General features: G+C 35.8%; 44 protein-coding genes (2 of these 44 running past the window's edge). 27 read left to right on the top strand and 17 right to left on the bottom strand.

Features of this window, described 5'->3' with window-relative positions; genetic code table 11:
* Together HMPREF9699_RS05460 and HMPREF9699_RS05455 are read right to left on the bottom strand one after the other, a co-directional pair.
* A protein-coding gene (locus tag HMPREF9699_RS05460) for a TonB-dependent receptor domain-containing protein (protein WP_002663078.1) crosses the window boundary here: on the bottom strand, positions 1-1,988 show its 5' portion. 31 nt of this gene lie to the left of the window's left edge; the window shows 1,988 of its 2,019 coding nt (coding positions 1-1,988); the start codon lies at positions 1,986-1,988; its stop codon lies off the left edge, out of view.
* A 218-nt stretch (positions 1,989-2,206) separates the two neighbouring features.
* On the bottom strand, positions 2,207-2,560 hold the full coding sequence (locus HMPREF9699_RS05455) for a hypothetical protein (protein WP_002663076.1): 354 nt from the start codon (positions 2,558-2,560) through the stop codon (positions 2,207-2,209).
* A 176-nt stretch (positions 2,561-2,736) separates the two neighbouring features.
* Here HMPREF9699_RS05455 and HMPREF9699_RS05450 point away from each other — a divergent pair, with 176 nt between their 5' ends.
* The 13 genes from HMPREF9699_RS05450 to lgt all read left to right on the top strand — a co-directional run bounded on the left by HMPREF9699_RS05450 (position 2,737) and on the right by lgt (position 12,150).
* Positions 2,737-3,306 carry a hypothetical protein gene (locus HMPREF9699_RS05450; protein WP_002663075.1) on the top strand — a complete coding sequence of 190 codons (570 nt, stop codon included), beginning with the start codon at positions 2,737-2,739 and terminating at the stop codon, positions 3,304-3,306.
* Complete coding sequence (gene ubiE / locus HMPREF9699_RS05445; RefSeq protein ID WP_002663073.1) at positions 3,287-4,033, top strand: bifunctional demethylmenaquinone methyltransferase/2-methoxy-6-polyprenyl-1,4-benzoquinol methylase UbiE; 747 nt, start codon at positions 3,287-3,289, stop codon at positions 4,031-4,033. Before HMPREF9699_RS05450 ends, ubiE begins: the two co-directional genes overlap by 20 nt.
* Positions 4,034-4,058: 25 nt before the next feature.
* Positions 4,059-4,844 carry a type IX secretion/gliding motility protein PorT/SprT gene (gene porT, locus HMPREF9699_RS05440; protein ID WP_002663071.1) on the top strand — a complete coding sequence of 262 codons (786 nt, stop codon included), beginning with the start codon at positions 4,059-4,061 and terminating at the stop codon, positions 4,842-4,844.
* 84 nt (positions 4,845-4,928) lie between these two features.
* Complete coding sequence (locus HMPREF9699_RS05435) at positions 4,929-5,240, top strand: hypothetical protein (RefSeq protein ID WP_002663070.1); 312 nt, start codon at positions 4,929-4,931, stop codon at positions 5,238-5,240.
* On the top strand, positions 5,240-5,527 hold the full coding sequence (locus HMPREF9699_RS05430; RefSeq protein ID WP_002663068.1) for a cell division protein ZapA: 288 nt from the start codon (positions 5,240-5,242) through the stop codon (positions 5,525-5,527). Before HMPREF9699_RS05435 ends, HMPREF9699_RS05430 begins: the two co-directional genes overlap by 1 nt.
* Before the next feature lie 308 nt (positions 5,528-5,835).
* Positions 5,836-7,404: a ribonuclease Y gene (gene rny / locus HMPREF9699_RS05425; protein WP_002687946.1), complete on the top strand. Its 1,569-nt coding sequence runs from the start codon at positions 5,836-5,838 to the stop codon at positions 7,402-7,404.
* Positions 7,405-7,668: 264 nt separating this feature from the next.
* The gene (gene porQ / locus HMPREF9699_RS05420) at positions 7,669-8,679 is read left to right on the top strand and encodes a type IX secretion system protein PorQ (protein ID WP_245946052.1); all 1,011 of its coding nucleotides are present in this window, start codon (positions 7,669-7,671) and stop codon (positions 8,677-8,679) included.
* A gap of 3 nt (positions 8,680-8,682) precedes the next feature.
* Positions 8,683-9,363 carry a (d)CMP kinase gene (cmk, locus tag HMPREF9699_RS05415; RefSeq protein WP_002663065.1) on the top strand — a complete coding sequence of 227 codons (681 nt, stop codon included), beginning with the start codon at positions 8,683-8,685 and terminating at the stop codon, positions 9,361-9,363.
* Between the two features lie 101 nt (positions 9,364-9,464).
* Entirely contained in the window at positions 9,465-9,830 is a 366-nt protein-coding gene (locus HMPREF9699_RS05410) for a YtxH domain-containing protein (RefSeq protein ID WP_002663064.1), read from the top strand.
* 74 nt (positions 9,831-9,904) lie between these two features.
* Positions 9,905-10,213: a phage holin family protein gene (locus HMPREF9699_RS05405; RefSeq protein ID WP_002663063.1), complete on the top strand. Its 309-nt coding sequence runs from the start codon at positions 9,905-9,907 to the stop codon at positions 10,211-10,213.
* 4 nt (positions 10,214-10,217) lie between these two features.
* The gene (locus HMPREF9699_RS05400) at positions 10,218-10,715 is read left to right on the top strand and encodes a hypothetical protein (RefSeq protein WP_002663062.1); all 498 of its coding nucleotides are present in this window, start codon (positions 10,218-10,220) and stop codon (positions 10,713-10,715) included.
* A gap of 324 nt (positions 10,716-11,039) precedes the next feature.
* Positions 11,040-11,282, top strand: a complete 243-nt coding sequence (gene yidD / locus HMPREF9699_RS05395) for a membrane protein insertion efficiency factor YidD (protein ID WP_034985659.1) — start codon at positions 11,040-11,042, stop codon at positions 11,280-11,282.
* 7 nt (positions 11,283-11,289) lie between these two features.
* On the top strand, positions 11,290-12,150 hold the full coding sequence (lgt, locus tag HMPREF9699_RS05390; RefSeq protein WP_002663060.1) for a prolipoprotein diacylglyceryl transferase: 861 nt from the start codon (positions 11,290-11,292) through the stop codon (positions 12,148-12,150).
* A gap of 676 nt (positions 12,151-12,826) precedes the next feature.
* Here lgt and HMPREF9699_RS05385 read toward each other — a convergent pair.
* The 5 genes from HMPREF9699_RS05385 to HMPREF9699_RS05365 all read right to left on the bottom strand — a co-directional run bounded on the left by HMPREF9699_RS05385 (position 12,827) and on the right by HMPREF9699_RS05365 (position 17,127).
* On the bottom strand, positions 12,827-13,684 hold the full coding sequence (locus HMPREF9699_RS05385) for a diacylglycerol/lipid kinase family protein (protein ID WP_002663058.1): 858 nt from the start codon (positions 13,682-13,684) through the stop codon (positions 12,827-12,829).
* A 64-nt stretch (positions 13,685-13,748) separates the two neighbouring features.
* Positions 13,749-14,774, bottom strand: coding sequence for a glutaminyl-peptide cyclotransferase (locus tag HMPREF9699_RS05380; protein ID WP_002663056.1), 1,026 nt, complete (start codon positions 14,772-14,774; stop codon positions 13,749-13,751).
* A 49-nt stretch (positions 14,775-14,823) separates the two neighbouring features.
* The gene (locus HMPREF9699_RS05375) at positions 14,824-15,291 is read right to left on the bottom strand and encodes a hypothetical protein (protein WP_002663054.1); all 468 of its coding nucleotides are present in this window, start codon (positions 15,289-15,291) and stop codon (positions 14,824-14,826) included.
* Positions 15,291-15,896, bottom strand: coding sequence for an LURP-one-related/scramblase family protein (locus tag HMPREF9699_RS05370; RefSeq protein WP_002663052.1), 606 nt, complete (start codon positions 15,894-15,896; stop codon positions 15,291-15,293). Before HMPREF9699_RS05370 ends, HMPREF9699_RS05375 begins: the two co-directional genes overlap by 1 nt.
* A 25-nt stretch (positions 15,897-15,921) precedes the next feature.
* A complete protein-coding gene (locus HMPREF9699_RS05365; RefSeq protein ID WP_002663050.1) occupies positions 15,922-17,127 on the bottom strand; it encodes a pyridoxal phosphate-dependent aminotransferase in 1,206 nt (401 codons plus the stop codon).
* A gap of 94 nt (positions 17,128-17,221) precedes the next feature.
* Between HMPREF9699_RS05365 and rsmG the strand changes: the two genes are divergently transcribed.
* Both rsmG and HMPREF9699_RS05355 read left to right on the top strand, forming a co-directional pair.
* Positions 17,222-17,854, top strand: coding sequence for a 16S rRNA (guanine(527)-N(7))-methyltransferase RsmG (gene rsmG, locus HMPREF9699_RS05360; RefSeq protein WP_002663048.1), 633 nt, complete (start codon positions 17,222-17,224; stop codon positions 17,852-17,854).
* A gap of 32 nt (positions 17,855-17,886) precedes the next feature.
* Positions 17,887-20,598 carry a PD-(D/E)XK nuclease family protein gene (locus tag HMPREF9699_RS05355; protein ID WP_002663046.1) on the top strand — a complete coding sequence of 904 codons (2,712 nt, stop codon included), beginning with the start codon at positions 17,887-17,889 and terminating at the stop codon, positions 20,596-20,598.
* Positions 20,599-20,644: 46 nt separating this feature from the next.
* Here HMPREF9699_RS05355 and HMPREF9699_RS05350 read toward each other — a convergent pair whose 3' ends face one another.
* Together HMPREF9699_RS05350 and HMPREF9699_RS05345 are read right to left on the bottom strand one after the other, a co-directional pair.
* Positions 20,645-22,768, bottom strand: a complete 2,124-nt coding sequence (locus HMPREF9699_RS05350) for a carboxy terminal-processing peptidase (RefSeq protein WP_002663045.1) — start codon at positions 22,766-22,768, stop codon at positions 20,645-20,647.
* Between the two features lie 98 nt (positions 22,769-22,866).
* Positions 22,867-28,737 (bottom strand): alpha-2-macroglobulin family protein, encoded by a 5,871-nt coding sequence (locus tag HMPREF9699_RS05345; RefSeq protein WP_002663043.1) that lies wholly within the window; start codon positions 28,735-28,737, stop codon positions 22,867-22,869.
* A gap of 380 nt (positions 28,738-29,117) precedes the next feature.
* On the opposite strand from HMPREF9699_RS05345, the gene HMPREF9699_RS11425 reads away from it, so the two are divergent.
* Positions 29,118-29,513 carry a hypothetical protein gene (locus HMPREF9699_RS11425; RefSeq protein WP_245946053.1) on the top strand — a complete coding sequence of 132 codons (396 nt, stop codon included), beginning with the start codon at positions 29,118-29,120 and terminating at the stop codon, positions 29,511-29,513.
* An 8-nt stretch (positions 29,514-29,521) separates the two neighbouring features.
* Here the strand turns inward: HMPREF9699_RS11425 and HMPREF9699_RS05335 are convergent, their stop codons facing one another.
* A complete protein-coding gene (locus HMPREF9699_RS05335; protein ID WP_002663039.1) occupies positions 29,522-30,595 on the bottom strand; it encodes a glycosyltransferase in 1,074 nt (357 codons plus the stop codon).
* A 22-nt stretch (positions 30,596-30,617) separates the two neighbouring features.
* Entirely contained in the window at positions 30,618-32,819 is a 2,202-nt protein-coding gene (gene recQ / locus HMPREF9699_RS05330) for a DNA helicase RecQ (protein WP_002663037.1), read from the bottom strand.
* A gap of 106 nt (positions 32,820-32,925) precedes the next feature.
* Between recQ and HMPREF9699_RS05325 the strand changes: the two genes are divergently transcribed.
* Positions 32,926-33,885, top strand: a complete 960-nt coding sequence (locus HMPREF9699_RS05325) for a KpsF/GutQ family sugar-phosphate isomerase (RefSeq protein WP_002663036.1) — start codon at positions 32,926-32,928, stop codon at positions 33,883-33,885.
* Between the two features lie 35 nt (positions 33,886-33,920).
* Positions 33,921-34,745 carry a twin-arginine translocase subunit TatC gene (tatC, locus tag HMPREF9699_RS05320; protein WP_002663034.1) on the top strand — a complete coding sequence of 275 codons (825 nt, stop codon included), beginning with the start codon at positions 33,921-33,923 and terminating at the stop codon, positions 34,743-34,745.
* 388 nt (positions 34,746-35,133) lie between these two features.
* Here the strand turns inward: tatC and HMPREF9699_RS05315 are convergent, their stop codons facing one another.
* Positions 35,134-35,799: a YceI family protein gene (locus HMPREF9699_RS05315; RefSeq protein WP_002663033.1), complete on the bottom strand. Its 666-nt coding sequence runs from the start codon at positions 35,797-35,799 to the stop codon at positions 35,134-35,136.
* A gap of 447 nt (positions 35,800-36,246) precedes the next feature.
* On the opposite strand from HMPREF9699_RS05315, the gene HMPREF9699_RS05310 reads away from it, so the two are divergent.
* The 9 genes from HMPREF9699_RS05310 (at position 36,247) to HMPREF9699_RS05270 (ending at position 51,264) form a co-directional block, all read left to right on the top strand.
* Complete coding sequence (locus tag HMPREF9699_RS05310) at positions 36,247-38,868, top strand: valine--tRNA ligase (protein ID WP_002663031.1); 2,622 nt, start codon at positions 36,247-36,249, stop codon at positions 38,866-38,868.
* Positions 38,869-39,381: 513 nt separating this feature from the next.
* A complete protein-coding gene (locus HMPREF9699_RS05305; RefSeq protein WP_002663029.1) occupies positions 39,382-40,674 on the top strand; it encodes an AAA family ATPase in 1,293 nt (430 codons plus the stop codon).
* 4 nt (positions 40,675-40,678) lie between these two features.
* A complete protein-coding gene (locus tag HMPREF9699_RS05300; protein ID WP_002663027.1) occupies positions 40,679-41,308 on the top strand; it encodes an RloB family protein in 630 nt (209 codons plus the stop codon).
* Between the two features lie 343 nt (positions 41,309-41,651).
* On the top strand, positions 41,652-42,353 hold the full coding sequence (locus HMPREF9699_RS05295) for a DUF6261 family protein (protein ID WP_002663026.1): 702 nt from the start codon (positions 41,652-41,654) through the stop codon (positions 42,351-42,353).
* 153 nt (positions 42,354-42,506) lie between these two features.
* Positions 42,507-43,505 (top strand): virulence RhuM family protein, encoded by a 999-nt coding sequence (locus tag HMPREF9699_RS05290; RefSeq protein WP_002663024.1) that lies wholly within the window; start codon positions 42,507-42,509, stop codon positions 43,503-43,505.
* 493 nt (positions 43,506-43,998) lie between these two features.
* A complete protein-coding gene (locus HMPREF9699_RS05285) occupies positions 43,999-47,394 on the top strand; it encodes an AAA domain-containing protein (protein ID WP_002663022.1) in 3,396 nt (1,131 codons plus the stop codon).
* Positions 47,395-47,397: 3 nt separating this feature from the next.
* Positions 47,398-48,729: a phospholipase D-like domain-containing protein gene (locus HMPREF9699_RS05280; protein WP_002663020.1), complete on the top strand. Its 1,332-nt coding sequence runs from the start codon at positions 47,398-47,400 to the stop codon at positions 48,727-48,729.
* A gap of 70 nt (positions 48,730-48,799) precedes the next feature.
* Positions 48,800-50,191: a DUF4932 domain-containing protein gene (locus HMPREF9699_RS05275; RefSeq protein ID WP_002663018.1), complete on the top strand. Its 1,392-nt coding sequence runs from the start codon at positions 48,800-48,802 to the stop codon at positions 50,189-50,191.
* Between the two features lie 95 nt (positions 50,192-50,286).
* Positions 50,287-51,264, top strand: a complete 978-nt coding sequence (locus tag HMPREF9699_RS05270; protein WP_002663017.1) for a deoxyhypusine synthase family protein — start codon at positions 50,287-50,289, stop codon at positions 51,262-51,264.
* A gap of 53 nt (positions 51,265-51,317) precedes the next feature.
* Here HMPREF9699_RS05270 and hisS read toward each other — a convergent pair whose 3' ends face one another.
* The 5 genes from hisS to ribB form a co-directional block, all read right to left on the bottom strand.
* Entirely contained in the window at positions 51,318-52,682 is a 1,365-nt protein-coding gene (hisS, locus tag HMPREF9699_RS05265) for a histidine--tRNA ligase (protein ID WP_002663013.1), read from the bottom strand.
* Between the two features lie 99 nt (positions 52,683-52,781).
* Positions 52,782-56,042, bottom strand: a complete 3,261-nt coding sequence (gene ccsA / locus HMPREF9699_RS05260; protein WP_002663011.1) for a cytochrome c biogenesis protein CcsA — start codon at positions 56,040-56,042, stop codon at positions 52,782-52,784.
* Positions 56,043-56,058: 16 nt separating this feature from the next.
* Complete coding sequence (locus HMPREF9699_RS05255; protein ID WP_002663009.1) at positions 56,059-56,280, bottom strand: heavy-metal-associated domain-containing protein; 222 nt, start codon at positions 56,278-56,280, stop codon at positions 56,059-56,061.
* Positions 56,281-56,286: 6 nt separating this feature from the next.
* Positions 56,287-57,051, bottom strand: a complete 765-nt coding sequence (gene mazG, locus HMPREF9699_RS05250) for a nucleoside triphosphate pyrophosphohydrolase (protein WP_002663007.1) — start codon at positions 57,049-57,051, stop codon at positions 56,287-56,289.
* Positions 57,052-57,062: 11 nt separating this feature from the next.
* On the bottom strand, positions 57,063-57,671 hold the 3' portion of the coding sequence (ribB, locus tag HMPREF9699_RS05245; RefSeq protein ID WP_002663006.1) for a 3,4-dihydroxy-2-butanone-4-phosphate synthase. The gene runs 516 nt beyond the window's last position; the window shows 609 of its 1,125 coding nt (coding positions 517-1,125); its start codon lies beyond the right edge, outside the window; the stop codon is at positions 57,063-57,065.

Below are 57,671 nucleotides of genomic sequence, written 5' to 3'. Positions count from 1 at the left end.
TTTCTTCCTGCTGCCAAGATACGCTGGTTTTTATCTGTAGAAAGTGTTCTATTAAGGTGTTCCGCATACGCCCTATTGAACAAATTAAGAAGATGGAACTCTAAACGAGCATTTTTAAATACTTGGTACTGCGTTTCCAAATCCACCGTATAGAAATCGGGAGTTTTCAGCTCTTCAAAGTCCTTATTGATTCTATTTTGAGGGGCTACATATCGGAATTTTGCAGCAAAAGAAATAGGATGAAAATCAGCATACAAATTCCATCTAAAATCCAAAGGAGCAATCTCTGGAAGCGGATGATGCGTATCCCAATCCTTCGCATAAGTATAAGCTACTGCCCATTGACTTTTATATCGAGAAAGGAATTCCCATTCTAAAGAAGCCTCAGCACCCGTTTTCATAGCATTTCTCACATTGGTATATTGTCTTACGCCTGGGCTGTGCATTCCATATTTAGGGATATGAGGAGTAATAACACCCGAAATATAATTTTTCAAATGCGAGAAAAATCCATTCCCACGAAACTGTAAATGGTCTTTTTTGAAAGTGAAAATGATATCCGCTTGATGATTGGTTTCGGGTTTCAAATGTGGATTTCCAAGCATTTCATAGGCATCTATTCCCACAACAAATCGATTAATAAAGCGTTCCGAAATGGAGGCACTACGCTGTGAACGCCCTGCCCATAAAGAAAAGATGGCATAATTCCCAAAATATCTACTGTATCCTAAACTGATACTATGATTAAGCTGAGAAGATTCTGTATTACCATACAACTTCTGGAAAAGCTGGGATACTTCATTTGTCTTAGCTTGATTAAAATCCATTCTGTAGGAGAGGCTCATTTTTCCTTTATCGAAAGCGTATTGATATTCATTAAACCAACCGAACTGCTCTATTTCAGCATCTTGCCATGCCGTACCGTCTCTCATAGGCATCATTTTAGGCATCGTCATTTTGATATTTTTTGCCGATTCTACTTTTGCATCAATCCCTGAATAGAAAAGCGAACCTAATTTCTGAAATTTAAACTCTGCCCTACCGCCATAAGTTTGGGATTCCACATCAGAAACCATCTTTCTATCAGGCGTTCCCATAGAATGTTTTACCATTGTTCGATACCCACTCAACTCAAGATGTTTTAGCAAGGAGTGTTCCCATTTCATCAAGTGCTTTCCTTGCATCATCAATGTTTTATCATAAATCAAATCCATTCTTAGAGCGGCAAACTCCACATCTCTCCCCTGATTGGTGTTAATTTGTAGGGAAGTGGTATGATTTTCATTCCATCGAAATAGTCCTTTAGCACCTGCTGTATATCTCAAAAACGATGATGGAACAATATTCCCATTTCCATCTTTATAAGAATCTCCCTTTTGGTAACTTCCAAAGACATCTACTGCCCAATGTTTTGCTGTAAGTCCAGTGGTAATTTCATTTTTAGTAATATTTCCATTAGACTCATACCCCATTGTTAATCTTCCATTCGCCTTTATTTTCTCAGTAAGTTTTGGTTCTTTCATAACGAAATTTATACTTCCTCCGAGTGCCGTTCCGAAACGGAAATTGTATGGTCCTTTAAAAATTTCTGCTTCTTTTACCATATTCATATTAATATGGCTCACAGCTGGGTCCATTCGGCTGGGACAAGCATTAATAGCATTCAGTCCACCATCAATTACCACATTGAGCTGTTCATATTTAAACCCCCTCAAAACAGGATCTGTAGCAAAATTTCCCGCTTTTCGGATGCCATTAATCTCTGGAATAGTTGCTAGAAAACGGCCTGCATCGTGTCCTGCAAAATCAGATTTTTGGGGCGATATTTTTCCACTTTTATAAGAATGAATTTTAGAGATGGTTACCGTTTCTATTGGTAACGCTATACTATCTGTTACAGTTTGCGAAAAAGAATTTTGAGCAATAAAAACTCCAATAATAAAGGCAGATTTACCGCTGTTCGTATTTTGAAATATATTAAAAATCATTACTTTTTTTTTGAATTAAATTTATTTTGCTATTCACATGAAAAACCGTCTGCCCATCATCTATAGAGACGGGGCATCATGAATTTTTAACGGTTTGATTTTGAGCTTAAAGAAACAATCAACAGAAGATAAAAACTTTATGATGAAACAACTCTTCTCATTATACAACGAGAATAATAGTATCACCGAAAAATTCATCTTCTAATTAGGAAGTCTCATTAAAAAATAGGCGGTCTAAGTAATGATGTAAGATAGCCACCACAAAGGTTCGGATTTAGAAAAGTGGTGGTAATGGTAATATAAGATACTGAAAAGTTTTCAGAACGAAGCATAACCTCATCAGGAGGCAAAAAATTAAAATCTATTTTTAATACTTGCTGTAGCGTAGGCTGTTTTTCGGTTTCTTTTTTCAGCGAACACTTTCCGTGACATTCTAGCTCAGGACGATTTTTATTTTCGCACAGAGCCTCATATTTCTCTTGGTTCAAATGATAGTCCAAAAGAAATAAAGTCCCCTGAAAACTCAATAGGAATACAATAGAAGAAAGTATGAAACTACGAAAAAACTTCATTCCTAGGCAAAGGTAAAACAAATATCTTTTTTGCACAAAATGGGTAAAAAAAATACATTTACTCCAATACACAAACACAATACCCACTGGGCATCAAATAAATATTTTCTAAATTTCAAAAACCAAATCCCAAATTTCAGATAAATTATTATTAGCTTTGCAAAAATAGACACTTCATGAAAAAAAATCCTGCTACATTAGGTTTAATAATCTCTGTTGCCATCGCCTTATTGGCTTTCGGTGTGTATTCTATTTTTCTTTCAAAAAAAAATTATCACTTAGTAGATAACCCTACACCAGATACTTACTATTTCAAAATTAACAATGAAGAACAAAAAATTTTAGGAGCAGGACAGTTTCTAAAAATAAATATCCATAAAGGACAAAACAAAATTTCTGTCTTTGATGCCGAAAAAAAATTAATTTACGATACCATTTTTAATGTAAAAAAAGAAAGAGGGCTGATTAATCTTACTAAGAAAGACTATTATATCCATACGCAATACTATGGTTATCAACTCAATAAAGACAGCCTTCTGTTAAGACAAGGATTCACAGAAATAGATGGAAAAAACTATTACGGAGGACCCCAAAAAACTGCTGCACTCTACATTGATGATTTTTATTACAACATAGATGAGGAATATGATGCAGTTATTAAAAACATACAGAAAGTAGAATCTAGAACAAAAATTTTCAGAAAACAAGATTTTATTAATTATCATAATGAATACTACAACAAATAATACTTCACATAACGAAGTAAAACCTTATAATTCAGGAGCGAGCAAAAAAAATGAAGTGGAAGACATGTTTGATAACATTGCTCCTAAATATGACTTACTGAACCATGTCCTCTCTATGAAAGTAGATACACTATGGAGAAAAACATTGGTAAAAATGCTTAAAACTGAAATGCCCAATTCTGTGTTAGATGTAGCCACAGGAACGGGAGACCTCGCCATCGCTATACAAAAAGGAACCGATGCGGAAATTACAGGTTATGATTTATCTCAACAAATGTTAAATGTAGGTGTAGATAAAATAAAAAAACTTAATTTAGACGGCAAAATAAAAATGATTAAAGGAGATGCAGAGCATATGCCGTTTGAAAATGACCAGTTTGATGCAGTAACCGCTGCCTTTGGAGTAAGGAACTTTGAAAACCTTGAAAAAGGACTTTCAGAAATGAGAAGAGTAGTAAAACCCAATAAAAGCGTCTATATCTTGGAATTCTCAAAAGTAGAAGGAATACTAGGGCCACTTTATATGTTTTATTTTAAAAATATTCTGCCACTCATTGGGAGACTAGTTTCTAAAGATAACAGAGCCTATACCTACCTCCCTGACTCCGTGAACGCTTTCCCCTATGGAGAGAAAATGAAAAATATTTTGCTTTCTGTAGGATTTAAAGAAGTGAAAATGAAAAAATTAAGCCTTGGAATTGCTACCATATATAAGGCAACAAAATAATAACAAAAGAAAAACCATAATAACAATGAAACATAATTTATTAAAAATATGCCTCCTAACGGGTTTATCCATAAGTAGTTTAGCTACAGCACAGTTTTTTAATATCAACCATAGAATGGATAAATTAGAAAACTTTGACCACCAAAAGTTTTCTTGGGGATTTTTCCTCAATGGCTCTCACTATGATTATCGTTTGGTATTAGATCCAAGATATGGCATGGACGGCAATAAGAACCTTGTGACTTCTACAGGAGGTTATGGCTTCGGGGCAGGGCTCATCGGTAGAATGCGTATGAATGACTACTTTGACCTCAGAATAGAACCTGGAATGCAATTCGCACAGAGACAGCTCTATTTTGACACCCAAAAGAATGATATTTACTCTGCAGGCTCCCTTACCAATCCTGCTTTTGAAACCAAAACACTAGCTGAAAAAGACAAAATAAGAAATATCAGATCTACTTATTTAGATATTCCTATCTTGGTAGAGATGCATGGTAATAGATGGTACAATACTCGCCCATACGCTGCCGCAGGAATTAACTACATCATGAATTTACAGTCTAATTCCTCCTCACCAGATGATAATTTACAAGGTACATTTCGTAGTACCACTCACAACTTTGCATGGTCTGCGGAAATGGGTATCCAAATTTATTTCAACCGATTTAAACTCACTCCTGGTATCCGAGGTACCTTTTTCCTAAATAATGAAGTGGTAGCAGATAAAGATGCTACACCTCCTTATTGGACCAAAGCTCTATCCTCAGGAAGTAGCAGAGCGATACTCTTTACATTAAAATTTGAATAAACTTCAGTGACATTCATTTTTTAGTGCAAAAATTCCTAATATTAGCGTACAAATTCCTATTTTTGTGGAATTGTTAGAATAATTATGTCAGAATCGCTAGTAGATTTACAAAAATATTTATTAGAAATCGAGGAGAAAGTCAATGATTTATTGCTCAAAAAGAGACAATTACAGACTGAAAACCAGCGATTGGCAGAAGCATATACAGATTTAGAAAAGAAATATGACGAAGAGCGAAAACGCTACCAAATATTAGCCGAACGAGAGAAAGAAACCAAACTGCATGCAGCAATCTCTGGAAACCCAGAACATAACCGACTGATGAAACATCATATCAATAGACTCATCAAGGAAATAGATTATTGTATTGCTGAACTTCAAAATACAGGACTGTGATGGAAACAAGGCGTATTACCATAAATATTGCTGGGCGTGTCTATCCCCTGAATGTTCCGGCTGCGGAAGAAGAAACCCTTCGTAAAGTAGGTAAACAAATAGAAAATATGATAAAGGACTTCGAAAAAAATTTCAATGTCCAAGATAAACAAGATGCCTTAGCGATGTGTGCACTGAAATTAGGCACCAATGCAGAAGTTATCTCCCTAGAAAAAGAAAATATCATACAATCCTCTGTGAATCAACTGAAAAAAATCAGCCAAAAAATAGAGGAAACAGAAGACTAAAAAATCACCGTCTTCTTAACATATTTGCCTATAGCAATTCTAACACATTATTGGTAAACTCAACGCTAAACCATTACCGGGTGAAAGTCCTTCTGATGGCGTGCCGTACTACTACGGATTACAGAGGATGGAAATAGCTCAAATCGTGTTGATTAGGAGTTTACTCAAAATCAATGGATTGCTGTAGGTTTTTTTGTGAAAATAAGAATTAGAAAACGAGATACAAACACCATGAGCATGAAAAAAAATAAAAAAATTACATGCTCAGCATTGTAGAGAAAAAAAAATTTAAAAAAAATAAAAAATATATGTTAACTTATGTAATCATCGGGCTTTTGGCACTAGCGATTGGTTTTGCAGTAGGAATGTTTTTTTCCAAAAGCAATCTGAACACAAAAGCAAAATACATCATAGAAGATGCTAAAAAACAAGCCGATAACTTGATAGAAAAAGCTACAGTAAAAGCGGAAGCCATTAAAAAAGAAAAACACCTTCAGGCAAAAGAAAAATTCCTCGAACTCAAATCTCAACATGATGCGGATATACAATCCCGTGAGAAAAAAGTTCAAGAAACAGAAAAAAGAATTAAGGACAAAGAATCTAAACTCAATGAGGAACTTTCTAAAATAGCCAAAACAGAAAAAGACTTGGCAAAGCATATTTCTGACAATGAAAGAAAAAGCGAAGCCCTTTCTAAAAAACAACAAGAACTAGACAAAACATTGGCTCAAAAAGTAGAAATGCTGGAAAAAATATCTAATTACTCTGCTGATGAGGCAAAAAGAGAATTAGTGGAAAGCATGAAAGCTGAGGCAAAAACTCGTGCACAGGCACATGTACAGGCCATTATGGAGGAAGCCACCCTCAATGCCAAAAATGAAGCTAGAAAAATTGTGATTCAAACCATCCAAAGAATCGGTACCGAACAAGCCATTGAAAATTCCGTATCCGTATTCAATATAGAATCTGACGAAGTAAAGGGAAGAATCATCGGTAGAGAAGGGAGAAATATCCGTGCCTTGGAAGCTGCTACTGGTGTAGAAATCATCGTAGATGACACTCCAGAAGCCATCTTACTCTCTTGTTTTGACCCTGTAAGAAGAGAAATCGCAAGACTTTCTATCCATAGATTGGTTACCGATGGTAGAATTCACCCCGCAAGAATAGAAGAAGTGGTGGAGAAAACCAAAAAACAAATAGAAGAGGAAATCATAGAGGTAGGAAAAAGAACGATCATAGACCTAGGTATTCATGGTCTCCATCCTGAATTAGTAAAAATAGTGGGAAGAATGAAATATCGTTCTTCTTATGGACAAAATCTCTTACAACACTCCCGAGAGGTAGCTAATATCGCCGCTACCATGGCAGCGGAACTCGGACTCAATGTAAAACTCGCTAAACGAGCAGGGCTTCTCCATGACATAGGGAAGGTACCTGAACAAGAATCAGAGCTTCCTCACGCACTTCTAGGTATGCAATGGGCAGAAAAATATGGAGAAAACCCAGAAGTGATTAATGCCATTGGTGCACACCATGATGAGATAGAAATGACTTCCCTACTCTCCCCTATCATTCAGGTGGCAGATGCCATCTCAGGAGCTAGACCTGGAGCTAGAAGACAAGCCCTAGAATCTTATATCCAAAGACTTAAAGACTTAGAAGCCGCTGCCATGAGTTTTAACGGGGTGTATAGTGCTTATGCTATCCAAGCAGGAAGAGAATTAAGAGTGATGGTAGAAAGTGGAAAGGTAAATGATGAAGAATCTGCACAGCTTTCTTATGACATTTCTGAAAAAATCCAAAATGAACTTACCTACCCAGGACAGGTAAAAGTAACGGTCATCCGTGAAACTCGCTCTGTAAATATCGCAAGGTAAAAACACATTTTATATATCTAAAAAACACTTCCATTAGGAAGTGTTTTTTTTGCCTTTACCAAATGAATGTACATTCTATCATATATAAAGCACAATGGTTATCAGTAACATTACAGTATATTTTGATACCCTGAAACAGTCTCATAAAATTCAAAAGATTTAAACAAATAAAAATTAAGGTAGGTGCAATATATTTTCCTTTGTATTGGACAAAATTTTTAAAAATTTATTCCTTCATATCGTTTTATGAATTATCTTTGCCTTATGATGAAAAGTTTTTTTTTAAAATTAGCTTTTTCTTGTGCTTTACTGGGATCTGTAGAGCTTTCAGCTCAGTTGGGCGAAAATGTATATCCTTTTCTGAATTTACCTACCTCTGCTAGACAATCTGCATTAGGAGGAGACGCAGTTTCTTTCTATGGCGATGATGTGAGTATGCTCGCTGTAAACCCTGCACTCCAAAATGAAGATACCCACCAGAGAATTGCACTCAATGCTGCCAGTTATTTGGCGGATAGTAAATATGGAACGCTTGCCTATGCACATGCTTTTGATAATGGTCATCATTTCATTCATGGTTTTGCCAGATACATGAATTATGGTAGTATTCCTAGAACCGATGAAGCAGGATTTGAGAATGGCACTTTTGGGGCTTTTGATACCACCATCGGCGTAGGCTACGCCTACAATGTAGAAAAAGAATGGACTGTAGGAGTCAATGTAAAATACATTAATTCTCAGATAGATACTTTTACCTCTATGGCAGTAGCAGGAGATATAGGAGTAACTTACCACCTCGAAAAATCCAAGGAAACCCTCGCCATTGTAGCAAGAAATTTCGGCTATCAGTTTAAGACTTTTAATGGATACAGAGAAAGACTCCCTTTCCGTGTAGATGTAGGGTACACCAAAATATTAGAAAAATTTCCCGCTGCCATCACTATTACTGCTCACGACTTACAAAAGTTCAATATCTCCGCTCCTTATAATACAAATGGGCAGGAAGTGAGCATCGGTAGAAAAATTGCCGACCACTTTTCTTTCGGGGTAGAACTTTTCCCTGAGAAAAATTTTCAGCTCAGAGCGGGATATAATATCCGAAGAGGAACAGAACTTGCCATTGCAGAACAAAGAAGTTTCGCAGGATTATCTTTTGGCTTCGGTCTTCAGCTTAATCGTTTCAAGATAGATTATACCCATGCCAGATACCATAGTGCAGGAAATCTTAACCTCATCGGAATACAAGTTGACATCAGTAACAATCGTTATTTTTAAACCATGATCATCGCCATAGACGGATATTCATCTACAGGAAAAAGTTCTATTTCTAAGCTATTAGCCAGTCGTTTAGGGTTTACCCATATAGACACGGGGGCATTGTACAGAGGCATCACCCTTTACGCATTAAGACATTGTTTGAATGAGAATGATGGTTTAGACCACGCAAAACTCATTGCTTCCCTCCAGCATATTTACCTTAGGCTAGAACAAAACAATGAAAGTACTCAACTATTTTTAAACGATGAAAATGTCTCTGATGAAATTAGAGAACCGAAAGTGGCGAACTTTGTGAGTGAAGTCGCCGCCATTCCCGAAGTGCGAACTTATCTTTTGGATGTACAAAGAAGCTATGCCCAAACCACCTCCATTGTAATGGACGGTAGAGACATCGGAACCACCATTTTCCCCAATGCAGATTTTAAATTTTTCCTTACCGCATCTGTGGAAGAACGCACAAGAAGACGCCATTTGGAACTTATTAGCTTAGGCAAAACCATTACAGAAGCAGAAGTAAGAAAAAACCTTACCGAAAGAGATTTCATAGACGAAAATAGAAAAGAATCTCCCTTAAGAAAAGCAGATGATGCCATTGTCATTGATAATTCTAATATCAATAAGGAGCAAACCCTAGAGTTAATGCTACGATACATTGAAAACAAAATTTCACCTTCCCAATAAAATGATTGAACTTCTTTTTTTAACCTAATTTTAACTTTATATGGCATATTAATTGCATGATAACCATAGAAATTCCATTAATAACAATAAAAGAATAAATTATGGCAAGAAAAGGAAATACCGCAACTGTATTAGCAGGTCTATTGGCTGGAGCGGCCGCTGGAGTGATTCTAGGAATGCTCTTCGCACCAGAAGATGGTAAAACTACCAGAAAAAAAATTAAGGAAAAAGCAAACGATCTTTCAGACCAAGCAAAAGATAAGTACCATGAACTTTCTGAAAAAACAAAAGAAACTTATCATAATGTATCTGAAAAGGTAAAAGACCAATATGAACACTTGGCTTCTAATATTAAAGATGTAGCAGATAATGTAAAAAATAGCTACCACAAATACAAAGATCAAGTAGTGGATAAGTCTAAGGATGTAGCAGAAGATGTTCAGACAGAATTAGATGCACTAAAATAAGAGGAATTATATAAATAAATCCTGAAATATTAAAGGAACTTAGGTTCCTTTTTTTTCTTACCTTTACACCCGATATGATAAAGTTAATAAAAGAATACGCAGAAAATAGATTGGCACTGATAAAACTAGAAGCCACAGAAAAATCTTCTGAAATCATCGGAGGAATAGTAGTTTATACACTCATCGCTTTCATTGGGCTGTTTTTTTTCATCCTAGTGAACATAGGATTAGGCTTACTCATAGGGCATTATCTTGATAATTATGCCTATGGAATACTCATCATGGCTGGGTTTTATCTTTTAATTGCCCTTGTGCTTTTCATCATGAAAAACAGCATCAAACTTCGCATCATTAATAAACTAATAAAAACCCTAAATCCGTAATACTATGGCAACAAAATATACATCCTTGGACGAACTCCGAAAAGCTAAAGCAGCACTAAAAACGGAAATAGAAAGACAAGAAAGGCTATTTACTTTTGAGAACGGAAAACAATCATTAGGGGCTATAACAGGCGGACTTACAGACCGCTACCTCAACAATACACCAGCGGATGACGGAGGGATAAAAACTGTTTTAAACAAAGATAACATCATCCAAGATGTTAAGATAGGAGTAAAAAATAAGATTTTCAACAGAAATGCTTTCGTGCAAATTGCCTCTTCTGCACTCAAGGGAGAAAGTGTAGAAGGAATCATAAAAATGGGGGTAATACTAGGTACTGCAGCATTGGCAAAGAAAAAAATGAAATCTAAAAGCTGGAAAGACAAACTTTTAGGAGCAGCACTTATTTATTTAGCTCCTACAGCACTTCGTTTTGTTCAGAAAAAATTAGATGAAGTACAAAAACAAAAAAGCATCAATAGTTTAGAAAAAATAATCTAATTAATTACCGCCAATATGGCGGTTTTTTTATTATTTAATTAATTTTCCAAAGCATTAAATGATTGTCTATAATACCTAAACTATAACATCAATTCTAGTTTAGACACTATCTCGACTAGGGTTCATTTTTTTGGGTACTTTACCTAAGTTTTCTAGTATTCTGAAATCGTATTAAACCTCAGAGTACTTAGAAAAAACAAAAAATCAAAATCTGTTTTTATAAAACTTTTATCATATCCTATAAAATAACTATTTAATGCTTTTGAATTAGTTTAGCTCATATTATTTTCAAGAATCAAGATTAAATTGATACATTTGCATCTTATGAGCGAAAAGAAAAAAAAATGGTGGATTCTTCCACTGCTATTGCCCATTCGGTTTTACCAGATGGCGATCTCTCCCTTGCTCCCTTCCAGCTGTAGATACACGCCTACCTGCTCTCATTATATGGCAGAGGCTCTACAGACCCATGGAGTTATCTATGGTTTTTGGCTCGGACTGAAAAGAATACTTCGCTGCCACCCTTGGGGTGGTTGCGGTCATGACCCTGTTCCACCTAAAAAATAAAATAATAATGACTACACTTACCACTCTACTTTCATTCACTTGGGATCCTAATACGGGAATCAATTTAGGATTTTTCACCCTCCACTACTACAGCCTGATGTTCGTTTTTGCATTCGGATTGGGCTCTATGCTAATGGGAAAAATGTTTAAAATAGATAAAATAGACCAAAAATTTTTGGAACCTTTATTCACATGGACGCTTGTAGGGACAATATTAGGAGCCCGATTAGGACATGTCATTTTCTATCAGCCAGAGCTTTTCAAACAAGACTTTTGGTCGGTATTTTTGCCTATTCAAACGAAGCCTGAGTTTAAATTCACAGGTTTTTCAGGGCTTGCCAGCCATGGAGCTACTATAGCATTGATTCTTACTACGCTGTATTATTCCTATAAAATCATTAAGAAAAACCCTTTCTGGGTATATGATAGATTAGGAATCGTGGTTGCCTTAGGAGGAGCTTTTGTGAGGATAGGAAATTTTTTTAATTCAGAAATCATCGGCAAGCCAGCACCAGAAAACTCTCCTTTCGGGGTACTTTTCCCACAACAAAGCCCTGACTATGGAGCAATAGTTCCAAGATACCCTACTCAGCTATTGGAAGCAGGAGGCTACTTTCTTCTCTTCATTTTATTATGGACTTTGTACAAAAAAACCAATAAAAAATACCAACAAGGATGGCTTTTCGGGTTATTTTTCATCCTTCTTTGGGCAATTCGTTTTTTTGTAGAGTTCCTTAAAGAGCCACAAGGCGATGAGTTTATCACTTTTGCAGGGCTGAACACAGGACAAGTACTTTCCATTCCATTTATGATTGCTGGGTTCTTCATCATGATAACTTCCAAAAACAGAAAACTCAAGGAAGAATAAAGATTTTAGATGTTGGAATTTAGAGATGGTACAATGTATAATGTACGATGTATAATGTACAAAGATTTTGGAGGTTAAAAAATGAAAAGCCATCCGCCAATCGCTAGAAGCTATTCGCTAAAAGCCAGTCGCTAAAACCCCACCGCATGTATTGACTCCATCGGAGTCAAATGTGTATAGCCATAGCCACCATTTTGTTATTCGACCCCTAGCGGGGTCGTATGTTGTATGGAATAATTTCCTTGCTATAAACATACGACTTCTACGATGTCAAACTAAGAGCCTCCTGCCCATTGCTTCCTGCCTTCTGCTTTTAGAAATGAGAATTTAGAGGTTAGAAGGCAAATCACTAAAAGCCAACTGCCATCCGCTAAAAGCCTATTGCAGTGCTGACCCCATCGGGGTCAAATATCTATAGCATACGACCCCTACGGGGTCGTATATTGTATGGAATCATATCCTACCATGCCATTAAAGATCTGACCTCTACGAGGTCAAACTAAAAACCTATTGACTACGGATTTTAGAAATTGGAAAGTGGAGGTTAGAAAGCTAAAAGGCTAAAAAGTTAGATGCCCACTGCTAGCAGCCAAAAGCTATTCGCCAGCAACTAAAAGCCTCCTGCTTTTAGAAATGAGAATTTAGAAAGCATATCGCCATAGTCATTCGCCAAAAACTAATCGCTAATTAATCTTAAACTATTTCTCTGAATGGTAATCTTAACTGGAGATTGAATTTCAATATAATCTCCATCAATATGCCAAGTGGTATAAGAGGTATGCATTTCCAATACAGACAAGGAAAAATGCTCCACCGAAGGATTCCGAAGAATTTTCCCAGCAAATAGCTGATAACCGAACTGTAAAGACTGCCACCATGGAAATTTCTTTACCAGTATAATGTCTAATAATCCATCTTGTAAAGAAGCATTAGGAGCAATGAAAGCATTATTCCCAAACTGCCTGCTATTAGCAATTTCCACAAAGAGAAAATTCCCCTGAAAAAGCACCGTTCCGTCCTCTCTCATTCCCTTGACTGGAATTTCTTTAAACTGAAAATAACTTCGGAGGCTTACTTTAATATAGTTTATCAGTCCTCTGCGAGTCTTCTCAAATTCTTTAGCCACAAAAGCATCAAACCCTACCCCCGAAACATTAATACCGAAATGGTCATTTATCATAAAAGTATCTATACAGGTACTTTTTCCACTTTGTATTTTTCGGGCTAATGCAATCACATTCTGTTCAAAATTCGTTTCCTTGGCAAAGCCATTTCCAGAACCTGTGGGGATAATCCCTAATTTCTTATCCGAATGAATAAGCAATGCAGCAATGGAAGATACCGTACCATCTCCCCCTATAGCGATGAAATAGTCTATCTTTTCCCAATTGGATTTTATAAATTCTTCCGTATCATGCTTACTTTTAGAAATATGAATAGGACTTTCAGGAAAAAGACGATGAATAGCGGGCAAAAACTGCTGATATTTCCCATGTGCCGAATTGGGATTAATGATAAACGCCGTAGTATTCATAATTTTAAATAAAAAGAGGATAATCCATCATGATTATCCTGATTTTCTTCTGCTAATCAATCTACTATTCTTTGATAGAGATTTCATAAATTTTATTCCAGTTTTTACCTGTAATAAGCATATTCTCGCCCTTAAATGCAATTCCGTTTAGGATATCATCTGAGTTGGTAGTGTGCTGAACGGCAATTTTAGAAAGGTCTATTGTAGCCACCACTTCTCCTGTTTTGGGATTAATTTTCAGTATCGTAGGACTTTGCCAAATATTAGCATAGATAAATCCGTTATGATATTCCAGCTCGTTAATTTGGTCAAAAGTTCTTTGATTTCCTGCCACTGAAATATACTTTACCAAATGAGATGGATTCTTTGGGTCTAAGAAATAGATATTTTTAGTTCCATCGGAAGCCAGTAAGTGCGTTCCATCATAAGTAAGTCCCCAGCCTTCTAACATGGCGTTAGGATACACAAACTCACTTTCCTGTTTCAGTGTTGCTTTATCATAGATAAAACCTTTTTTATTTTGCCAAGTAAGTTGATAAATTTTATCTCCCACTATGGTAGCTCCTTCTGAGAATACATCTTGGGACTGAGGAACTTCCACTATAGGAGATACCGTACCAAGAGCGTATTTCATTAGCTTAGAACTTCCATACTGCCCTACCGATTCATAAATGGTATTTCCTTCTAGCTGAAATCCTTGTACGAAATTGGTTTTATCATGTTCATAAGTATGCACTACTTCGTAGCCGAGCTCTTTTTCTGGATGAGAAGCAAAAACATTAATGGTAGCCTCCTGTGTAAGGGTTTTTCCATCTTTGGTAGTAATAATAAAGGTAATGGAATTATCCCCGAGTTTATAATTTTCCTGTGTAATTTTAAGGTCCTTCACCTGCTTATCTCCGAAATTAATTTCAATGGACTGTGCTACATCTTTGATTTCTTTCGGCAAATCAATAATATCCCCAAAATGATATCCCTCTTGCTCTTTTTCATAATTGTATTCGCTTAAAATGGTAAGCACATCTCCATCCTTATTACAAGCGGTAAGCACACCAAGGGCGATGACACCAGCAAAAAATATTTTTTTCATTTTTTATGAATTGTTCTGATTTTATTTATGATACAATAATAAATCAACTCTATGAGGCACATCCACACTCTGCATACACTGGAATTACAGATGTGCTATTTGTTTTCTTATCCACCAGCTTTATCTGCCCTCGATAAGTATGAATACCATCGTGAGATTTCTCATTCTGATGCACTATATGAAGTAAGTATTTTTCATTCTCTAACTTTCTATCAAAGTTTTCTAAATCAAAACTTTCATCCAAGGTAAAAACAAAATCTTCCCCATTAATTTTTAGATATGCAGTATTCCCATAATCATCTGCATAAAGCAATTTCCCCTCCTTAAAATCTGTCTCCGAAGCCGCCATTTTACATGAACATTCGCCCAACTCTTCAGGAAGTGCTATCGTATTAAGGATAGGCAATACCATCTGAACCATGGCAGAGTCTTGAATTCTCTCTACTTTTTCGGTTTCCTTTTTATTACAAGCCACGAGTGCCCAGCTCATCATGGCAAAAATTACTCCTTTTCTCATTATCCTCTTGCTCTTTCTAATAATACCATCATCAAAAGTGATAAAATAATGAGTGTTTCATCTTCTTCTGGAACTTCATTGAGCTTGTGCAATTGGAATCTTCTCCCGAAGAAAGAAGGCATTTTTTTCAATTGAAAATAAGCCCTGCCAGAGGCATCTTTTACAGAATAGGATGGATTAAAGAAGTACCCCGTAAACATCCCTATCACAGGAAGCTCTCCGAAGAAACCATCTAACACCTTTACCCATGCGTTATCTTCTGTCAGGGAATATTTTTCAGCGGACTGCCCGTCAAAAATCTGATAAGTAGATTTCCAAAAGGAACGCATCCCTTTTCTGGTGATTTTACCTTGACTTTTGTGTTCTAAAAGATTAGCAATCTCATAGGAAGCATTAAAATCCAACCATTTATTGGCTTTGATTTTAAAAATTTCTTGCTCCTTTTTATTATTATTAAAAACAACTACCTCCTCTTTAAGTTTAAACAATTTCTGACGAACATACGCCACGAAATTCCCATGAGCATCAGTGATATTAAAATCACTGGCAAGAGTGGTAAGTCTAAATTTAAAATCTAAAGGGTAATTCAAGTTCTGAAGTTTCATATCAAAATGATTTTTACAAAGATAATTAAAATGCTACAATCTCCGCTTTTTCCAAGCATTCTTTTATTCTACGCATGGCTTCTATAAGGTTTTCCCGAGATGCCGCATAAGAAAAACGAATACACTCTGGACTTCCAAAAGATACCCCACCTACACTTCCCACAAAGGCATTTTCTAATAAAAACATAGCAAAATCATCTGCATTTTCTATTGGGGTTCCATTAATGGTTTTTCCTAAATAAAAAGAAATATCCGGGAAGAAATAAAATGCAGCCTTAGGCTTTCTTACCTTAAATCCAGGAATTTCGGACATTAAATCAAAAACAAGGTCTCTTCTCTCCTGAAATGCCTTAATCATGTATTCGAACTCTTTCGGGTCTGTACTAAGTGCGGTAATGGCCGCCCTCTGAGCCACCGTATTCGCACCGCTGGTCATTTGCCCTTGTACTTTTTCACATGCTTTTGCCAGCCACTGTGGACATGCAGAATAGCCTATCCTCCACCCCGTCATGGCAAATCCCTTGGACATTCCGTTAATCACTGCTGTCTGTTCATACACTTCGGGAAATGCTGCTATAGAGGGCGTTTTTTCCTCGTAATTAATATACTCATATATCTCATCTGAAATAATGGTAATCTGCGGATATTTTTGAAGTACCTCTACCAAAGATTGAAGTTCTTCATGCGTATAATAACTCCCCGAAGGATTACAAGGCGAACTAAAAAGTAATGCTTTTGTTTTTTCCGTAATCGCATTTTCTAGTTGTTCTGCTGTCATCTTAAAATCAGAACTAATGCTGGTAGGAATAAATACCGACTTCCCCCCCATCATTTTTACCATCTCATCATAACTCACCCAATACGGCGAAGGTAAAAGTACTTCATCTCCTTCATTAATCACTGCTGCAAGGACATTCAAAATAGCTTGCTTCGCCCCATTAGAAACACAAATTTGCTGTGGACTATAATCTAGACCATTATCCCTTTTCAGTTTATTCGCTATGGCTGCTCTCAGTTCTATAAATCCTGGTACTGGAGAATAATGACTATAATTTTCATGTATAGCTGTTATGGCTGCCTGTTTCACCACTTCGGGTACATCAAAATCAGGTTCTCCAAGCGTAAGACTAATGACATCTATACCTGCGGCTTTCATTTCCCTCGCTTTATTACTCATAACAAAAGTTTGGGAATACCCTAGTCTATGAATTCTATCTGAAAGTAAGTTCATTATTTTATTATTTCAGCAAATGTAAGGAAAAACGCATAACAAAGTCTATCTTTTTATTCTGAAAATACCTACTTTTGTAATCAATAGAAAAACCATGGCAATAGATATCATTATAAAATATTTTCCTGACCTTACAGAAAGACAACAAGAACAATTTGAGCAGCTAGAAAGCGTATATACCGAATGGAATGAAAAAATCAATGTGATTTCCAGAAAAGATATGGATGCTTTGTATGAAAAACATGTGTTACACTCCTTAGGCATCGCTAAAATCATGCCTTTTGCAGCGGGAACAAAGGTCTTAGACATTGGTACTGGAGGAGGCTTTCCAGGAATTCCACTGGCAATACTTTTTCCCGAAGTGGAATTTCTTCTAGTAGATTCTATCGGTAAAAAAATTACCGTAGTGAATGCTGTAATTGAAGCATTAGGGCTGAAAAATGTACGCACAGTTCACGGCAGAGCAGAAAAAATAAAAGAGAAATTTCATTTTATTGTGAGTAGAGCCGTAACGCAAATGCCCGAATTTTTACGATGGACGAAAGGCAAATTTGAAAAAGAGCAAATGAATGCTAAACATAACGGTGTTCTCTACCTAAAAGGAGGTGATTTAGCCGAAGAATTGGCAGGGATAAAATGCGAAATTTTCGAGCTGAAAAAAGTATTCGATGAGCCCTTTTTTGAAACTAAAAAGGTGGTTTACCTTTCTAAAGGACATATCGTATAATCCATTTTTATTCAAAAAAACTATTTTTCACTATGGTATTTTTAGAAAAAATCCTTGACCATCTTCTTTCTGATAGTCAAGATTTAAGCGAATACGCTTTGGTTTTACCTGGAAAAAGACCCATTGTTTTTATCAAAAGAATCATTGAAAACAAGGGCTACGAGGGTTTTCTTCCAGAATTTATTACCATAGAAGAGCTTTGTACACAGCTTTCCGATAGTATTCCTATAGAAGGAGTGGCACTTTGGCTTTTTGCCTATCATGAATATCAAAAGTCCACGGTGTACAATGGAGAAGACTTTGCATCCTTCCTAAAATGGTATCCTACCCTGCAAAAAGATTGGGATGATATGCTCAAATACGAGCAAGATGACCACAAAGTTTTGGAATACCTCTATGATGAGGAACGAATTAAAAATTGGGCAGAAAATTTAGGCGACATCTCTCCTGATTCCCCGAGAAAAAAATACCTTAATTTTTGGAAAAATGCCCATCAATTCCTCCCTCAGCTCAAAAATGCACTTAAGGAAAAGAACTGGGCTACCCCAGGAATGCTCCATGAATTGGCAAGAAAAAACATTAGCTCGTTCGTACAAAAAACACAGAAAAAATGGGTATTCTGCGGTTTCAATGCACTCACACCTTTGGAGGAAGAACTTATAAAAGCACTCTTACAGGCTGATAAAGCCCAAGCTTTTTTCCATACTGATGCGTATTATATGAACAATCCCTTACAAGAGGCAGGGACATTTCTCAGAAAAATAAAAAAATGGAAAGAGTTTAATGAATACCGACCTTTTGCTTGGGTGGAAAATGAATTTTCTGAACGAAAAAACATCAGCATCATAGAATGTCCAGGGAATATCGCACAGACACAATACCTCAGAAATTACCTCACAGAACATACCCATGAAGAAGAAACCGCCATCGTACTGATGGATGAAAATCTCCTCCCTGCCACTTTGGATGCAGTATCCTCCGCAAAGGCGGTGAATATCACCATGGGATATCCGCTTAAAAATCTATCATTTAGCAATGCTGTAAAATCAGTTTTTCATCTCCAAAAACAATTGGAGAAAAAATCCAGTTCCTATTATTATAATGATGTACTGCCCATCATAGAAGGATGGTCTTTTTCTACAAAAGAAATAGAAAAGATGCACCAATTCAAAACGGAATTGGAAAAAAGAAATATGGTCTATATCCGACCTGATTTCTTACAAGAACAGCTGAAAGATATGCCTTATTTTCCACTACTGGCACCTACATCATCTGAGATAGAACTGATAGAGAAATTATTAGAATTTTGTAAAATAGCTAAGAATAATAATGAAGATGACGCCATCTTGTTCGAAAATATTTCTGTCTTTGAAAAAGTACTCACCACCTTACTGAATCTCATCACTACCATTAATTTCCCTATTCAGATAGAAGCATTAGAACAGCTCATCGGTCAGCTTCTGAATTCAGAAATGCTCAGTTTCGAAGGAGAACCGCTCCAAGGTTTACAGGTAATGGGGCTTTTGGAAACCCGTCTGCTCAATTTTAAAAATATCATCTTACTTTCCGTAAATGAAGGAAAAATACCCACACCTGCTTCGCAAAACAGCTTCATCCCCTTTGATGTACGAAGACATTTTAACCTCTATACTTACCAAGAGTATGATGCCATCTTTGCCTACCATTTTTACCGTCTTCTGCAAGGGGCAGAAAATGTGATATTGCTGTACAATGGGCTTTCTTCTGGACTCAATACGGGAGAGAAAAGTAGATTTATTACCCAACTGGAATACGAAGCGAATACGATCCATTCAATTAATAAAAAATTAGTAGATTTATCTTCCACACATCTGGAGCAAAGAGCTATTTCTGTAGAAAAGACGCCCATAGTCATGGAAAAACTCAATGACTGGAAAAAGAATGTATCCGCCTCTTCGCTTACCAGCTATGTCTATGACCCTTACCAATTTTATTTATCCAAAATATTGGGTGCTAGAGAAACTACAGAGATTTCAGAAGAACTTTCCACCAGAGATTACGGAACACTTATTCACAGTATTTTAGAGATTCTCTATACCCCTATCTGCGGAAAATACCTCACAGATAAAGACCTTACTTTCTCTCAGCAGGAAATAGATGGAGCCATTCTACAAGCCATAGAAAAACTAAAACATGAGTTAGAATTTTACCAAAGAGGAATTAACTTCATCCATAAAACATTGGCAGAAAAAATAGTAAAAGCCATTATCTATCATGATTTACAATTGGTAAAAAAAGGGCATCAGCTCAAAATCATTGCATTAGAAAAAGAATTTTCTGATGTGTATTTTCCTATAAATGAAGACCAAACCGATGCAGTTTATTTTCATGGTATTATAGATAGAATAGATGAACTGGATGGTACACTTCGGGTAATTGATTATAAATCTGCCAAGGTAAGCAGTAAGCTCCACCTAGATATAAAACCTGATAAAATAGAAACGCATTTCATGGAAGAGAGCAACAAACAAGCTATGCAGCTTGCCATCTATCTCCACGCATTGCCTAGTATTATTGAGCATAAGTACAGTGAAGTGGAAGCAGGAATTTGGAGTTTTGCATCAATAAAAAAAGGCGTTACCACCATGCAATATGATAGCTATTCCTTACAAGACGCCCTCCAATCTCTTAGATTTTTAATTCATGACATCCTAAATCCAGAAAAGCCCTTTGAAGCCAAACCAAGAACTTGGAACGGCGGATAATAAAAAATGGCTTACATTCTAGCGCGAAGTAAGCCATTTTCTCTTTTTACATTTCACTCATCACATTTACCGCTTCCTGAAGATAGAAATCTCTTTTAAGATTCTTAAGCCAAGTTTCCGATTTCTTTTTAAAATCTTCTTCTTTTTTACTTCTTTCTATTTCATGCGGATACTGAATAAATTTCAGTTGGTTATCGTATTTCTCTATTGGTTTGTATTTATTTACTTTTTCTTTTCTCTCCTTCATCAGTTTAAAAAACTTATCATACTGAACTGTCATCATTTTATCTTTATTGATACTCTCTCTCCACTGTGCTACTTCTTGTAAAAGCTGATAAAAAGCACTATTAGAAATTCGTTCATTACTTTTTGCTTTTAGAGATTCTGTTTGCACCTTATTTACAGGAGTAAATTGAGCACTTTGTATTCTGTCCCAAGGCAGGGCAAAGTCATCAAATCTTTCACCAAATTCTCCATAGCTAAAGAAATCTTTCATCTGAATATCCGCAGTAATTCCTTTTCTTTGGTTAGACTCTCCCGTTACTCTATAAAACTTCTGAATAGTGAGTTTCAGAGACCCAAAATCATCTGATGAGCTTAAAAATCTATTCAAATCTACAAAAGTCTGCACCGTACCTTTTCCAAAAGACTGAGGAGAACCTATTACCACAGCTCTATTATAATCTTGCATAGCTCCTGCCAGAATTTCTGATGCTGATGCTGAAAATTCATTTTGCATAATAATGAGTGGCCCTGTCCAAACTGGATTTTGGGCTTTATTTTTTAAGGTCTGAATTTTTCCTTGCCCATCTTTCACCTGTACATAAGGCCCTGCATTTTCTAAGAAAAGCTCCATGATGTCTCCCACTTCGGTAAGACTTCCTCCACCGTTTCCTCTAAGGTCTAAAATCACACCATCTACTTGATAGGCTTTGAGCTTGATGAGTTCATTTTTCACATCATCAGATGCGTTTTTACCTCCATCTTTCTTACCGAATTCCACATTAAAACTTGGGAGATTAATCAGACCGTACTTTTTTCCATTAACCGACTGAATCACAATACTCTTAGCATAAGTATCCTCCATGGTTACCTCATCACGGATAAGCGTTACCACGCTGATGGATTTATCTTTTTTCTCCACCGTAAGCATAACGGGAGTACCTTTTTTCCCACGGATTAACCGTACCACTTCATCCACGAACATTCCCGCTACATTAATCTCTTCGTCATTAGGATTAGACTTTACTTTTAAGATTCTATCACCTTCAGATAATTGTTTAGATTTCCAGGCGGGAGCTCCCACAGTGAGCGGACCTAAGAATATTTTACCTTTTTTCTCCTGAATTACCGCCCCTATACCAATGAATTTCCCTGTGAATCCCATGTCAAAATCTTCTTTATCTCTTGGAGAGAAATAAACGGAATGAGGGTCAAATACCTCTGAGTGAGCGTTCATATAAACGGTAAACCACTCCATTTTTTTTCTTTTTTTCAGCCTCTTAAAACTTTGGCTCATATAGAATTTCACATCACTGGTTGCCTTTTCCATTTTTTGCTCTGGCGTAAGGTTCAGCAGCTTAATGGTATCTTTCAGCTTATGCTTGATGACCGAATCTTTCTTTTTTCTCTGAATCTCTTCACGAGAGTTTAGCGTCTCTATTTCCTGCAAAATATTATATTTAATGTATTTACGCCACTCATTGTACAGCTCTTCCTTGCTGGTAGCGTATTTTCTATCTTTGTGTTCCAGTAAAATACTTTCGTCAATAGAAAAATCTAATGGCTTACTTAAAATATCCGCAGTCATTTTCTCGGCATCATCATATCTCTGAAAAAGCCTTTCTGTGGTTAGTTTATAAAAAGATAAATCTCCTTGATTAAAGTAGTTGTCCAGTTCTGTCTCATATTTTTGAAACTCCTTCATATCTGCTTCGGTAAAATATCGTTTCGCGAAATCTATCATTTCAAAATATTTCTTATAGACCTCTTTAGAATAAGCATCATTAATCGGTTTCGGACTATAATGAAGATAGCTCAGTGTATTCCTTACCCCTAGCATGATGGTTTTCATCTTCTCATCATCATTTTGTGGTGCATTAAAGCAAAACATTAAAGTGGTAAGTGGTAGAATAAATAGTAACTTATTTAACTTAATTTTTTTATTCATTTTTTATCTAAAAATTATCTGCGAAAGATATGAAAAAACCATCACGAAAAAAAATAATATTTAGGGGTTCAGTAAAGGGTACATTCCCCCTAAAAATGCTATTCCTCAATTTGTACCTTAACTCCTTTACTATGTGCATTCATCTGCGGAGCATAATAGTTTTGGAGCGTAGTAATTCCGTTAGAGAAGGTTCCCGCTGCATTACATATATAATCGTACTCAAAAACAAATTTCCCTTTCGGAAGATACTGAATATAAAAATTAGTACTCGCATCTTTGGTGCTTTCATAGTAGCCTAATCCGTTTTTCCATCGGTAGCCAGAAAATACATTGATAGGTTCAAATCCTGCTGCACGCATATCTTTGAGGTGTACAAATTCCATTGGTCTATCGGTATTGAGAATCATTCTTACGGTTACTCTATCACCTACTTTTAGTGGAGATTTATCCGTAATTTTTTCCAAGATTTCTCCATTAGTGGTTTTCACTTTTCTGTACAATTCTTTGGTAATAGAAAGATATGTTTCTGAGCTTTTTATCTTATCCAAATCTTCATAATACTGCCAATACAGTCCTCCCTGTACGATATCTGCATTAGGCTGAGCCACCGTTACCGAAGCCCAATCCTTATCTATTTCCGGCTGGGTAATCGTCTGTTTGATTATCCCCGAGGCAGATGGTAAAATTGCTCTTCCTCCCCATTGTATTTCCACTTTATCATTTCCAGTAGCAGTCCAAGATTTTCCGCTGTTCAGTAGGGTAAAAATCACTTCAGCAGTGGCTCTAGAATTTTCCCAAGCACTTACCTCTTTCTGCGTTACCAAAGCTATTTTCATCTCTTCAATAAAATGACTATCACTAGGAGTAAGTTTTTGGAATGCCTCCAATGCTCCTGCATGGTTTACTGTTTTAGATGAATACCATCCCCAATCATTTAAATTTTGTTTCCAATAAACCCCTTGCGTTTCGGTTTCTGTAGAAGTTTCTTTCAGATAGGTCATCAGCTTTTTAGAGACCTGTGGCAGCTGATATGCATCAAAAAGCAATGCTGCACGATGCAATCCAAAGAAAGTGAAATCTTTTACCTTAGCCTTTCTTGCTTGTTGTATTACTTTTTGTTTAAACATTTTTCCTTTTGCACTCAAAGGATATTGTGCTTCCCAGTAGTGGCGTGTATCCAAATAATCAAGCACAGCATCCGTCCACACCCATTTTTTATTCGTTTCCCAATGCTGGGCGATATGGTTATCCACATAAGCTACTAATCTCTTCACCATTTTTTGTTCATCACGATTCTGATACTCTCGAGCATTTTCACCTATCCATTGATTGATTTTGCCCAATTTTTTCAAAATATAAAGTGATGTAGCGTAACTACTTGGATAGCCCTGATACCAACTAAAACCACCATCTGAATTTTGCAATTGCACCAAAGTTTCCCAATCCGTTTTAATGGATTGTCGCATGGTATTTACATCAAACAATGCTGCCAGTTTCTTCATCTGTTCCGTCTCATTTTCACTATGGAGTACCCAAGGGGTTTCCTCTAAAAGAAGCTGCTTCAGTTCCTCATTTTTTTCCAAATTAGAACTCAGCAAACCTTCATTTTGGTACGCATCAAATACGGATTTCACCTTCGGATTGGCCTTAATGATTTCTGATGCCAAAACATCTGCAAACCATTTATTAAATACCACATCGGCCGACTGGTGTGGTGCGTTTTTCAAAGATGGAAGGGCAAATATCACTTCCCAAATAGGCTGGGTATTCAGTGCCAAAGTAGTGGCAACATTCACTGCTGTAGCAGATGAGTTTTCTGCTAAGTTTTGAAGCGTAAAAGTTTTCTTTTGTCCTTGTTTTACAAAAATAGGCTGAGCATCTGTTACCAGCATTCGATTAGGCAAAATAACCATATCTTTTTGCTCACCATCAGAAAAGTTCCCCGCTTTAGCTATGGTTTTAAAAACCACGGCATTCACTCCCATAGGTACTTTTAAGTGCCAATGAACTACCGTATTTCCTTGACTATCCAGATTAAAATCTATAGGCTTCACACTTCCGAACTGCTCTGTAATATCTTCATTCGTCTTTGCGTCTAAAATTTGCAATTGTGCTTTTCCGGTGAGTGATTTCTGAGTCATATTACTCAGTTTGGTTTGAAATTTCATCTCATCGCCTTCACGCAAAAATCTTGGATAATTTGGGTTTACAGAAAATTCTTTTTGGGTAATTACTTCTTTTTCCAGCACCGCTCCTTCCCCATTTTTGGTATGTGCGAGGAACATGAGTTTCCACTTCGTCAATGCCTCTGGCGAAGTAAATTCAAAATGTACATTGCCCTCTGCATCAGTCTTCAAATGGGGATAAAAAAACGCTGTTTCTTGTCTATTTTTACGAAGCGATATCTTCTCTTTAGAAATATCTTTGTTTTCAGAAACATTGGCTAAATTGGCTTCAACTATTGAATTAGGACTTGGAGGAGCATCCATCATTTCCTTAGAAACACTTGCATCAAGTTCCATAGGTGCCGAATCTACTTTTGCCGACACAATGGGTGCTGGAACCATTTCACTATATAGCACATTAAAATTCTTACCAGACCTCTTAGGGTACATATAGCTTTCACCATCCCACCAATTAAAATACGGAGGATGAATCATCACATCATCATAAAAACGAAAATCTTTTCTATAATAATAAGTTTTTAAACCCAATGGATCATGAAATTGCTTTATAGGATACTTTTGGAATGAGTAAAATTTTTGCCATGTGTAAGTATTAGAGGCAAATGAATTCAAAGAAGCATCATACATATTAGCAAGCACTTCTGTCTCCACCTTTTCTTTTCCTTTGCCCAAAATTTTCACCACCCATTTTTCCTTTTGCCCTGGCAATATTTTATCTCTCATCGTGATGGTTTCTATCTTCAGTGGCTCTTGCTCAGCTGCTATGCCTACCGTATGGGTAATGGTATGAACATCATTCAAAGCCATCATTTGGAAAGTAAAATTCACTGAGGAAACAGATTTATCTTTAGGCATTTCTGCCTCGAAAATCATCCATCCGTTTTTCAAGGCTATTTGCTGATGCTTCATGGGCGAAATACCGTCTTGGGTAAAGATATTGACTAACGCTTCTGGTACTGCTGAATAAATATAGAATTTTGCTTTTTCATTTCTCTTTACCTTTTTTTGCTGCATTAATACTTTCAGGAACGGCTGCTCATTTTTGAGCCCTTTTTTAGACCAAACTTCTATTTGCTCTTGAGTTTTTATGGTGTCATTCCCCTCAATATTATACAAAGTGAGTAGGTATTTCCCTGTGGCAAGTTTCCCTAAATTCAAAGTATAATCCTCTGATTTATTGGCGTATGCTTGCTTTTCCCAGATCAATTTCTCTACATCCTTCTCATTCACATCATCATGTGCGTCATATCGGTCATAAGGAAAATATTTTTCAAATTCAGACCGAGAATAAATAGGATAATTTTGAACTTGATCTTTAAAATTATCTCTCAACAAACGCTTGGGAGATTTCAGTTTTTCCAATTTTGCATGGTAAGTTTTCTCTAATCTTTCACCATTATAATTTTTCACTGCCACTTTGGTAACCACTGTCTCATCTTCAAAAAAATCTTTTTGAGCAAAGTCTGTAGCAATATAGTGGGAAACAGTAGCCACCGTAACTCCCGTGTTTGCCATTTGTGTTTCTCCACTCATATCTGTAATGGAAACATCTACAGCGAAATAATCTGCATGAATTCCTTTCTTATTTCCAGATTTCTCAGGCTGAATCACGATGGTAAACTGCCCCTTTTCATCTGTGTTTACCGTACCAATGATAGGATTAAAATTTTCATAGTTTCTATAATATCCCCAGAAATATTTCCAGCGTACATCTTGTTTTGTGATTACATAATTTACCTGTGCATGACTAAGCGGAATCCCCGAAAAAGTTTTGGCATTCCCTCTAATTTCAAGGGGCTTTCCGTACTGATATTCTTCTTTAATAGATTCAAATTGTATTTCAAAAGTAGGTCTCTTATACTCCTCTACAGAAAAACTAATAGCACTATTTCCTGTACGATCAGCGTTTTGTACCTCAATGGTAAACCTACCATTCAGTTTCCCTTTCGGCAACACAAATCTTCCACTGTAAGAACCAAATTCATTAGTAATTAGCTCCTGTGTTTCAAGCGTTTTATAGTTGGTATCTTTGAGATTTACTTTTTGTGTTTTTTGGGCAACTACGGCTTCTTTTTCTCCCTCTTTTTTGGTAGTAATCACCTTAAAATAAACCACCTGACCAGGTCTATAAATTTTTCTATCGAGGAAAATTTGGGTTTTATACTGAGCTATCTGTTCATTTTGAGTTTTTTTTCTGTAATCATCCAAATAATATTGGGTATTGTACCCATTTCCCTTGCTATCTTGAATAAAAATATATACCTGCCCGTACTGTACCTTTCCTTTAATTTTTGGGAATTTAAAAGCTCCTAAGGCATTGGTGGTTACAGTTTCCGTTTGAATATTTTTTTGATGGATAAAATAATACACTTTCAAGGGTTCATTTTTCGCAAATTTTCCATTTTTCGCGTTCACCCAATAATGCTCATTCGTATAGAAATCTTCATCCGAAGTAGAGGTATTGAGCAATTTATAATCAGAAACATAGAAAAACAAATCCGCATCATCCGTTTGATTTTTGCCCAGCACATCTTTCATCGTATAGATACCAGGGGACAGTGCAGGAAGTTTTAAAGAAGTTTTATAAAACTGATAATCCACAGGTCTATTTAAGTCAAAATCAAACTTTCCAATTTTCTCCTTTTTGATATCAGCCATCGGAAAATGATAATAATTCCTTGAATGTCTCATAAACTCCATGACATCGGTTACTTTAAATAACTCCAAAGACACTTTAGAAATGTTCTTGGAAGCTACCGATATATGAACGGGAGTATTTGCCAAAACAGTAGGTTCAAAACGATAATGTGCTTCTGAGTTTTTTATTAAATTCTCTATATTTTTAATATTATTCAGAAATTTAGATTTTGGATACTCCTTTCTTACACGGTCTGCCCAAGCCAAAGCATCTTTCGGTTTTTTTTCTCTCAGTAGCTTCATTATTTCCTCTACAATCACCACTTTATAATCTCCTTGTACCTCCGAAGAATACAATTTTTCTAATAAAGAAATTTTATCTGTGCAATGTTGTTTTTCACAAAGAAAATTCAACTCCTGATGCTGAAAGTATAGTTTTGAATTCCCTGAATTTTTAGCAATCAATGCCTTATACAATTCCTCAATTTTTTTCTGATTTTTCTTTCTTTCATTTTCGGTAAAAAAAGCGGAATGATTAAGAAAGAAAATATTTTGATGGGCATTCCAGTCCCAAAGTGTAACAAAATAGCGGCTTTCTGTATTTTCAAATATAGATTTATATTTTTCTAAATCTATATTTTGTAATTGAGAGGTGTGTTTTTCAAATTCGGTAAAGTTTTTTTCAATGGCATTTTTAAAATTTAATTTACTCCAAGTTTCCATCTGGAGAGACTGAGCATCTGCGGTTGGTGTTCGTCTATCTATTTGCCAAGAATGACTCCCATAGTACTCTAATAAAAAATAATTTTTCAGCATAGAGAGAAGGCTTTTCTGTTCACCTTTCAGTTCCTTTTCTTCTTTTTCTATTTTAGCGAAAAACTGAGAAACGGAATTATTCTGCGTATCATCATGCGTTGTACTGAGAATTGCGTATTCAGACTTTAGAGACTTAATGAGTTCTGCAATATTCCCTTCTTTTTTGGCTCGATTTTGAATTTCCAAAATCAATGATAAATTGGACTTGTACTGCCCTTTTTCGTAATTCGATTGAATTTTTTTCCACTGCTGATCATAGTAGCTTTGGGAAAATAGATTTGCTGTACTTAACATGAAAAATAATGCTAAAAAAAAGTGGATTTTTTTCATAATTCTTTACCTTTACACATCTAATGAAGCTATCAATAAATATACCGAAAAAATTAGGATTACAATACCCCATATTCGTTGCCACTATGGGCACGCTCTTGGCTGTATTTTTCATGCTCGAAAAAGATATAATTCACTGGAAACTTGTAGTTTTGGTTTTCTTTTCTTATTTTAATGGCTACCTTTATACTAAAAATCAACATAAAAAGGAACTTCTACGCCCCATCCTTATCATCAATATCACCTGCTTTATCTTCATAGCTGGTTTTCTTATATTTTCGCACTCGTTCAAAACGCTCTATAAATGGCTATTTATCATTCTATTAGGATTACTTTATAATTCTCGTCAATTAAAATTATACATCAGAAAAATCCCTTTTATGAAAATATTTTATGTAGGACTGGTCTGGGGATTGGTAAATGGATGGCTGATTTTTCCAGAAATAGAATGGTACTATATGCTCATTACTGCACTGTATATTACGGCACTCATCATCCCTTTTGATATTAGAGATAAAAATTTAGATAAAATAATGACTATTCCAAAGGCCATAGGGAATAGTAAGAGTAAATTATTCGCTATTATACTACTGATAATCAGCACCATTATCAGCTACAACACTCTAGACACAAAAAGTTTTTTCGCTCTGAGCATCAGCAGTTTACTTTCCATGGCACTCATTTTACTGACCCAAGAAAATCGTCCCAAATATTTCTATTCAGTCATCATGGAAAGCTGTTGCGGTTTACCCTTAATGCTATGGTATTGCCTCTAAATAAGAAATTAAGAAGCTAAAATTTCATTGTATTTCTTCAGAATAATATCTAGGGAATATCTACGCACAATGGCATCTCTCACTGTATTTCTATCGTAGGAATGGTGTATCAATTCTTTGATTTTTAGAGCAAAATCCTCATACTCTTCTATGGAAGATATGGTTCCGTTTTCACCTTCAATAATAATCTCATTAATCCCTCCTGGGCAGTTATTCGCTAAGGCATAAGTGCCACAAACTCCTGCTTCTAAAAGGACATTAGGGAACCCCTCATAACGAGAAGATAGAATGAACAAGTCTGCATATTTCAGAAATTGATATGGATTCTTCTGCTGACCATGAAAAATGACATGCTCCAATCCTAATTCTTCTTTCATCTGATGAAGCAATGCTTTATCTCTGCCATCCCCCAAAATATGAAGTTTAATTTTCTCATTTTTAAGGTGAGAAAACACTTTTAACAAATTATCAAAACCCTTACGAGAAGATAAATTTCCTATGGCTACCACATTTTTATATTCCCCTGAAAAGGCATTGGGTTTAGAAGAATGAGTGAGAATATTATCTATAAATTCCACATCTACAGGATTATTAATCTTAGCAATCTTAGATGCTTTTACTTTAAAATTAGTAATCAAATCCTTCATCATATCATCACTTTGACAGATAATATGGTGGAAATTATTGTAAAACTTATAGAAAAATAAAATCTCCTTCCGAGTAACATGCTGAGAAACAACATTAGTCTCCCGAGCAATAAACTGAGTTTTAGGAAAAAGTTTAATAAAGAGAGAGAGGTAGGCATTCACCTCACCAAACCCTGAAAAAAGAACATCAGGTTTTCTTTTTCTAATGAGATTCATGATGGGAAACAAACTATTTCTAATCCTCTGAACCTTTAAATCTATTATTTCTACATCATCTCTTACCCAGCTTAAATACCCGCCTTCTTTTCTCAGCAAAACAATAGTCGGCTTGAAAAGGCTTCTTGGTAGATTATTCGCTAAGGTAAGTACAATCCTCTCAGCTCCACCTGTTTCCATGTCAGGCAAAAGAAAAAAAATTTCCCTTTTCTTTTTCATGAATCTTTATTCTAATACCATCTTAATTCGCCACATCACTTATAAACTTTATTCTGAGCATTCTTACTTCTTCATCTGTAAGATCATCTCCAAACTCTGAGAGCAATACTTTCATACTATCGCTTTCAGATTCATTCATGAATTCCATAAACTCTTCTACTAAGTCTTCATCAAAGTTTTGATTAATATAATAATCTATATTCAGTTTCGTGCCTGAATACACTATTGCTTCCATCTCTTTGAGAAGTTCATCCATGGTGAGGTGTTTCGCCTTTGCAAGATCCTCTAAATCAATTTTTTTATCCGTTCCTTGAATAATAAACACTTTATGACTTGATTTATTTGCTACTTGCTTCAGCACCATATCTTGCGTTCTCTCTATGCCATTTTCCTCTACATATTTAGAGATGAATTGAGCAAATTCGGCACCGTATTTTTTAGCTTTCCCTTCCCCTACTCCATAGATTTTTCCTATTTCTTGTACGGTAATAGGGTATTGTACCGTCATATCTTCCAAGCTATAATCCATGAAAACAGTGTAAGGGGGAATACCTAATTTTTCGGCAACTTTTTTTCTGAGCTGTTTTAGCTGACCGAAAAGTACCTCATCCATTCCTCCCTGTCCGTACTGCTCTGCCTTAGACTCGTTCCTCATTTGGCTAAGATCATACGCCCTATCCTCGGCAATTTTCATTTCATACTTATCCTTATTTTGTAAGAAATCATTCCCTTTTGGGGTAAGTTTTAATATACCGTAAGTTTCAATATCTTTTTCTATAAATGACTGAACAGCAGCTTGCCTCAATATAGATTTCCAAAAGTTGTCCGTTTCATCTTTCCCTATTCCAAAGAGTGAATGCGTCTCTAGTTTATGCGATTTAGTTACCGAAGTTTCATTTCCTAAAATAAAAGAAATAATATCTTTGGTCTTAAACTTTTCACCCAAAGCAAGAATCACTTCCATCACTTTATAAAGTTCTTCTGTTACTACTTTCATCGTAGGTGGATTAGCAGAATTATCATCCATTAATGCACCTTCACCATGAATCGGGTCAAACTCTTCACCGAAATAATACAGTATATACTGTCTCCGTGACATGGAAGTTTCTGCATAACCAATAACTTCATGAAGCAATTGAAGTCCTATTTCTTTCTCAGACAAAGGTTTTTGGGCTAAAAATTTTTCTAATTTTTCAATATCTTTAGGATCATAGAACGCCAGACAATGCCCTTCTCCGCCATCTCTACCCGCTCTACCTGTCTCTTGGTAATAACTTTCAAGGGATTTAGGAAAATCATAGTGAATCACAAAACGAACATCGGGCTTATCTATTCCCATACCGAAAGCGATGGTCGCCACAATGACATCACACTCCTCCATAAGAAATTTATCCTGATTAGCTACCCTCGTTTTTTGATCAAGTCCCGCATGGTAAGGCAAGGCATTAATACCATTCACCTGTAAAAGCTGTGCAAACTCCTCTACTTTTTTACGGCTCAAGCAATAAATAATCCCTGATTTACCTTTCCTTTGATTAATAAACTTTACAATTTCTTTATCTACATTAATCTTTGGTCTTACTTCATAATACAAATTCGGTCTGTTAAAACTAGATTTGTAAACTTTCGCATCAGACATCCCTAAAGTTTTTTGAATGTCATCTTGCACCTTAGGAGTAGCGGTAGCCGTAAGAGCAATGATAGGTACATCGGCTATTTTTTCAATGATATTTTTCAAATTTCTATACTCTGGGCGGAAATCATGCCCCCATTCAGAAATACAATGTGCTTCATCTATCGCTACGAAAGAAATTTTTACTGACTTAAGAAAATCCGAATACTCATCTTTAATTAAAGATTCAGGGGCTACATACAGTAGCTTTGTCTTTCCTTTTTCTATGTCATCAAAAACCTGCTGAGTTTGTGTACGGTTAAGAGAAGAATTTAGTACATGTGCCACTCCATCTTCATTAGAAAGCCCATTTACAGCATCTACCTGATTTTTCATCAGAGCAATGAGTGGTGAAACCACAATGGCTGTACCTTCTAACAAGAGTGCTGGCAGCTGATAACATAAAGATTTACCTCCACCAGTAGGCATTAGTACAAAAACATCCTTCCCTTCCAAAAGCGAAGATATCACCTCTTCCTGACGCCCTTTGAAAGTAGAAAATCCAAAATATTTTTTTAATTCTTGAGAAAGATTTGGGAATTTTGCGTTCATTCTACAATAATAAATTTTAGTTTCCTAAATTTGCATACACTCAAAGTTAGTGATTTTTAGATAAACCATCTATTTTTTTTCTAATTTTTTTTAAATATAAATAATATTGGACGCGAATCAGATTATAAAAAGTGGCAAAAAAGCCCTTGAAATAGAAATCCAAGAGCTGAAAAACGCCGCACTAAACTTAGATAATTCTTTCGCACAATCAGTAATGAAAATAGCTGATTGTCAAGGAAAACTCATCGTGGTAGGCATAGGAAAATCTGCTCATGTAGGGAATAAAATAGTAGCCACACTGAATTCTACTGGGACTCCTGCACAGTTTCTTCATGCCGCAGAGGCCATTCATGGAGATTTAGGGGTTTTACAAAAAAAAGATATTGTACTCTGTATTTCCAATTCAGGAAATTCACCAGAAATCATAGCACTGGCTCCGTATCTCAAAAAATACAGCTCGGGACTCATTGCAATGACAGGAAACGCAAAGAGCAAATTAGCACAAACAGCCGATATTATAATTAATAGCAATATACAAATAGAAGCCTGCCCTAATAACCTTGCCCCCACCAGCTCTACTACCGTTCAGATGGCGTTAGGAGATGCTTTGGCTGTAGCACTCATGGAACTTAAACAATTCAGAGATGTGGATTTCGCAAAATTCCACCCAGGAGGAAGCTTAGGAAAAAAACTCACTACCACCGTGGCTCAGCTCATGTCTCAAAATAAACCTGAGGTAAACAAGCATGCCAATCTGAAAGAAATTATCCTTTCTATTTCTGGCTCTAAACATGGTGTTACTGTAGTTACTCATCACAACGAAGTATGTGGTGTAATCACTGATGGAGATTTGCGTAGAATGCTTATGAAAGATATTACCTTACAGCAGATTTTCGCAGAAGACATCATGACCACTTCACCAAAAACCATCTCTCCTAATGTATTAGCCAAAGAAGCACTAGAAATGATGAAAGAGTACAATATTGGTCAATTGGTAGTGATGGAAAATAACCAGTACATAGGCATCATTGATTTACACAGAATATTAGACGAAGGAATATCATAAAAACTGATAACAATATCCCTTTTAACATTATAGTTATGCAGAAAAAAGAAATGTCTTTTTTAGGACATGTAGGTGAGCTCAGAGGTCATCTCATTAGAAGCCTTATCGCTGTTATTATAGGTGCCATCATTGTATGGAATTTTCTTCCATGGATTATGGACAATATTTTTTTCGGACCTACCCGTTCGGATTTTATTACTTTTAAACTCATCAATGAATATTCCTTAAAATGGACAGGAGCTACAGCCATCGAACTTCCTGATGAATTCCCCATTCGTGTACAGAAACTTTATCAACAGTTTAATGTAGCTTTCATGATTTCATTTTTCGGTGGAATGGTGCTGGCACTTCCCTACATTGTATGGGAAATATGGAGGTTCATTGCCCCTGGTCTTCACCCTAACGAAAGAAAAAATTCAGCGGCGTTTATCAATGCTGTTTGGATTTTCTTTATGATGGGAGCCTTAGTAGGTTATTTCCTCATTCTTCCTTTTGCCATAAATTTCGCAGTCCTTTTTAAAATCTCAGACATCATACAGCCCCTCTATGACCTATCAGACTATTCTGCATTATTTTTTCAAATTGTCTTAGGGATGGGCATTGTATTTTTATTTCCTCTCATCATCTATTTTCTCACCAGTATAGGAATAGTAACGCCTACATTTTTAAAAACTTACAGGAGACACGCTATTGTAGTCATCATGGTTTTAGCCGCTATTATTACCCCAGCAGACATTGTTAGTATGATGATTGCCGCTGTTCCACTTCTTTTATTGTATGAATTCAGCATCCTACTCAGCAAAAGAACTTATAAAATAGTACAAAAAAGGGCATTAGAGGAATTACAAAAAAGCAGATAATACAAAAAAAATATTTCTCCTATTTCTATCCGAAAATTGATAATTTTCGGATATTTTTTATTAACAAATATATTATTGATTTTTCCATTTTTGATTAGCAAAAAAACTCCTTTTCAATTCAAAATATAATTATGAAAACTCGAGATAATAACGCCTTTATTTCGATAGTTTTAGACAATGATTTTTAATATTTGCTTAAATTTCTCCTGAGCCTTGAGGCAATTTTTGATAAAGTTCCTTAAAACGATGAAACTCGCTGAGCTAAACACACTTCATTCTTTACTTATTAATGATAATTCCTATCCAATAGGTTTAAAAACTTTTGCATAAAAAAACTTTGCTTCCATATTGGAAGCAAAGCATTTTACTAAATAACAAACTATAGAAATTATTTTGTAGCTTTTACATCTACTTTAACTTCTATTGCATTGCTAATTACTTTATCTTTTGCTACATCAGTTAAAGACTCGTTATTGAAGTTTACATTCCAAAGCGTTCTATCGATGTTGAATTTATCAGAAACAATAGTTACTTCATTTTCAGAAACAGTAACTGTAGCAGGGAAAGAAACAGATTTTGTTACTCCTTTAAGCGTAAGGTTACCCTCTACATTACCACCTTTTACACCAGTAATTTCGAATTTTCCTTCTGGATATTGAGCTACATTAAAGAAGTGATCAGCATTTTCAGCATCAGCCCCCTTAAGGTGTCCCTCAAGACTCGCCTTTTTCTCTGCATCTGTAAGGTCTAATACAGTGATGGTATTCATATCTATTACAAAGGTACCACCTACTACTGCACCATCTTTTACCAATACATCTCCTGATTTTAAAGAAATAGTACCATTGTGTGAATCACTTCCCACTACTTTACCCCCTTTCCACTCTAATTTAGAGCTCGCTACATCTGCTGTAAAAGTATTTGCTCCTTCTACAGATGTCCCTTCTACCACTTCTGTAGCTTCTTTTGTTTCTACTGTATCTGCTGGCTTGTTACAGCTAGTAACTGAAAAAGTAATAGCCAATGCCGCAAGGCTTAATGCAATTTTTCTCATTTATATATAAATTTAATTTTTGAACTACAAAGGTATTACTTAGAATCATTCAAAAGTGTTAAAAAAATGTTAATTATTAAAATCATGAAAATTTCACTCATTTTGACATCGAACTCGTCTTAACTTTTTACTTTGCTTAGATTCCCTGAGCTTTATACGATTTCAAAGCACTTTGCCAAAGTATTAAAAACTTTGGCAAAGTATCTCAAACAATCAAATTCATCAACATTCTTCATAGACTCACTTTTAGATTTTTAACGAAAGAATCATTACACTTCATTTTTTTATTAGGTGTTTATTATCAAATAAGTCGAGAGAGTTTCATTATCTTACACGCCATTAGAAGAATTAAAATGAGATTATTTTATAAAATAAGCATTAAAAATACCAAAAAATATTACACATTGTAGTATTTTTGCAAAACATACTCGTAAAATAAAAAATTCTATGCAACTTTCAGATAAATACAATCCGCAAGATACAGAACAAAAATGGTATAAATACTGGTTAGAAAACAAATTTTTCCATTCAAAACCAGACCATAGACCTCCATACACTATTGTAATTCCGCCGCCTAATGTAACGGGGATTCTCCACATGGGGCACATGCTCAATAATACCATTCAAGATGTTTTGGTTCGCCGTGCCAGAATGCAAGGCTTCAACGCTTGCTGGGTACCGGGGACTGACCACGCTTCCATTGCTACCGAGGCAAAAGTAGTGGCAAAACTCAAATCCGAGGGCATCAATAAGTCAGATATTTCTCGTGAAGAGTTTCTAAAACACGCGTGGGATTGGACGCACAAATATGGCGGTACTATTTTAGAACAATTGAAAAAACTCGGTTGCTCGTGTGATTGGGACAGAACCCGTTTTACTATGGAACCGAAATTGTCCGAGCAAGTGATTAAATCGTTTGTAGATTTGTACAACAAAGGATTGATTTATAGAGGTTACCGAATGGTCAATTGGGACCCAGAAGCCAAAACCAATATCTCTGACGAAGAAGTTATTTTTAAAGAACAAAACGGAAAACTTTTTTACTTAAAATATCAAATCGAAGGTTCAGAGGAATTCCTTACTGTAGCTACCACGCGTCCCGAAACAATTTTTGGCGATGTGGCAGTTTGCATCAATCCGAATGACGAACGCTATGCCCATCTGAAAGGGAAAAAGGTAATTGTACCGATTGTAAATCGCGTGATTCCGATTATCGAAGATGAATATATAGACATTGAGTTTGGAACGGGAGTATTGAAAATTACACCAGCACATGATATTGCCGACTATGAAATCGGGCAAAAACACCATTTGCAAATTATTGATTCTTTAGATGACGATGGAAATCTAAACGAACATGGTATGCACTATGCAGGGAAAAACAGATTTGTGGTTCGCAAGGAAATCGCTAAAGAATTAGAGGAAAAAGGTCTTTTATTAAAAGCCGAAGATTATGTAAACAGAGTAGGAACTTCGGAGCGAACAGGAGCAGTGATTGAGCCGAAAATCTCTCAACAATGGTTCTTAAAAATGTCTGAAATCGCTAAACCAGCCCTTGATGTGGTGATGAACGACGAGGTGAAATTCCACCCAGAAAAGTTTAAAAACACCTATAAATATTGGATGGAGAATATCCGCGACTGGAATATTTCTCGTCAATTATGGTGGGGACAACAGATTCCTGCGTACTATTATGGCACTGGCGAAAATGATTTTGTAGTCGCTGAAAATATTGAAAAAGCCCTTGAATTAGCAAGAGAAAAAACTTCAAATTTTGAACTTCAAATTTCAAACTTAAAGCAAGACGAAGATGCTTTGGATACTTGGTTCTCCTCGTGGTTGTGGCCGATGTCGGTGTTTGATGGACTTTTAGCCCCTGAAAACAAAGACATTAATTATTATTATCCAACGGCAGATTTGGTGACAGGTCCAGACATTATTTTCTTCTGGGTGGCTCGTATGATTATGGCGGGATTGGAGTGGAAAGACAAAGTGCCGTTTAAAAATGTGTATTTCACGGGAATTGTTCGTGACAAGCAAAGACGCAAAATGTCTAAATCCTTAGGGAACTCTCCGGACCCTATCGAACTCATCGATAAATACGGAGCCGATGGCGTAAGGGTAGGAATTTTGTTGAGCTCTGCCGCTGGAAACGATTTGCTGTTTGACGAAGATTTGATGCTCCAAGGACGAAATTTCGCTACCAAAATTTGGAATGCTTACCGCCTTACCCAAGGGTGGAACAAAGAGCAAAAACCAATGGGCGAAGCGGAAAAACAAACTATTGAGTGGTTCGGTAATCAGTTGGATAAAACCATTGCAGAAATCAATGAGCAATTTGAAAAATTCAGAATTTCCGATGCGTTGCACCTTATCTATAAGTTGATTTGGGACGATTTCTGTGCGTGGTATTTAGAAGCGGTGAAGCCGAATTACGGCGAAGCTATTTCGCAAGAGGTGTACGACAAAACCCTCTATTTCTTTGGCGAACTGATGAAACTCTTGCATCCGTTTATGCCGTTCCTTACAGAGGAACTTTGGCAAAATATGGCAGAACGCACGCGCGAAGAGGCTCTAGTCATTGCCCAACAAAAAACAGCTGCAGCCTTTGACTCAAAAGTGATAGAGGCTTTCGCTTTTGCTCAAGAACTTATCTCAGGCGTGAGAAACTACCGCCAAAGCAAAGGGATTTCGCCAAGGGAAGTTGTAGAAATCTACACCAATGCTACAGCGTTTGAAAACGAAGCCGTGGTAAGAAAATTGGCCAATGTTTCAGAAATTCACTTTGGAACGAAAACCGACAAGCCGAGCGTTACTTTCTTGGTAGGAGCTACGGAAATTTCCATTCCACTCAGTGAAAACCTTGATTTGGGCGAAGAGAAAAAGAAAACCGAAGAGGAATTGGCTTATCTAAAAGGTTTCTTGGTTTCAGTAGAGAAGAAGTTGAGCAATGAGAAATTCGTCGCCAATGCCAAACCCGAAATCGTAGAAAACGAACGCAAAAAACAAAAAGACGCCCAAGAGAAAATTGCTCTATTAGAAGAGAAATTGAGAGGGTTGGGGAATTAGATAATTTGGAAATTTGAGAATGAGGTAATTTAAGAGATTGGATTACCTCGTTTTATTAAATGATATTGATAATGGCAAAGAAATAAAAAGGCAAAAGGTTTTTCCTCCTTTATAAAAAAGAGTATAAAAAATAGTTCCATAATAAATGGAACAGAAAGAACTGAATTTTGAGGTTTACCGTAACAATTGATGCTACAATGTCCATAGTTGGAGTATTCATATTCTTCCCTCTAATTAAAATAATTATGGAAAAAAGTGAATGTCTTATTATGACTATGAATAATATAAAAAGTATAGTGAGCGGGATAGCCCTCGCGGGAAGAATGGAGCTATGTTCCAACGCTATAAGGCATTGGGAGCAATTGTAAAAGTAATCTCAATTCAGTGTAGAGGGTCGGGGGTTTGCCCCCCCACTTCCCGCCAAAAACAAACAGTTATTTTTACTTTAAAATATGCAAATAATTACAAATAAAACACTATTTTTGTAACCGAATTACAAATAAGAGCATCAAAATGATTATTAATTTCACTGTTCAAAACTTTGGCTCTATAAAGGACAAGCAAAAGCTTTCATTTGAAGCAGACAAATCAACACATCTTGAAGATACTTATATCATACAATCAGGAAAGCATAGGATTTTGAAACTTGCTCTAATTTATGGAGCTAATGCCTCTGGGAAAACTACCATACTCAAAGCTCTTAACTTTTTGGGTAGTATGGTAATGAATCCTTTGGAAAAAAAGAGTGAAGAATTAGATTTTAATCCGTTTTTGTTTGATGTTGATACTCCCAACCAAAATTCTTTTTTTACCATTGAGTTTCTCCAAAACGAAGTAAAATACTTATACGAAGTAGAATTTTCCCAAAAAGCCATAGTTTCGGAGGCCTTGTATTCTTATAACAATTCTAGAAAAGCCAATGTTTTTAAAAGAACGACCGATTTGGAAAAACAATTAACCAAAATTAGTTTTGGGAGTAAAGTCAGTGTTGATACTATTTCTCAGAAAACCCTCACAGCAAATACTTTGTGGAACAATACCGTTTTGGGTGGATTCTTAAAAACCAATATCGAATGTAAAGAATTGCAGGAAGTCGTGGATTGGTTTAGGACTTATTTAAAACCTCTTATTTATACGAAAACCCAATTGGAAGGATTTGTAACAAGTAAAATTGATAATAAGGAAATAGCTAAATCAGATATACTTTCTATACTAAAAAAAGCTGATTTGAATATTTCGGATATCGTGATAAAAGAAGAAGAAAATAAATTGCCCAATGGTTTTCTTGATTTCCTGAAAACACAAAATGATATACCTGAAGAAAAAATTATAGAATTAGAAAGAAAAGGTAAAATCACAGCAGTTAAAACAGAATTTGAGCATACCGTAAATGGAGCCAAATACTATCTCCCCTTAGATTTAGAATCCGAAGGTACAAAACGCTACTATAGTTTTGCAGGACTATTGGCTTTACTGATAAAAACTTCAACGGCTTTTCCCATTGACGAGTTGGAAACTTCTTTACATCCTGATTTGTATTTGCACTTTTTGCTTTCGTTTCTTTTAAATGCTAAAAATTCTCAGCTCATCGCAACCACGCATAACAGAGAAATTTTAAACGATAAAGACCTTTTCAGAAACGATGCCATATGGTTTACCAACAAAGGAGAAGGTTGTGCCACAGAGCTTTACTCATTGGCTGATTTTGATACTTCGGTTATTCGCGATACAACCAATATTTTGAATGCCTACAAAAGTGGAAAACTAAGCGGAACTCCTAATTTAGGCGATACTTACATTGATTAATGCTATGAAAAGTAATAGAAGGACACCCAAAACCAATCCCACTTTTGCTGTGGTAGTTGATGGAGATACCGAGTTCTGGTATTTGCAAATGCTCAAACGAAATAAACGACAAATACGAGTGAAAATAAAACCTGAAATTCCACAGAAAAAAAGCATAGAGCAGCAATACAATAAGGTATGTAAATTAGCCGAAGAGGAATTTGACAAAGTTTTTTGGATTATTGATTTTGATACCATTCTCAAAGAAGATAGAGAAGCCAAAAAAGGAAACCAAAAACCAAGTGAGAAGTTTATAAACTACAGAAACAAGCTACTCAAAAATAAAAAAGTCGTTGTTATTGTCAATAATCCTTGTCTTGAATATTGGTTTCTGCTTCACTATATAAAAACTACAAAAACATTTAATTCTTGCTCTAATGCAGAAAAGGAATTGAAAAAGTATATAGAGGGATACGAAAAAACAGAAGACTTTTTCACAAAAAATCAAGATATTTACTTAAAACTCAAAGAGTATCTATCAACTGCTTTAGAAAACGCCAAATCTCTTGGAAATTTCGACCCTCAAAATCCTCAAAAAACAATGTGCGAGATGGAATTGCTTTTCCATTCGGATGAACTAAAAGAATATTTTTAAACTTAAATAAAAGATATTTCAAAAATATATTTCCCAAGGTTATCCAAAAAAATCGGATAACTTTTTTTATTTTCCTTAATCATTAAAAATATTCATTATATTTGGCAATCAGTAGTATAAATCAGAAATAAAAATTTAGTAAAAAGGGAGAAAACAAATAAAAGAAGCCCTCTGACTGCAGTGAAAAGAAAGAAAAGATAACTAGGTAGGTATTTCACTGGAGTGAAATCATTCCTTTAGCTATAAGTAGCTCTTTCACTAAAGTGAAAAGGCAGAAAAGAAATAAAATGCCCCTTTTCACTATGATGAACCATTCAAACATTAACATTTAACAAATATTATTATGAAGCCATTAAATTATCAATCCAGAATTACCGAAGTGGGCGATGTAGCCAACCGTTTAGTAGACCTTTACCAAGCAACTGCTACCCTGCAAGACGATGCCTTTCTGAAATCAACTTTTACAGAATTGGAAACCCAAGGCACTGCCCTTACCGAAGCTGTAAAGCGATACAAAGCCGTGTCTCAGCTAGAAGAGGCCGATGCCCAAAGAGACGAGGCCATTCGCGTGCTAGGCAAACTCCTCAAAGCCTATGAGGTAATCCCCGTAGAGAGTCTAAAACCACACGGCGAGAGACTCTCGGAAATTTTCCAAAAATACGGTGTGAAAATCACCACAGAAAACTATTCCAGCCAGTCCAACCTTGTAGATTCATTGCTCATGGATTTTTCAGCAGATGAGGTGCAGGCTTCCATCACAGCACTTTCGGGAGTGAGCGAGGCGATAGCAGGGATTCGCACAGCACAAGAACATTTTGGGCAGGTGCGTCGTGCTTACGAAACAGCTTTTGCCAAGCAGCAAAGCAAAGCCACTGCCAGTAGCCTAAGAAAACCGCTTTTGGAACTTATCAACAAAAAACTGATTCCATACCTCGTAGCCATGCACCTTTCCGACACCGAAAAATACCAAAAATTTGTCCACGAAGTAGAAAAAATCATCAACGATATGAACGAGGTAGTCAAAGCCCGAAGCAAGAAAAAATAAAACGGTAGGGAACGAATATATTCGTTCCGACATTTTAAAACGGATAGATGCGTTCCAATATTTCGGACAGATAAAAAAGGAGCGGAACTATCCGTTCCTTTTTTCGGTATATTTGCCTGATTATAAAGGACAATTTTTTAAAACAAGGTACCTATGGAAAATCCTACCCAAAAAACGATTATCTACCAAACCACAGAAGACAACCAGCTGAAAGTGCGTTTGGAAGACGAAAATATTTGGCTTACTCAACAGCAATTAGTAGAGCTTTACCAAACAAGTAAATCGAATGTAAGTGAGCATATTAGTCATATATTTGAGGAAGGAGAATTGCAGGAAAATTCAGTTGTTCGGAAATTCCGAACAACTGCCACCGATGGCAAAACCTACAATGTAGTGCATTACAACCTTGATATGATTATCTCCTTAGGGTATCGTATCAAATCTCACATTGCTACCAAATTCCGTATTTGGGCTACAGAGCGTCTCAAAGAATACATCGTAAAAGGCTTTACCCTCAATGACGAACGCCTGAAAAACCTCGGCGGTGGCAATCATTGGAAAGAACTTTTAGACAGAATCCGCGATATTCGTTCGTCCGAAAAAGTAATGTATCGGCAAGTATTGGACTTGTACGCCACCGCTACCGACTACGACCCCAAGAGCAAAGTGAGTCAAGATTTTTTCAAAATCGTGCAGAACAAACTCCACTACGCCGCACACGGCAACACCGCAAGCGAAGTGATTTATTATCGCGTAGATAGCGACAAACCCTTTGCTGGGCTAACGAATTTCAAAGGCTCACAACCCACACAAGCCGAAGCAATGATTGCCAAAAATTACCTCAAAGAGCAAGAACTCAAAGTACTCAACAATTTGGTAGCGGCGTATTTTGATTTGGCAGAGCTCAACGCCATCGAAGAGCGAGAAATGAAAATGGCAGATTATGCACGAGAGCTAGACAATATCCTCTCCTCCACAGGGCGAAAAGTACTGACCGATGCAGGAAAAATCTCCACCGAAAAAGCCAAAGAAAAAGCCCTCACCGAATACCGAAAATACAACGCCAAAACGCTTTCTAGCGTAGAGGAAAGCTATCTAGAAACCCTCCATCAATTAGAAAAACAAGCCAAAAAAGAAAGCAGGAAAAAATGAAACCGTAGGGAACGAACATATTCGTTCCGACATTTTAAAACGGATAGATGCCGTTCCGATAGAAGATTTAAAACGAATCGATGCCGTTCCGACATTTTAAAACAAATCGATTTGTTTCGATATTTCGGACAGATAAAAAAGGAGCGGAACTGCCCGTTCCTTTTTTGGGATTCCCTTTATGCTAATTGATGAACGGTAAATTTTCATAGCTTTGTAAAAATAAAAAAAAATGAGTAATAAATCAAATTTTCGTTTTAAATTCACTAAAATTTAAGTTTTTTATAAGTTGCCTTAATTGTTAGAATATTGAGCTAATAATATTTCATTACAGCTTAATTTTTTGTATATTAAAAACAAACCCAAAAAAAGCTGACAATCATTTTTTATAAAATTTGATTATACAAAATTTTGTAAACAAAACACCAAGACATAAAAGTTCAGCAATGTTTAATAATTAAAAATCCGATGTAACGAATAAAACATTTTCATTAAAATGATTCTCAACAAATACCAACTACTATCAGAAATAAACGAAAGAGGTTATTCTTCAATCGCAATTGTTCAAAATGAAAGAGGTGAAGACTACTTTGCAAAATGGCTGAGAGGCATACACAAAGATAGCACACCCAGCAGGATACTTTCGGACAAACTTCGCAATTTGCAGAAGGCAAAACATAAGGTATTGCCTCAGGTCATTGAATATGGGTGGGATGAAACTCAAAAGGCTTATTGTATCATTTTTGAATATAAGCAAGAAGCTAACACTTTGAAATGGGATATTGAAGAGGAATATTATTATCCCAATTTCTTTTTAAGAGGCATACTTCAGATTATAGATTGTTTGCAACAACTTAATTTGAAAAATAGAATTTCGCACGGAGATATTACCCCCGAAAATATTCTGGTAGATGAAGATTATAATTTCTATTTAATAGATTTTGGAATTACAGATATTGCCACAACACTAAGTCAAGCCAAAGAAATAGAAGTTTTCGCTCGTGAGTTCGCTGCTCCTGAAAAATGGAACAAAGAAGTTGAAAAAGGATTTCCTTATCAATCTGATGTATACTCCATTGGAAAAGTTATTGAATGGTATTTTAAATATGAGAATATTGGTTTGATAGATGATTTAGTTAAAGATATTTGTAAAAACAAACCATCAGATAGACCCAATTATCATGAGTTACACACCAAAATCTCTAAAATTATAGAAAGTAATTCTCTTGAAGATGAAGAACTTGTTCCTATTTCAGTTAGGAATAATTTAGCAAAAATTGATTTTTTAGGAGAGTTAAATAATGAAGAAGTTAAGCCTGTTTTTGACATAAGTCCGAAAGGAGGAAACAATATTTTATTAAATGTTGCAACAAAAAATTACTATTTTCAGGCATTATGGAGACTGGAAGAAGAAGATTTACACATAACTGATTATGTTTGGAAAGGAGACCAAGAAGAAAATTATAAAAAAACAATTCAGAGAGGTATAAAACTAGAAGTTCCTGTACTTTTTAAATATAAACCAATTTATTGTGATAAATATGAACCAATTTATTATGAAAAGAATTACTTTTCACTAAAACCTTTCTTTGATAAAATCTTAAAACAAAAACAGGCTGAAAATTCTTATAGAAATATCAAAAAGAATATTTATAAAGAATTGGATTTCTACAAAGAGCTTATAGAGAAAGAGTTAGAAATTATTCATAAAAATTCATTGAGATTACAATATACCGATTATAAAAAAATAAATGATTATGAAATTTGGTTTAAAATTGCTAAAAATGAAAAATATTCTGATGATAGTCAGGTTTATACGCACATAGACAAATCAATGCCACCTAAACCTGAGGAATTTGAATATATTTTAAGCAGTACAGCCGATAAAAAACAAATAAAAAAAGACACTTTAAAATTTTTGGGTACAGCATATGATTTTGAAAAAATTGAGAACCAAAAAGAAGCTAAAAAGGATAGTGATTCAAATTTATCAGGAAAAATATTAAAATTCAAAGATTGTGAATTTATCGATTCTAATAAAATTCCTAAAAATGGTTACTTATTTGAGAATATTAGTAGGCAAGAAGAAGAGAAAAAACGCCAACAAGAAGCACTAAATAAAATCAGAAATAATGATGTTCAAAGCACTGAGTTAATTCATTATCTATTTAATTCTGATAAACTTGAAGGTGAGTATATAGATATTCAATTAGAAAAAGTCTATCAAACAGATAAAAATGGAAAATCTTATCAGTACAGCTACAATCAGCGGAAAGCAATCGTAAATGCAATTCACAGAAAACCTCTTACAGTAATTCAAGGTCCTCCTGGAACAGGAAAAACTACGGTCATTACCGAAATTGTATTTCAAATACTAAATAGAGACAGAGGAGCGAAAATACTGATTACCTCACAAACGAACGACGCTGTGGATAATGTATTGGATAATTTGCTAGAAAAAAATATTCCTTTAATTCGATTAAGTGGTGTGCGAAAACCAAAGCTGTCGTTACAAAAACACACTCTTGAACGAAAAATTGAGGGCTGGAAGGAAGAAGTTAAAAAACGAACAGAAGAGAATTGGAAATCTATTAAAAATGCTTTTGCTCAAAAATTAAATAAAGATTTAAGGCAAATATTTGAAACGCTTTCTTCCAATAAGAATTGGAAAGAGAAAAGCAAGGATATTGAAAAACAATTGAAATTCAGTAAAAAATATAACCTTCTAATTACAGAATTAACTTCCGAAAAAGATTTTCTGCAAGCATTAGATGCACTTACAGGGTTAGCATTTTCTGATTATTTTGAAAAACAAAACATTTATAAAGATTGGCGCAATGTCGTTAGTGGATTAGATGAAAAAAGCCAAATCAACCAAAAACTGATTGACACCATTAGAGTTATAGGAGCCACTACAAGTCATATCGCTGCGAAAAAGTACGCTAAATATAATTTTGAGTTTGATTATGTGATTATGGACGAAAGCGGGAAAGCCACACTTCCAGAGTCTTTGATTCCACTTGTTTTGGGTAATAATGCTGTTTTAGTGGGTGACCATAGACAGTTAAGACCAATGCTTACTTCAAACAAAGAAGTAGAAAAATGGTTACGAGAAAAACACAAAAATGAGGCTAAAATTTTAGATGAAATAAAAAATTTTGAGGATTATTTCAATCGTCCAAGTCTTTTTGAAAATATTATAAAAAAAATAGATGAAGATTATAAAAGTCAGCTTGAAGAGTGCAGACGAATGCCAAAAGATGCTGTACACCTCACTTCAAAATATTTTTATGAAGTTTTTGGAGATGAAGCTATTAAGCCAGTGGAAAGACCAAAAGAACAAGAACATAATCTTGATTTGAAGGTAGATAGTTCAATCATATTTTTGGATATAGGAAATGCCGTAAGAAGTGAAGTAGATGGTAATGGCTCCTCAAAAAATAGAGTAAGTGCTAAGCTTATTCCTCAATTACTGCAAAAATTGGATAATTTCGACAGGGTTAAAAATTATTCTATTGGAGTAATAACAGGCTACAAAGCTCAACTTAGAGAAATTAATAAAAATTTGAAACCACTTTATTCTAATAAATTAAAAAGAATAAAAATGAAAGATGTGGCGGTTTCTGTGGTAGATAAGTTTCAAGGTCTTGAAAAAGATATTATTATTTTTGATTTGGTTCGTAGCAACCAAAATACACTCGGATTTTTAGCCAATGCCAATCGAATCAATGTAGCACTATCTCGCCATAAGAAATTACTTATCATTATAGGCAATTACGAATGGTTATTACAAGCTAAATCACATAATTCGTCAGGAAAAGTTGCTTTACAAAATTATTTGAAAGCAATAAAAGAGGAGTGGAGAGTAAATAATATTGAACAAATTTTTTAAAAAATGGACTTAAAAAGCATATATGATAAATTAAAAGAAAAATGCTCTATTGAGTATAAAATCAATGAGGTAATTCCTTTCTTATACCCATACAGAGAGTTGAAAATTAATGCTTTGGTAAATAAATCTCCTGAAAAATCTCTTCAACAGATTTATTCAGTTTTGCTCCGTACAGTTAAAATAGGATACAATACAGAAAAAGATTTGATACAATTTCTAGGGCTAACTAAAGATGATTTTATTATTCGTGAACTTTACAATCTTAGAAAAAAAGGTTTCCTTGATTTAATTTCAGACAAATGGCTAATAACTCCACAAGGTGAAAAATTTTTACAAGATACAACCATTTTGAAATCAATAGAAAAGGAAGAATTTTCTTTTCTATTGGATGTTTTCACGAACAAAATTATATCAAGAAAGAATATAAAAACATCTGCCAACTCGGAAGAATATAAAAGATTGGATCCTAAATTCGATTTTAGCCACAAAGATGTGAAAATGTTGGAAGAAAAGAGTCAGCAACTTCAAGATGTATATAAAGAAGAACATTTAGAAGAATCTTATTTGGTTGATTATGAAAAAGAAGAAATACTTTTTGACAAAAAAGTATTCGGAAAGTTTATAATGGTGGAATACAAACCCAACAATAACAATGAAAACGACCCATTTATTGAAGTTAGAAATAATGACAATGACCTTTCATTAAATAAAGAATTAACCAAATCACTACAAGAAGAATATCCCACTATAGTTTATCAACTATCTGATTCTGATAGAAATGTAATAGCCGAAATTCAAGAAGAGGAACCAGAATTAATTGCTTCTTTTCAGGAAAAAGTTACTGATAACGATTTAGTTTCTGAATTGTCTATTTGGGAAACTCAAAGTAAATTTAAGGAGGCATTAAAAACAGCCAAAAAACAACTTTTAATTGAGAGCCCTTGGATAAAAAAGGCAACACTTAATTACTTAAATGATATAGAAAACTTGTTGAAAAATAAAGTCGAAGTCATCATTCTTTACGGAATCAAAGATAATGATGAACATCATTATGAAGTGATTAAGAAATTAGAAAAGTTGAAAGAAAAATATTTTAACCTATTCAAAATGATTCATTTACCTTCTCATTTTGAGAAAATTGGAGAAAGAAGATTAGTAGGAACGCATCGTAAATTAGTCATTAAAGATGATGATTATTATATACAAGGAAGCTTTAACTTTCTGTCTTTTAACAAGAAAGAAGGAGAAAAAGTGGCGAATGAATCAAGTATATTAGTGAAAGAGAATGTACAAGGAAAAAGAAAAAATGTCTTGGTAGAATATAAATTACCGTAGCAGAATTTTGAATATATTTGTAACATTTCAGAAAGTGGTTCATCTTATTATAAAAACAACGAAATCATTTATGACAACAAAAACTACCCTTACAATGCTGATTTTAGGAATGCAATTTTCCTATGGGCAAGTAATTTTTAATACGGACAAAAACAGTTTGGAAATCAAAACCGATAAAAAAATTAGTACTTGGAATTGGGCTTCCGATAAAGAAAAAATCAAAGAAATAGAAACCACCAAAAAGAAAATAAAAATCACTCTATCCGATGGAAAAAAACAACAAACCATCGGTCTCGAAAGAAATATTCCTACAGATATCTGGTTTATAAACGCTCAAAACGATACCCTCCGTACCCAAATAAAAGCAGTAGCCCCCAATATTACTTTTTCTAAAAAATATGTTCAGAAACATCAAGGAAAAACCTTTGTAGCCATTCCTGAGGTGAGCGAACTGGTCAATATCCTCATGGCACTACACAGCGATGCGGAAAAAGACTCTAATATGTTTGATACACAGACCGATTATTTCAAGCGTATCAAAAAACATTTTGCCCCATACCTCAAGCATCCGGCTATGGATACCATTCACAAGTATATTACCAAGGTAGCACTGAATGAGTCTAATGAATATATGTTTCCTATTAAGGATTATTACTATTATTACGGTCTGAAGATGAATGCTTGTGCCTATGAATTTGACAAAAAAGGAAACATCGTCAATAGTGGTAATATAAAACAATTGGCAAAAGGATGGACTGCTTTTGACCCCATGAAAGATGCGAAAGTTTTTGCAGATTTTGCCCAAAAATCAAATTTCAGACAATTTTATAAAGACAATCAAAGCTATTACAATCAACTAATTTCTGATTACAAGCGTCTAAATCCTATTCAAAAAATGCAAAACTGGTTGGATGCAAAATTTGGTTTCGGATACGGCTCGTATATGGTTTATTTTTCACCATTGGTTCAGGGAGCTCATTCCACGGTTCGCTATGAAGACAACGGACTTTCGCAAACTTTTATGTTTATCTGCAAAGCCGAAGACGATCAAGGGCTTTCGCCCATTCAAAATGAAATCAAGCAAGGGCGTGTGGTTTTTACCGAGATAGACCACAATTATGTAAATCCGCTTTCAGACACAATGATAGAAGATATAAACAAGGTTTTTGCAGATCGCGAAACATGGGCAAAAAGTGAAATTACCACAGCTTATAACAACGCATATAAGGTTTTCAATGAGTATATGACTTTTGCAGTGTACAGCCTGTATCTTTGGGACAATTATTCAGAAGAAGAAGTTTTGGGATTCTTGCCATCAATGGAAGCACAAATGGAACAAGACCGAGGATTCAATCGGTTTAAAGTTTTTAACAGAGCTTTACTCACAAAATACAAAGAAAATCCTAACATAAGCATGAAAGATTTGTACCAATACATATTAAAAGAATCTGAAAAAATGTAATTTTAAGGAGCGGAACTGCCCGTTCCTTTTTTTGGGATTCCCTTTATACTAATTAATGAACGGTAAATTTTCATATCTTTGTAAAAATTAAAAAAATGAGTAATAAACCGATTACGGAATTTGTTGAAAAATATTTTCTACATTTCAATGCTGCAGCTCTTGTAGATGCTTCTAAGGGCTATGTGGCACACCTGAAAGATGGTGGAAAAATGATGATTACCCTTGCAGGAGCCATGTCCACGGCAGAACTGGGAAAAATACTGGCAGAAATGATTCGTCAGGATAAGGTGGACATCATCTCTTGTACGGGAGCGAATTTAGAGGAAGATTTAATGAACCTCGTAGCTCATTCTCACTATAAAAGAGTACCACACTACCGTGATTTGACCCCACAAGATGAATGGGATTTATTAGAAAAAGGGCTTAACCGTGTTACCGATACTTGTATCCCAGAAGAGGAAGCTTTCAGAAGACTCCAAAAACATATCTACGAAATTTGGAAAGATGCTGATGTCAAAGGGGAAAGGTACTTCCCACATGAATATATGTATAAAATGCTTCTCTCGGGTGTATTAGAGCAATACTATGAAATCCCGAAAGAAAACTCATGGATGTTGGCTGCTGCCGAAAAAAACTTACCTATCGTGGTACCTGGGTGGGAAGATTCTACTATGGGAAATATCTTCGCCAGCTATTGCATCAAAGGGGAGCTGAAGCCTTCTACCATGAAATCAGGAATTGAGTATATGACTTTCTTGGCAGATTGGTATAGAAATAATTGCGGAGGTAAAGGCGTAGGTTTCTTCCAAATCGGGGGAGGTATTGCAGGAGATTTCCCTATCTGCGTAGTACCTATGCTCTACCAAGATTTAGAAATGCACGATGTACCTTTCTGGTCTTATTTCTGCCAAATCTCAGACTCTACTACTTCTTACGGTTCATATTCGGGAGCAGTACCAAATGAGAAAATCACTTGGGGTAAGTTAGACATTACTACACCGAAATTCATTGTGGAATCTGATGCTACCATCTGTGCACCGCTCATGTTTACCTATGTTTTAGAAAATTCTTAAAAACGATAGAATTCATTAAAAAAGTAGGCTGCCCATTTAGGCAGCCTATTTTATTACAGCGAAGTGGCATGATGAATAAACTCCTCCACCTTCATCTCTGTCTGTTCACCAGTAAGGAGATTTTTTACCGCAACGGATGCCGTAGCCATCTCTTTTTCACCAATGAAAATAATATGGCGTATTCCTTTTTTCTCTGCATAGGCAAACTGTTTTTTCAGCTTTGCTGCTTCAGGATACAGCTCTGCAGAGATGCCTTTATTTCTTAGTTGCATGATTATTTGAGATGCATAGAGGGCTTCTTTTTCTCCATAATTGGCAAAAATATATTTCACATTAGCTTCGGTATGACTTGGGAAAAGCCCCAGCTCCTCCATCACTAAGTAAATACGGTCTAGCCCAAAGGAAATACCTATACCAGGAATATTTTTCACCCCAAAAACTTCGGTAAGGTTATCATACCTTCCTCCTCCCCCAATGGAGCCTATCTGTACCCCTTTTGCTTTGACTTCAAATATGGCTCCTGTATAATAATCGAGTCCACGGGCAAGGGTAATATCTAATTTTAATTGCTCCGCAGAGATGCCTAACTCTAAACATTGTTTTAGGACAAACGATACTTCATCTACTCCCTCTCGTCCTATCTCTATATCCGAGAATTTTTCTTTGAGAAGTGCCAAAGTAGCCAAATCATCTCTTTCAGTATCAAAAAGAAAATCCAGTTTTTGTATCGCGGCATCAGAGATTCCTTTTGCTCTCATTTCTTGGATGACTCCTTCTTTACCTATTTTATCCAACTTATCGAGTGCCACAGTGAAATCAATAAGTTGTGTAGAAATATCTGCATACGCTGCAAGTCCCGAAAGAATTTTTCTATTATTAAGATGTACCACCACAGGAACATTGAGCTCAGAAAAAGATTTTAAATACAGCTGCACCAGTTCTATTTCCTGCCAAATGCTTTCACTGCCCACCACATCGGCATCACACTGATAAAATTCTCTAAATCGCCCTTTCTGAGGTCTATCGGCACGCCAAACAGGCTGAATCTGATAGCGTTTATAAGGAAAATTAAGCTGTCCGTGATGCATGGCTACAAATCGGGCAAAAGGTACGGTAAGGTCATACCGCAATGCTTTATCCGAAATTTTAGGCGTTAATTTCTTTGCATTTTTCTCCGCAAGCTCTTCTTCGGAAATTTTGTTTAAAAAATCTCCAGAGTTTAAGATTTTAAATATGAGCCTATCTCCCTCTTCTCCATACTTCCCCGTGAGTGTAGAAAGGTTTTCAAAGCTGGGCGTTTCTAAAGGCTGAAAGCCAAAAAGCTCAAAATTTTTCTGTAAAATATGGATAATATATCTTCTACGGGCTACTTCTAAGGCCGTAAAATCTCGTGTTCCTTTCGCTAAACTGGGTTTCATTTTATTTATTTTTTATGTAAAAAAACTTTTCTTTGAAATACTGATTTTCATATTCAAAAAAGCTACCCCTTATCTGTATCAGGTGTAGCTTTTTTTGTTTTATCCTTTCTTTAATTGATTGAACTTAAAGTAAGAAGCTATCGCCAAGATGAACATTCCTGCCGTACCTAAATATACCCAAAGAGGTACAGGGATAGGGTCCCCCGCCGCATAGGAATGCAATCCACTGAGATAGTAATTTACCCCGAAATAAGTCATAATCACCGAGGAAATGGCAAACATACTTGCTGTGTGGTATGCCCAGTTACCTCTAAGTCCTGGCACTAATCTCATGTGAAGAACAAAAGCATAAACCATTACAGAGATGAACGCCCAAGTTTCTTTTGGATCCCAGCTCCAGTATCTTCCCCAAGATTCATTTGCCCATATTCCTCCTAAAAATGTACCCACAGTAAGTGCATACAGCCCTATGGTGAGAGACATTTCAGAAACAATGGTCAGCTCCTTAATGGTGGTAGTATAATGCTTCTTAAAAATGGTTTTACCACTGATGATATAAAAAAGTAAACAGATTACCGCAATGACAAAGGAAAGCCCAAAGAAACCATAAGAGGCGGTAATAATCGCTACATGGATAATGAGCCAATATGATTTAAGCACTGGTACCAAAGGCGTAATCTGAGGATTCAAAGCAGACCCTCCATGTGCAAAGCCCATCATGATTACCGCTACCAAGAAACCAGCAGCAGGAATCAAAGCATTGGAGTTTCTGTACAATGCCATACCGGCCGTAATCCCTACCCATGAGATAAAAATAATAGCTTCATAACCATTGCTCCACGGTGCATGCCCAGAGATGTACCACCTCCCGATTAAGCCCAAAAGCTGAGCAAACCACCCTACCATTCCAAGGACAATGAGCGATTGGATGATGTATTTTATCCATTTTTTAGATTGAAATAAATCCACGAATCCTAAAACCACCAAAAATGTCCCGATGATGGCATAAAAAACAAGAAGAATATAATTAATATTCAAATTATTAAGTAAAACCTCCAGCTGAATTTGATTTTCTGAAGGAACTACCGTTTTTCCCCATTTCTTTTGGTAATCGGAAAGGATTTTCAGCTGTTCATTCGCTTTATCCCATTTCCCCGATTGCTGTGCGAAGACTACTTCCGCAAAATAAGGCCCCATTACTTTTTGGCTTTCCATATCAGGCTCCATATTTTGGTCTAGCCAAGAGTGCCAAGTATGGTTAGGGTCATTCTTCACGGGAACGATACGCATGTATTGCCCACTGAAAAGCCCATTAAAGGCTTGTACTCTATCATTCAGCTCTATTACGGCTTGGTCATAGGTAGATTGTTCTGCAGGTTTTTTAGCAAAAGCCGTTTGGTAATCTTCTTCAAGGATGTATTTCATATTTCCATGAGCATCCACTGGGAATAGGTTCATGAGGCTGGTATAGCCATCGGCATTGGTTTTTGCTTTTTTTCTTAGTGCATCTCCTCCTTTATTGATTTTTATAAAAGGAACCATCGCCCAAGAGGCTGCATCGGTATTGGCAGAAAGGAAAAACTGTTCAGCAGTAAGCACATTTCCATTACTTGCCTTGATTTTATCCCCTTTATGCAGTCTTCTGAGGATATCTAGTGCCTGTGTATTTATGGGAACTATTCGTCCTTCAATATTTTGTACCAAAAGATAACCAAACTGTTTGGCATGTTCCTTAGATATTTTAGTACGAGCAACAATTTCATCAATGGAGATTTCTCTCATCTTTGGCATCATCTGCCCTACCGTTTTAGTTTCCTCTTTAGGAGCATCCTCATGATGTTCTCCTTGATGTACGGTACCATCTGCATGCGTATGTGTTTTGTTAGTTCCACTTCCGTCATCTGTACCATGTGTTTCTATGGTTTGAGCCGAAGCCGTAATGGAAAATAAAAATGCCAATAGCAATGCTGTATTTCTCTTATTGAGTTTTTTAAGACTCTCATTGAGCTTACTGAAGTGCGTACCTTTCCAAAAGAAAATCATAAACATGGAGGTAAACAATAAAAAGTAACCAATGTAAGTAACAAGCGTTCCCCAATAATCATGGTTTACAGAGAGGTGTGTCCCTTGTCTATCAGGGTCAAAGCCTGCCTGGAAGAAACGATATCCCTTATGGTCTAATACATTATTCATATAAATCTTGTACGGTGTTTCTTTTCCTTCATCTATGATTTTCACATGACTTTCGTAGGCACTCGGTGCGGTAGAGCCAGGATAAGTTTCCATAACGAAGTCCTCCAGTTTAATTTCAAAAGGTGTATTATAAATTTTTGGGCCAAAACCTACCATGATATTGAGACCATCCAGCGTAATTTGTTTGAATAAATTCGGGTTTCCTTTCTCTACAGGAAGTTCTACAATATGTTTGGTCTTAGAGCCTTGCAGTTCAATCGTAAGTGCATCTGGAAGTGCCTTATCCTTATTTTTATCGCCTTCAAACTGCTTTATTGTTCCTCTTTTTAATCCCTCAGGTACTACAATTCTAATATCATTAATGGTGTAAAGACTTCTAAGTGAAAGTGGCTGATAATCATCTTTTTTAGTAGCTCCTTTTTGTTGAGTAGCCATCACCATATACTCTGCATCCACAGGTGTTTTGATAAAGAGGTTTCCATTTTCATTTTTAAATTCTATGGCTCCCTCTATTGGTCTGTTATAAGAAACCAAAGTCCCTTGAATAGATTTTGTTTCACCTGGTTTCAGGAAATAATTGATTCTCCCATTCTCTCCCGCAGTAACAAAGTGCAGATACTCCAAACCGTTTTCATCGGCAATGAGGCTGTCTTTTTTTCTTTGCACAAAATCCAAAGTTTTCACTACTATTTTTTTACCTCTAAAATCATAGGTAGCGTTAAAATTTTTGTGTACAGGAGACATCATGTACGGTACATCTTGGAAAGCGAGTACATCTCCTTTCTCTTCGATTTGAATTTTGAAGAAATTTTTATCCGTAATGATTTCGTTAGAGGATTGCCCTTCTCTGATGAGCATCAGCCCTTCAAAACTGATATAGCGAGTAATGGCTCCACCAATGAACATAAAGACGAAAGCTAGGTGAAAGACCATAATAGGCCATTTCTGCTTAGTCCAAAGCCTATAGCGAACGATGTTCCCTATAAAATTGAGTATCAATAAGAACATCACCATCTCAAACCAAAAAGCCTCATATATCAGTGCTTTGGCAGCAGGCGTTCCGTAGTCATTTTCTAAGAAAGTAGCATAGCCCATTGCTACAGCGTAGATGACCATAAGGACAGCCATGGTACGGGTAGAAATGAGCAGATTTTGAAGTTTTTTCATGAGGATGATAGTGTTTTTAGTCGTTATTCAGCTGTTCTATTTCAAAACCTTTGCTTTTCACCATATCCATTACTTCTTGAGGAACGATTTCGCCTTCTACGGTAAGAATTTTATTCGGATTTTCCGTATCTACATTCCATTTTGAAATATTTTCGGCGTTATCAAAATCATTTTGAACTTTAGTTACACATCCTCCACAATTAAGATTGGTTTTGAAGGTCATTTTTTTATTTTCCATATTGTTTTATTTTTCTTTTTTTGCTTCGTTCCAGTATTCGTCCATTTCCTGAAGGCTCAGTTCAGTAATGGAAGTACCCTTTTCTTTAGCTTTTTGTTCTATATATTGAAATCTTTGGATGAATTTCAGGTTGGTTCGTTCTAATGCTTCATCAGGATTGAGGTTTAACAGCCTTGCATAGTTAATGATAGAGAACAGCACATCTCCCAGTTCATCATTTTTATTCTGAGGATTTTCCGCATTACGGAACTCTTTCATCTCTTCTTCTACTTTTTGCCAAGCCTCCTCTGTGGTAGGAAAATCAAAGCCTACGCCTCTGGCTTTTTCCTGAATCCTCGTGGCTTTTATCATGCTGGGCAATCCCTTAGAAACGCCCGAAAGTACTGAGTCATTTCCCTCTTTTAGTTTGAGTTTTTCCCAGTTTTCTTTCACTTCTTTCTCATCTGCCACTTCCACATCACCATAGATATGCGGATGCCTAAAAATCAATTTTTCATTCAGTGATTCAATGACATCAGCGACATCAAATGCCTGTTTTTCTGAAGCGATTTTAGCGTAAAAAACCAAATGAAGCAGCACATCACCTATCTCTTTTTTGATTTCCTCCAAATCTTTTTTCAGGATGCCATCAGAAAGTTCATAAACTTCTTCCAAGGTAAGATATCGGAGAGATTCCATGGTTTGCTTTTTATCCCAAGGGCATTTTTCTCTCAGCTCATCCATGATGTCTAGCAATTTTGAAAATGCTTGTAGCTGTCTTTCTCTGTTCATAAAATCTTTTATTACCAAAGCGAAACCATTTCCGTTACTTCCACATCATAACCACTCACTACAGGTTTAAGGTCTGGATTTTGAGTAATTACCTTAAATTTATTGATTCCCAAATATTTTAATATCTGCGTACCAATTCCATAATCTCTAAAATTAGAAGCCAAGGTAGCTCTTTGTGCTGCTCCCTCTTGAAAATCAATAAACTGCTGTAGCTTTCTCATGGTATTTTCTTCTGTGGAAACATTATTAATAAAAACGATGGCTCCTTTTCCTTCTTCATCAATCATTTGAGCAATCCTTTCCAGCTGTGGCTTTTCACCAGAGGTTAATCTACTCAAGACATCAAAATACGCATTAGAAGTCTGCACCCTTACTAAAACGGGTTCATCTGCTGTCCATGTTCCTTTGGTAAGTGCAAAATGAATTTGGCTCGTTCCTTCTTCTTTGAATGCAAAAAAATCAAACTCCCCGTAGAAAGTTTTTACTTTTCTTTGTTCTATTTTCTCTATCAGGTCTCCTTTTTGGAGCTGATAATGGATTAAATCTTCAATAGAAACAATTTTCAAGTCGAGCTTTTTTGCCAGTTCCACCAGCTGTGGTAGCCTTGCCATGGTACCATC

Origin of the sequence: Bergeyella zoohelcum ATCC 43767, assembly GCF_000301075.1 — a bacterium.
Lineage (GTDB): Bacteria > Bacteroidota > Bacteroidia > Flavobacteriales > Weeksellaceae > Bergeyella > Bergeyella zoohelcum.
Note: the sequence above shows the minus strand (reverse complement) of the source record. Positions and strands in the feature narration are given on the sequence as shown.

What these genes read in the sequence shown, in the direction of transcription:
- lgt (WP_002663060.1), top strand. Translation starts at nt 11,290, where the DNA reads ATGACTACACTTACCACTCTACTTTCATTCACTTGGGATCCTAATACG.
- HMPREF9699_RS05350 (WP_002663045.1), bottom strand. Translation starts at nt 22,768, where the DNA reads ATGAATAAAAAAATTAAGTTAAATAAGTTACTATTTATTCTACCACTT.
- rny (WP_002687946.1), top strand. Translation starts at nt 5,836, where the DNA reads ATGTTAACTTATGTAATCATCGGGCTTTTGGCACTAGCGATTGGTTTT.
- porT (WP_002663071.1), top strand. Translation starts at nt 4,059, where the DNA reads ATGAAACATAATTTATTAAAAATATGCCTCCTAACGGGTTTATCCATA.
- HMPREF9699_RS05255 (WP_002663009.1), bottom strand. Translation starts at nt 56,280, where the DNA reads ATGGAAAATAAAAAAATGACCTTCAAAACCAATCTTAATTGTGGAGGA.
- mazG (WP_002663007.1), bottom strand. Translation starts at nt 57,051, where the DNA reads ATGAACAGAGAAAGACAGCTACAAGCATTTTCAAAATTGCTAGACATC.
- ubiE (WP_002663073.1), top strand. Translation starts at nt 3,287, where the DNA reads ATGAATACTACAACAAATAATACTTCACATAACGAAGTAAAACCTTAT.
- HMPREF9699_RS05335 (WP_002663039.1), bottom strand. Translation starts at nt 30,595, where the DNA reads ATGAAAAAGAAAAGGGAAATTTTTTTTCTTTTGCCTGACATGGAAACA.
- HMPREF9699_RS05310 (WP_002663031.1), top strand. Translation starts at nt 36,247, where the DNA reads ATGCAACTTTCAGATAAATACAATCCGCAAGATACAGAACAAAAATGG.
- HMPREF9699_RS05300 (WP_002663027.1), top strand. Translation starts at nt 40,679, where the DNA reads ATGAAAAGTAATAGAAGGACACCCAAAACCAATCCCACTTTTGCTGTG.
- HMPREF9699_RS05345 (WP_002663043.1), bottom strand. Translation starts at nt 28,737, where the DNA reads ATGAAAAAAATCCACTTTTTTTTAGCATTATTTTTCATGTTAAGTACA.
- HMPREF9699_RS11425 (WP_245946053.1), top strand. Translation starts at nt 29,118, where the DNA reads ATGAAAATATTTTATGTAGGACTGGTCTGGGGATTGGTAAATGGATGG.
- porQ (WP_245946052.1), top strand. Translation starts at nt 7,669, where the DNA reads ATGATGAAAAGTTTTTTTTTAAAATTAGCTTTTTCTTGTGCTTTACTG.
- HMPREF9699_RS05270 (WP_002663017.1), top strand. Translation starts at nt 50,287, where the DNA reads ATGAGTAATAAACCGATTACGGAATTTGTTGAAAAATATTTTCTACAT.
- HMPREF9699_RS05315 (WP_002663033.1), bottom strand. Translation starts at nt 35,799, where the DNA reads ATGAGAAAAATTGCATTAAGCCTTGCGGCATTGGCTATTACTTTTTCA.
- cmk (WP_002663065.1), top strand. Translation starts at nt 8,683, where the DNA reads ATGATCATCGCCATAGACGGATATTCATCTACAGGAAAAAGTTCTATT.
- HMPREF9699_RS05375 (WP_002663054.1), bottom strand. Translation starts at nt 15,291, where the DNA reads ATGAGAAAAGGAGTAATTTTTGCCATGATGAGCTGGGCACTCGTGGCT.
- HMPREF9699_RS05355 (WP_002663046.1), top strand. Translation starts at nt 17,887, where the DNA reads ATGGTATTTTTAGAAAAAATCCTTGACCATCTTCTTTCTGATAGTCAA.
- hisS (WP_002663013.1), bottom strand. Translation starts at nt 52,682, where the DNA reads ATGAAACCCAGTTTAGCGAAAGGAACACGAGATTTTACGGCCTTAGAA.
- HMPREF9699_RS05380 (WP_002663056.1), bottom strand. Translation starts at nt 14,774, where the DNA reads ATGAAAAAAATATTTTTTGCTGGTGTCATCGCCCTTGGTGTGCTTACC.
- rsmG (WP_002663048.1), top strand. Translation starts at nt 17,222, where the DNA reads ATGGCAATAGATATCATTATAAAATATTTTCCTGACCTTACAGAAAGA.
- HMPREF9699_RS05410 (WP_002663064.1), top strand. Translation starts at nt 9,465, where the DNA reads ATGGCAAGAAAAGGAAATACCGCAACTGTATTAGCAGGTCTATTGGCT.
- recQ (WP_002663037.1), bottom strand. Translation starts at nt 32,819, where the DNA reads ATGAACGCAAAATTCCCAAATCTTTCTCAAGAATTAAAAAAATATTTT.
- HMPREF9699_RS05285 (WP_002663022.1), top strand. Translation starts at nt 43,999, where the DNA reads ATGATTCTCAACAAATACCAACTACTATCAGAAATAAACGAAAGAGGT.
- HMPREF9699_RS05455 (WP_002663076.1), bottom strand. Translation starts at nt 2,560, where the DNA reads ATGAAGTTTTTTCGTAGTTTCATACTTTCTTCTATTGTATTCCTATTG.
- HMPREF9699_RS05430 (WP_002663068.1), top strand. Translation starts at nt 5,240, where the DNA reads ATGGAAACAAGGCGTATTACCATAAATATTGCTGGGCGTGTCTATCCC.
- tatC (WP_002663034.1), top strand. Translation starts at nt 33,921, where the DNA reads ATGCAGAAAAAAGAAATGTCTTTTTTAGGACATGTAGGTGAGCTCAGA.
- HMPREF9699_RS05290 (WP_002663024.1), top strand. Translation starts at nt 42,507, where the DNA reads ATGGAAAATCCTACCCAAAAAACGATTATCTACCAAACCACAGAAGAC.
- HMPREF9699_RS05280 (WP_002663020.1), top strand. Translation starts at nt 47,398, where the DNA reads ATGGACTTAAAAAGCATATATGATAAATTAAAAGAAAAATGCTCTATT.
- HMPREF9699_RS05405 (WP_002663063.1), top strand. Translation starts at nt 9,905, where the DNA reads ATGATAAAGTTAATAAAAGAATACGCAGAAAATAGATTGGCACTGATA.
- yidD (WP_034985659.1), top strand. Translation starts at nt 11,040, where the DNA reads ATGAGCGAAAAGAAAAAAAAATGGTGGATTCTTCCACTGCTATTGCCC.
- HMPREF9699_RS05305 (WP_002663029.1), top strand. Translation starts at nt 39,382, where the DNA reads ATGATTATTAATTTCACTGTTCAAAACTTTGGCTCTATAAAGGACAAG.
- HMPREF9699_RS05295 (WP_002663026.1), top strand. Translation starts at nt 41,652, where the DNA reads ATGAAGCCATTAAATTATCAATCCAGAATTACCGAAGTGGGCGATGTA.
- ccsA (WP_002663011.1), bottom strand. Translation starts at nt 56,042, where the DNA reads ATGAAAAAACTTCAAAATCTGCTCATTTCTACCCGTACCATGGCTGTC.
- HMPREF9699_RS05275 (WP_002663018.1), top strand. Translation starts at nt 48,800, where the DNA reads ATGACAACAAAAACTACCCTTACAATGCTGATTTTAGGAATGCAATTT.
- HMPREF9699_RS05385 (WP_002663058.1), bottom strand. Translation starts at nt 13,684, where the DNA reads ATGAATACTACGGCGTTTATCATTAATCCCAATTCGGCACATGGGAAA.
- HMPREF9699_RS05450 (WP_002663075.1), top strand. Translation starts at nt 2,737, where the DNA reads ATGAAAAAAAATCCTGCTACATTAGGTTTAATAATCTCTGTTGCCATC.
- HMPREF9699_RS05370 (WP_002663052.1), bottom strand. Translation starts at nt 15,896, where the DNA reads ATGAAACTTCAGAACTTGAATTACCCTTTAGATTTTAAATTTAGACTT.
- HMPREF9699_RS05365 (WP_002663050.1), bottom strand. Translation starts at nt 17,127, where the DNA reads ATGAACTTACTTTCAGATAGAATTCATAGACTAGGGTATTCCCAAACT.
- HMPREF9699_RS05400 (WP_002663062.1), top strand. Translation starts at nt 10,218, where the DNA reads ATGGCAACAAAATATACATCCTTGGACGAACTCCGAAAAGCTAAAGCA.
- HMPREF9699_RS05435 (WP_002663070.1), top strand. Translation starts at nt 4,929, where the DNA reads ATGTCAGAATCGCTAGTAGATTTACAAAAATATTTATTAGAAATCGAG.